This window comes from Pseudomonas sp. EggHat1, assembly GCF_014892995.1.
Classification (GTDB): Bacteria; Pseudomonadota; Gammaproteobacteria; order Pseudomonadales; family Pseudomonadaceae; genus Aquipseudomonas; species Aquipseudomonas chaetocerotis.
This window is the reverse complement of the sequence record NZ_JACKQK010000003.1, coordinates 168,185-224,002: the sequence shown is the minus strand read 5'-3', so window position 1 is coordinate 224,002 and position 55,818 is coordinate 168,185. Positions and strand designations below refer to the sequence as shown.

Genomic DNA, 55,818 nt, shown 5'->3' with positions numbered 1-55,818 from the left:
GGCGCGGTGACAGCTGCGACGTCGGAACTATGTCACAAAACACATTGCGAAAGTCGTATTGCAGGCTGCGTGCCAGTCTGTGTGGAACGAGGAATTCATGTCGCGTTTTCATATCGGTCTGATCATCAATCCACTGGCCGGGCTGGGTGGCCCTGCAGGGTTCAAGGGCAGTGACGGCATGGCCGAGCAGGCGCTGGCTCTGGGTGTCGAGCCAAAGGCGGCGCAACGTACGCGCACCGCGCTTGAACAGTTGTTGACCCTGCGCGAGCGCATCGAGTTCGTCAGCTATCCGGGCGCAATGGGTGGCGATCTTTTGGCGCAGATGGGCTTTGAGCATCGCCTGCTGGGGCAGGTCGGTGCGCAGCCGACCACTGCCGAAGACACCTGTCACGCAGTGCAGCAGTTGCAGGACGCCGGTGTAGCGCTGATTCTCTTCGCTGGCGGTGATGGTACTGCGCGTGATGTCTGTGCCGCCGTCAGGGACGGCCAGCCGGTGCTGGGTATTCCGGCCGGTGTGAAGATCCAGTCCGGCGTCTACGCCATCAGTCCGCGTGCAGCGGGCGAGCTGACTGCGCGCCTGGTGGAGGGCGGCCTGGTACGACTGGCCAGCGGCGAGGTGCGTGACATCGACGAGAGCGCCCTGCGCGAAGGCCGCGTCACCGCGCGCTGGTACGGCGAGCTGTGTGTGCCGCAGGAGGGCGGCTACGTGCAGGCGGTGAAGCAGGGTGGTGTGGAGTCCGAAGAGCTGGTGTTGGCTGATCTGGCCGCCTGGCTCGAGAACGAGTGGGAGCCGGGTGCGCGCTACGTGTTCGGTCCCGGCTCGACCTTGCACGGTCTGGCGCAGAATCTTGCTCTGGAAACCACCTTGCTCGGCGTCGATGTGATCGAGGATGGCCGGGTCATCGCCCGCGACGTCAATGAAACCGAGCTGTTCGCTCTGGTCGAAGGGCACCCGACTTACCTGCTGGTGACCGCGATTGGTGGTCAGGGCCATATCATCGGTCGCGGCAACCAGCAGATCAGCCCGCGCGTGCTGCGCGCCGTGGGGTTGGAGCGTCTGCGCGTGGTGGCGACCAAACGCAAGCTGGCGACGCTGGAAGGTCGGCCGCTGCTGGTCGACAGTGGCGACGTGAATCTGGACGACACCTTCCCTGATGCGGTGCGGGTCTGGGCCGGTTATAAGGAAGAACTGCTGTACCCCCTGAGTCGATAGGAGATCGATATGCGCATGCTGATTGCACTGCTGCTCGGGTTGCTGGCTTTCGCCGTGCAGGCCATCGAGGCGGACAGGCTGGTGCTCGATGCTCGCCAGCAGGTCGGTGTGACCCTGAGCTATGACCCGGCCTATCGCCGCTTAAGCTATCCGGGCGGCGACGTGCCCATGGCCACCGGGGTCTGCACCGACGTGGTAATCCGCGCACTGCGTCAGCAGGGGCTGGATCTGCAGGAAGCGGTGCATCGCGATATGCGCGGCAACTTTGCCAGCTACCCGAAGAATTGGGGGCTGAATCGCCCGGACAGCAATATCGATCACCGCCGCGTGCCCAACCTGATGACCTGGTTCAAGCGTCAGGGCTGGTCGCTGCCCGTCAAGCAGGATGCCGCGGCATACCAGCCTGGCGATATCGTCACCTGGGATCTGGGCCGTGGCCTCACTCATATCGGCATCATCAGTGATCGTCAGGCGCCAACGGCTACGCCGCTGGTGCTGCACAACATCGGTCGCGGCACGCAGGAGGAGGACATCCTGTTCGCCTACCGCATCACCGGCCATTACCGCCCTCTGGCGCAACAGGCGAGCGCTGGCCAATGACGCAGCAGTCGCTGCCGCCCGGACTTGCTGCAGGCGAGCGTGTCGTCCTGTTCGATGGCGTCTGCAAGCTGTGCAATGGCTGGGCGAGATTCCTCATTCGGTATGACCGCCAACGCCAGTTTCGCCTGGCTTCGGTGCAGTCGGTGCAAGGCCAGGCGTTGCTGGCCTGGTATGGGCTGCCGACCGACCGTTTCGACACCATGGCGCTGATCGATGAGGCAGGCTTGCATGTACGCTCCACCGCGTTGTTGCACATTCTCGCCCGCCTGCCCCAGCCCTGGCGTGTTCTTGCCTGGCTGCGCCTGATTCCAAGCCCACTGCGTGACTGGTGTTATGACCGCATTGCGCTGAATCGCTACCGCCTGTTCGGGCGCTATCAGGTCTGTCTGCTGCCCACTGCCGATCACGCTGAGCGCTTTCTGCATGACTGACCGGCGCCTGGCGCAGATCGCCTGGCTCGCTCGATTGGCTCTGGCACTGGTGTTCATCTGGCATGGCCTGGCGCCGAAGATTCTCTGGCTCAGCCCTGACGAGGTGGCGATGATCGCAGTCCATGGTCTGCCAGATCATCCGCTGTTCGCTCCGCAGCTGATCGCGGCTGTCGGCGGTATTGCCGAGATACTTCTGGGCGTCCTGCTGCTGACGGTGCGGCGCCAGCGTTGGCCCTTGCTGGTCGCTGGCGCGGTGTTGTTGGTGTTGCTGCTTGATGTTGTGCTGCTGAGCCCCCATCTGTTGATTCAGGCGTTCAATCCGCTTTCGACCAACCTGGCTGCGCTGGCCTTGTGCGCAGTGGCCTGGCTGGCTGAAGCGCCCTCGGCTGCTGACTCCTGAGACCCGTCATGACATCGATGCTTTCTTCTCGCCAGCGTGGCGCCATACGCCTGGCCTGGCGCTTTATCGCGCCTTATCGCGGCCGAGTGCTGGGTGCGTTGCTAGCACTGATGTTCACGGCGGCGATCACCTTGTCCATGGGCCAGGGCATCAAGCTGCTGGTGGATCAGGGGCTGGCCACGCAGTCGCCGGCCGCGCTGCGGCAGTCCCTGCTGCTGTTTTTCGTGCTGGTATTGGCGCTGGCCTTCGGCACCTACACGCGCTTCTACCTGGTGTCATGGATCGGCGAGCGGGTGGTCGCGGATATCCGTCGGCGTGTGTTCGATCACCTGATCGAGTTGCATCCTGGCTTCTACGAGAGCAATCGCAGCTCGGAAATCCAGTCGCGGCTGACCGCCGATACTACCTTGCTGCAGTCGGTGATCGGCTCGTCACTGTCGATGGCACTGCGCAACCTGATCATGTTGATCGGTGGCAGCGTGCTGCTGGTGGTCACCAATCCCAAGCTCAGCGGTATCGTTCTGTTGGCTCTACCCTTGGTGGTGGCGCCTATCCTGCTGTTCGGCCGCCGTGTGCGCGCACTGTCGCGGCAGAGTCAGGACCGCGTGGCCGATGTCGGCAGCTATGTCGGTGAGGTGCTGGGACAGATCAAGACGGTGCAGGCCTACAACCACCAGGACGAGGACAAGCGCCGTTTTGGCGAGTCTGCCGAAGCGGCTTTCGATGTGGCGCGCAAGCGCATCGCCCAGCGTTCCTGGCTGATCACCGTGGTCATCGTGCTGGTGCTCGGCGCCGTCGGGGTGATGCTCTGGGTCGGCGGCATGGACGTGATCGCCGGGCGCATCTCTGGCGGTGAGTTGGCAGCTTTCGTGTTCTACAGCCTGATCGTTGGCTCGTCCTTCGGCACGCTGAGCGAGGTGATCGGTGAATTGCAGCGCGCTGCAGGCGCCGCCGAGCGTATCGGCGAGCTACTGCGAGCCACTAACGCCATCATGGCGCCGGAGCAGCCGCAGCATCTGCCGCAGCCGGTACAGGGGCGCATCGAGCTGCAGAATGTGCGTTTCGCCTATCCGTCGCGTTCGGACAGCTACGCCATCGATGGCGTTGACCTGCAGGTGGCGGCGGGTGAGACGCTGGCACTGGTGGGGCCATCCGGGGCTGGCAAATCGACACTGTTCGATCTGCTGCTGCGTTTCTTCGATCCGCAGGGCGGGCGCATCCTTATCGACGGTGTGCCGATCAATCAGCTCGACCCACGCGAGCTGCGCGCCAGTTTTGCACTGGTTTCGCAGAATCCGGCGCTGTTCTTCGGTTCGGTCGACGACAACATTCGCTATGGTCGCCTGGATGCCAGCCAGGCCGAGGTGGAGGCGGCCGCGCGGGCGGCGCATGCGCATGAGTTCATTCAGCGCCTGCCACAGGGCTACCGGACTCATCTTGGGGAGGCCGGGCTCGGGCTTTCCGGGGGCCAGCGTCAGCGCCTGGCGATTGCCCGTGCCTTGCTCGCCGATGCGCCTATCCTGCTGCTCGATGAGGCTACCAGCGCGCTGGATGCCGAGAGCGAGCACCTGATCCAGCAGGCGCTGCCGTCACTCATGGCCGGGCGTACCACCTTGGTGATCGCTCATCGCCTGGCCACGGTGAAGCAGGCCGATCGCATCGCGCTGATCGAGCATGGCCGTTTGGCTGCGATCGGCAGCCATGCCGAGCTGATCGAGAGTAGTCCGCTCTATGCGCGTTTGGCCGAGTTGCAGTTCGGCAACTAGCTCTTGGGTTTGATGGTGGCGGCTGCCCCGGCCGATGCGACGATGATCGCACCGACGGCCAGCCACTGGCCCCAGAGCAGTTTCTCACCGAGAAAGGCCAGGCCGCACATGGCGGCGACTGCCGGCTCCAGGCTCATCAGCACGCTGAAGGTGCGCGCTGGCAGGCGCGTCAGGGCGACCATCTCCAGGCTGTAGGGCAGGGCCGAGGACAGTACCGCGACACCGAGGGCGATGGGCAGCAGGTCCACGCTCAGCAGGTCAGTGCCTGCATGCCAGATGCCAATGGGCAAGACCAGCAAAGCGGCTACCCAGGTACCCAGGGCGACGGTATGGCGGCCATGCCGGGCGCCGGCTTTCTGCCCGAAGATGATGTACAGGGACCAGCAAACGCCCGCACCGAGGGCCAGGGCTGCGCCGAGTGGGTCGATGGCGCTTTGCGTGGCGCCGGTGGGCAGCAGCATCCACAGACCAGCGATGGCCAGGATCACCCAGACGAAATCCAGCAGACGGCGTGAAGAGAACAGCGCCAGGGCCAGTGGGCCGGTGAATTCCAGCGCCACGGCGATGCCCAGCGGGATGCTCTGCAGGGACATGTAGAACATCAGATTCATGCCGCCCAGCGCCAGGCCGTAGGCGAGCAGGGCATGGCACTTGCGCAGATCCAGTTTGGCCCGCCAGGGCTGCATCACCAGCGACAGAATGATCGCGCCGAGCACCAGACGCAGTGCTGTGGTGCCTTCGGCGCCTACCAGTGGGAACAGGTTCTTGGCCAGCGACGCGCCGCTCTGGATCGAGACCATGGCCACCACGAGCAGGGCGATGGGGACAAGAAGGGCGGAGCGTGGCATGGACAGAATCCTGATGATGGTCAAAGAAAAAACCGGCCGCTGGGGCCGGTTCTTAAAGCGCTGTGCGGCTTAGCGATATTCGCAGAGGTAGGCGGTGTCTACGGCCACCTTGAGCTGGAACTTGCTGTTGGCCTCGACGGTGAACTTGCTGCCGGCTTCGAAGGTGTTCCAGCTTTCGCTGCCTGGCAGTTTGACGGTCAGTGCGCCGGCAACCACATGCATGACTTCCAGTTGGCTGGTGCCGAATTCGTATTCGCCCGGGGCCATTACACCGATGGTGGCAGGGCCTTCAGCCATGGTGAAACCGATGGATTTGACGGTGCCGTCGAAGTATTCGTTGACCTTGAACATCTGCGATTCCTCGGAAGGGGGTGGAAAAATTGCTGAGAGCCATGTTTTACGTCGTGTGGCGACGGCCCGAAGGGTAGCCGCCATGGATGGCAGGCCATAAAAGGGCCGCCAGTATGCCCAAGCGCCTTTTTTTCGTCATCAGTCTTTGAGAGGCAGTACCAGCGGCAACAGGCGCGCGGTGTTGCGTGCATCTTCGAGGGCGCGGTGCTGTTGTCCCTGAAACTGCATGCCGGCCAATTGCAGCGCGCTGTGCAGGCCTATCGGGCGCTGTAGCTGGCGAGCCTTGGCGAAAGCCTGCTTGAGATTGAGGTGTGGCACATCAGCCAGCAGGCTATGCAAGCGGTGCTGGCGCCACTCCTGTTCCAGTTGACGTCGATCGTAATCGCCCCAGCTGCTCCAGCCGACCAGACGCGATGCATGTTGCATGAGCCAGCGTTCGAATTGAGCCCAGACCTGGGGTAATGGTGCTGCACTGTCGACATCGCTCTGGCTGATGTGGGTGAGTTCGCGGCAGAAGTCGGTCAGGCATGGGCGGCGCTGTGGTTTGATGAAACGCTGAAAGTGATCCCGCTCATGGCCATCCACGCCAACCAGGCTGGCGCCGATCTCGATGATTTCCATTTCTTCCATCGCCCAGCCACCCTCATCGGTGGTGGCCTCCAGGTCGATGACTAGCCAATGCCCCATGGGCGCTCCTTAGAACCTGTCTGCGATCTGTTGCGCTTCGGCCCCGCTGCATGGAAAAGGTTCCTGGCATCAGGGCCGAGGCAAGCTCAGGCCTCCCGTTCTGAACGGAACCGCAGGCAGTATGGAAGGCCTTTTCGAGCAGGGCAAACGACCTGGGTGCGAGAGTCGCACAGCGAACACTCCTGATGTCTTTCCCCGGCGGGAGAAGGTGGCGCGTAGCGTCGGATGAAGGGAAGGTGTGCTGCAAAAGCTTTGATGATTAGCGGCATGCCCGTTAGGCTCTGGCGCCTATATCTGCTGGAGGTTGCTATGGCAAAGGTCGCGTTTCTCGGTTTGGGCGTCATGGGGTATCCGATGGCTGGGCATCTGGCTCGCAACGGTCATCAGGTGACGGTCTATAACCGCTCGCCTGGCAAGGCTGAGCAGTGGATGGGTGAATATGCCGGCAGCAGTGCGCCTAGCCCGCGCGAGGCTGTGGCGGGCGCCGAACTGGTGATGTGCTGCGTCGGTAACGATGACGACTTGCGCAGCGTGATTCTGGGCGAGCAGGGCGCGTTCGCCGGCATGGCGCCGGGCGCTATTCTGGTCGATCACACGACCGCCTCCGCCGATGTGGCGCGTGAGCTGGCGGCTGTCGCCGCCGAGCGTGGCCTTGGCTTTCTCGACGCGCCGGTATCAGGCGGCCAGGCCGGTGCGGTCAATGGCGTGCTGACTGTGATGGTCGGTGGTGAGGCAGAAACCTATGCAGTGGCCGAGCCGGTCATCCAGAGCTATGCGCGGATGATGCGCCTGATGGGCCCGGCCGGCAGCGGTCAACTGAGCAAGATGGTCAACCAGATCTGTATCGCCGGCCTGGTTCAGGGGCTGGCAGAGGCGTTGAACTTCGCTCAGTGCGCGGGGCTCGATGGCCATGCGGTGGTCGATGTGATCAGCAAGGGCGCGGCGCAGTCCTGGCAGATGGAGAATCGCTACAAGACCATGCTGGCTGGCGAGTTCGACTTCGGTTTCGCGGTCGACTGGATGCGCAAGGACCTGTCGATCCTGCTCGAGGAATCGCGTCGCAATGGTGCACAGTTGCCGGTCACGGCGCTGGTCGATCAGTTCTACGCCGACGTCCAGGCCATGGGCGGTGGGCGTTGGGATACCTCCAGCCTGTTGGCTCGCTTGCAGCGTAACCGCTGATCGTGAAAGGCCTCGACGGCAGGCGCGTACGTCATTAGGATCGCCGCGGTTCGCTTCCAGTCGAGGTCGTTTCATGGAGTGTCGTGCCGGTTGCGGTGCTTGCTGCATCGCGCCTTCCATCAGTTCACCGATTCCGGGCATGCCCGATGGCAAGCCCGCTGGTGTGCGCTGTATCCATCTCAGCGCCGAGTTTCTCTGCGCTATCTTCGGTCGCCCCGAGAGGCCCGCAGTATGCAGTGGGTTCAAGGCGGAAGAGCAGCTGTGCGCGGATGATCGTGAAAGCGCCATTCGTATGTTGGGTTGGCTGGAGCAGGCGACTGCCTGACGATGTGAACCGCTCGTGGCCCGTGCGGGTCGAAACGCAAACAGTCCCACCGGGAGTTGCTCGAAGATGATGCGTTATTCCGTTCTGGCCATGATGTTGTGTGCGACCGCTGTCCAGGCTGCCGAGAGGCAGTGGCAACTGGAGCGCGAAGAAGACGGTGTGAGCGTTTACCTGGCCGACGTACCTGGATCCAAGTACAAGGCCTATCGCGGTGTGGTGACGATCAACGCGAACCTGGCTGCGGTGCAGGCGGCGCAGGAGGATGTCGCGGGGGCGTGCTCCTGGATCTTCAGCTGTCAGCAGCAGCGGCTGCTCGAAACCGATGGTGATGTGAGCGAGCTGTACACCCGTTTCGACATGCCCTGGCCGGTGAAGGCGCGTGATTCGGTGATCCAGGTGACCACGCGCACCGATGCCGACGGTGGTGTCACGCGCCTGCTCAAGGCGGTGCCGCAGCGATTGCCGGAGGAGAAGGGTTTCGTGCGGGTGCCGTGCGTCGACGGTGAGTGGCACCTGAAGCCGCTGGATCAGGGCAGGGTGGAGGTGACCTACGAGGTGCATACCGAGCCGGGTGGTAGCGTACCCTCCTGGCTGGCCAACAGCTTCGTCGTCGATGCGCCGCTGCAGACGCTGCGGGGCTTGCGGGCAAAGGTAGAAGGGCGCTGAGCTCGGGATATCGGCAATAAAAAAGGCTGCCAGATTGGCAGCCTTTTTTGTCTCGTGGCGCTATCAGTCGCGGTTGGTCGGCAGATCGCGCTGCTCGTAACCGGTGTACAGCTGGCGCGGACGGCCAATCTTGTACGGACCCGAGAGCATTTCCTTCCAGTGCGAGATCCAGCCCACGGTACGCGCCAGGGCGAAGATAACGGTGAACATCGAGGTCGGAATGCCGATGGCCTTCAGGATGATGCCCGAGTAGAAGTCGACGTTCGGGTACAGGTTGCGTTCTTTGAAGTACGGATCGGTCAGGGCGATCTCTTCCAGGCGCATGGCCAGTTCCAGCTGCGGGTCATTGGTGATGCCCAGCTCGCCGAGGACTTCGTCGCAGGTCTGCTTCATCACGGTGGCGCGCGGGTCGCGGTTCTTGTACACGCGGTGACCGAAGCCCATCAGCTTGAACGGGTCGTTCTTGTCCTTGGCCTTGGCGATGAACTTGTCGATGTTCGAAACGTCACCGATCTCGTCGAGCATGGCCAGTACGGCTTCGTTGGCACCACCGTGTGCCGGGCCCCACAGCGCGGCGATACCGGCTGCGATACAGGCGAATGGGTTGGCACCCGAGGAGCCCGCCAGGCGTACGGTGGAGGTGGAGGCGTTCTGCTCATGGTCGGCATGGAGGATGAAAATCTTGTCCATCGCCTTGGCCAGCACCGGGCTGATCGGTTTGATCTCGCACGGGGTGTTGAACATCATGTGCAGGAAGTTTTCCGCGTAATTCAGGTCATTGCGCGGGTACATCATGGGCTGGCCCATGGAGTACTTGTAGGTCATGGCGGCGATGGTCGGCATCTTGGCCACCAGGCGCATGGCCGACACTTCACGGTGCTGCGGGTTATTGATGTCCAGCGAGTCGTGATAGAAGGCGGACAGGGCGCCAACCACGCCGCACATGATGGCCATCGGGTGGGCGTCGCGGCGGAAACCGTTGAAGAAAGTCTTCAGTTGCTCGTGAACCATGGTGTGGTTCTTGATGGTGCTGACGAACTTGGCCTTCTCTTCCTTGCTCGGCAGTTCGCCATTGAGCAGCAGGTAGCAGGTTTCCAGGTAGTCGGATTGCTCAGCGAGCTGCTCGATGGGGTAGCCGCGGTGCAGCAGGATCCCCTGGTCGCCATCGATATAGGTGATCTTCGACTCGCAAGAGGCGGTCGACATGAAACCAGGATCAAAGGTGAACCGACCCGTGGCGGTCAGGCTCCGCACATCGATTACATCGGGACCAACAGTGCCGGTCAGAACGGGCAGTTCGACGGGGGCATTGCCCTCGATGATCAACTGCGCTTTTTTGTCAGCCATATGTGGCCTCCTAGTTATGCTTGAAATCATCAGACAGCCCCCCACGCAGGGCCCGCACCACTATAGTGGGATAAATCCGAAAGTCAATTTGCGAGAACCCAGGCAGTAGAAGGGTTTGAACGGTATTTTCAACGAAAAAAGGGCGCTATTTACGCCATTTGTTTACAGGCTGCAATGCGCTTTTTGGGGGAGGGCATTGCATTGTCATTAGTCTGCTAACTGTCTATACTCTGCGGCCGACCGCCACAGGCTTTAGGGCCGTGTCATGGCGGTTGTCACTCATTGGGTGATGGGTACCTTGCCAGTGCACTTCCCAACAACTTTGCCCTGATAGTTAGGGGCTCTCAGTGTGATAAAAAAGCCGTGAATAGCCAACGACCTGTAAACCTAGACCTTCGGACTATCAAGCTTCCGATCACCGCTTACACGTCCATTCTTCACCGTATCTCCGGTGTCATCCTCTTTGTCGGTATCGCCATTCTGCTGTTTGGCCTCGACAAGTCGCTGACCTCCGAAGAGGGCTTCGCCCAGGTGAAAGAGTGCCTGACCAGCCCGCTGGCCAAGTTCGTGATCTGGGGTCTGTTGTCCGCTCTGCTGTACCACCTGGTGGCTGGTGTACGCCACTTGATCATGGACATGGGCATCGGTGAGACGCTGGAAGGCGGCAAGCTGGGCTCGAAAATCGTCATCGCCGTTGCGGCGGTCGTGATCGTGCTGCTGGGGGTGTGGATATGGTAACCAATGTCACGAATTTCTCGCGTTCGGGCCTCTACGACTGGATGGCTCAGCGCGTTTCTGCGGTCGTTCTCGCGGCTTACACGCTGTTTCTGCTGGGCTATGTGATCTGTAATCCAGGTATGGGCTACGCCGAATGGCATGGTCTGTTCTCGCATACCGCAATGCGCATCTTCAGCCTGCTGGCCCTTGTAGCACTGAGCGTGCACGCCTGGGTTGGCATGTGGACCATTTCCACCGACTACCTGACGCCGATGGCGCTGGGCAAGTGGGCGACTGGTGTGCGTTTCCTGTTCCAGGCCGTGTGTGGCATCGCGATGTTTGCGATGTTCGTCTGGGGCGTGCAGATTCTGTGGGGTTTCTGATTCATGGCTAGCATCCGTACTCTTTCTTATGACGCCATCATCGTTGGTGGTGGCGGCGCTGGCATGCGTGCCGCGCTGCAACTGGCTCAGGGCGGTCACAAGACTGCCGTGGTCACCAAGGTGTTCCCGACTCGTTCGCACACCGTTTCCGCTCAGGGTGGCATCACCTGCGCCATCGCTTCGGCCGACCCGAACGATGATTGGCGCTGGCACATGTACGATACCGTCAAGGGTTCCGACTACATCGGTGACCAGGACGCTATCGAATACATGTGCTCCGTCGGCCCGGAAGCCGTGTTCGAGCTCGAGCACATGGGGCTGCCGTTCTCCCGTACCGAGCAGGGTCGCATCTACCAGCGTCCGTTCGGTGGTCAGTCCAAGGGCCCGGATAACCCGACTCAGGCTGCTCGTACCTGTGCTGCTGCCGACCGTACCGGTCACGCGCTGCTGCACACTCTGTATCAGGCCAACCTGAAAGCTGGCACCTCGTTCCTCAACGAGTGGTACGCCGTTGACCTGGTGAAGAACCAAGATGGCGCCATCGTCGGCGTCATCGCCATCTGCATCGAGACTGGCGAAACCGTCTATATCCGCTCCAAGGCCGTGGTCCTGGCCACTGGCGGTGCTGGTCGTATCTACGCCTCCACCACCAACGCCCTGATCAACACCGGTGACGGCGTGGGCATGGCCCTGCGTGCCGGTGTGCCGGTGCAGGACATCGAAATGTGGCAGTTCCACCCGACCGGTATCGCCGGCGCTGGTGTACTGGTCACCGAAGGTTGCCGTGGCGAGGGTGGTTACCTGATCAACGCCCATGGCGAGCGTTTCATGGAACGTTATGCGCCGAATGCCAAAGACCTGGCTGGCCGCGACGTGGTTGCGCGTTCCATGGTCAAGGAAGTCATCGCCGGCAACGGCTGTGGCCCGGACAAGGACCATGTACTGCTCAAGCTCGATCACCTCGGCGAAGAAGTGCTGCACAGCCGTCTGCCGGGTATCTGCGAACTGTCCAAGACCTTCGCTCACGTCGACCCGGTCGTCGCTCCGGTCCCGGTGATCCCGACCTGCCACTACATGATGGGCGGCGTGCCGACCAACATTCATGGCCAGGCCATCACTCAGGATGCCAACGGCAACGACAAGATCATCGAAGGTCTGTTCGCTGTAGGTGAAGTAGCGTGCGTATCGGTACACGGTGCCAACCGTCTGGGCGGCAACTCGCTGCTCGACCTGGTGGTATTCGGCCGCGCCGCTGGCCTGCACCTGGAAAAAGCGCTGAAAGAAGGCGTGGAAGTCCGTGGTGCCAGCGAAACCGACATCGAACAGTCGCTGTCGCGTCTGGCTGGTGTCAACGAGCGCAGCACCGGCGAAGACGTCGCCCCGCTGCGTAAAGAGCTGCAACAGTGCATGCAGAACTACTTCGGTGTATTCCGTACTGGCGAATACATGCAGAAGGGCATCCAACAACTGGCCGACCTGCGTGAGCGCATCGCGAAAGTCAAAATCGCGGACAAGAGCCAGGCGTTCAACACTGCGCGTATCGAAGCGCTGGAACTGCAAAACCTGCTCGAAGTGGCTGAAGCGACTGCGGTTGCCGCCGAGGCTCGTAAAGAGTCCCGTGGTGCCCACGCTCGTGAAGACTTCGAGGAGCGCGATGACCAGAATTGGCTGTGCCACTCCCTGTACTTCCCAGGCGAGAAGCGCGTTGCCAAGCGTGATGTCAACTTCGCGCCGAAGACCGTTCCGGCATTTGAACCCAAGGTTCGGACTTATTAAGGGTGACTGATATGTTGCAAGTCAGTGTTTATCGCTACAACCCGGAGAAGGACGCTGCTCCGTTCATGCAGGACTTCCAGGTCGACACCGGCGGCAAGGACATCATGGTCCTCGACGTACTGGCGCTGATCAAGGAACAGGATGAAGGCTTCTCCTACCGTCGTTCCTGCCGTGAAGGCGTATGTGGTTCCGACGGCATGAACATCAACGGCAAGAACGGCCTGGCCTGTATCACGCCGATCTCCGCTGCCGGCCTCAAGGGCGGCAAGCTGGTGATTCGTCCGTTGCCGGGCCTGCCGGTCATTCGTGACCTGGTCGTCGACATGAGCATCTTCTACAAGCAGTACGAGAAGGTGCAGCCGTTCCTGCAGAACGATACGCCGGCTCCGGCCATCGAACGTCTGCAGACTCCGGAAGAGCGCGAGAAGCTCGACGGTCTGTACGAGTGCATCCTGTGCGCATGCTGCTCGACCAGCTGCCCGTCGTTCTGGTGGAACCCTGACAAGTTCCTCGGTCCCGCTGCACTGCTGCAGGCCTATCGCTTCCTGGCCGACAGCCGTGACACCAAGACCGCTGAGCGTCTGGCCTCGCTGGACGATCCGTTCAGTGTGTTCCGTTGCCGCGGCATCATGAACTGCGTGAACGTCTGCCCCAAGGGTCTGAACCCGACCAAGGCAATCGGTCACGTGCGTAACATGCTGCTGCAGAGCGGTACCTGATTCGCAAGTTGCTATACCTGTAACACCTGCGAGTCCGGCTCAGGCCGGCCTCGCAGTAAAGCCAGAGCCGCAGCCCACAAAGCCGCGGCTCATACTCGAAAAACATGACGACCAGCAGGGGCATCCGGGCTGGTACCCGGACTATCTGCGGGAACCCAAGTGGCTTTATCCGAGTCGCAGCATCATGACTTTGATCAGGACCATGCGGTATTCACGCCGGTGGTGTCCCCTTACCGAGGGTGACCAAGCATGCAAGAAAGCGTGATGCAGCGCATGTGGGACAGTGCCCACCTATCCGGTGGCAACGCTGCCTACGTGGAAGAGCTCTACGAGCTCTACCTGCACGATCCCAACGCTGTGCCAGAAGAGTGGCGCACTTACTTCCAGAAGTTGCCGACCGACGGCAGCGCTGCAACGGACGTATCGCATTCGACCATTCGCGATCATTTCGTCCTGCTCGCCAAGAATTCGCGTCGTGCCCAGCCGGTTTCCGCCGGGGCCGTCAGCAGCGAGCACGAAAAGAAGCAGGTGGAAGTGCTGCGCTTGATCCAGGCCTACCGCATGCGTGGCCATCAGGCCGCCCAGCTCGACCCTCTGGGTCTGTGGGTGCGCACTGCGCCGTCTGACCTGTCGATCAATCACTATGGCCTGACCGACGCGGATCTGGACACCACATTCCGCACTGGCGAGTTGTATATCGGCAAGGAAGAGGCAACGCTACGCGAAATCCGCGATGCGCTGCAGCAGACATATTGTCGCACCATCGGTGCCGAATTCACCCACATCGTCGACTCCGGTCAACGCAACTGGTTTGCCCAGCGCCTGGAAAGCGTGCGCGGTCGCCCGCAGTTTTCCGCCGAAGTTCAGGCGCATGTGCTCGAGCGTGTCACTGCTGCCGAAGGCCTGGAAAAATACCTGGGTACCAAATACCCGGGCACCAAGCGTTTCGGCCTGGAAGGTGGCGAAAGCCTGATTCCGTTGCTGGACGAGATCATCCAGCGTTCCGGCTCCTACGGCACCAAGGAAATCGTCATCGGCATGGCCCACCGCGGCCGCCTCAACGTTCTGGTCAACACCTTCGGCAAGAATCCGCGCGACCTGTTCGACGAGTTCGAAGGCAAGAAGACCGAAGGTCTGTCGTCCGGTGACGTGAAGTACCACCAGGGCTTCTCCTCCAACGTCATGACTGCCGGTGGCGAAGTGCACCTGGCGCTGGCGTTCAACCCTTCGCACCTGGAAATCGTTTCCCCGGTGGTCGAGGGTTCGGTGCGTGCTCGTCAGGATCGTCGCAGCGATGCCAGTGGCGAGAAAGTACTGCCGATCTCCATCCACGGTGATGCTGCCTTCGCCGGTCAGGGTGTGGTCATGGAAACCTTCCAGATGTCGCAGACCCGCGGCTACAAGACTGGCGGCACCATCCACATCGTGATCAACAACCAGGTCGGCTTCACCATCAGCAACCCGCTGGATGCGCGCTCCACCGAGTACGCGACCGACGTGGCGAAGATGATCCAGGCGCCAATCTTCCATGTGAATGGTGATGATCCGGAAGCCGTGCTGTTCGTGACTCAACTGGCTGTCGACTACCGCATGCAGTACAAGCGTGACGTGGTCATCGATCTGGTCTGCTACCGCCGTCGTGGTCACAATGAGGCCGACGAGCCGAATGGCACCCAGCCGCTGATGTACCAGCAGATCGCCAAGCAGCGCACCACCCGTGAACTGTACGCCGACGCTCTGATTGCAGCTGGCGCGCAGAGCAGCGACGACGTGCAGGCCAAGATCGACGAGTACCGCACCGCGCTGGACAATGGTCAGCACGTGGTCAAGAGCCTGGTCAAGGAACCGAACAAGGAGCTGTTCGTCGACTGGCGTCCGTACCTGGGCCATGCCTGGACCGCGCGTCATGATACCCGCTTCGATCTGAAGACCCTGCAGGATCTCTCGGCCAAGCTGCTGGAAATCCCTGAAGGCTTCCTGGTTCAGCGCCAGGTGGCGAAGATCCTCGAAGACCGTCAGAAGATGGGTGCAGGCGGCTTGCCGATCAACTGGGGTTTCGCCGAGACCATGGCTTACGCCACGCTGCTGGTCGAAGGTCACCCGATCCGCATGACCGGTCAGGACATCGGCCGTGGCACCTTCTCGCACCGTCACGCGGTGCTGCACAACCAGAAGGACGCCTCGACCTACGTTCCGCTGAAGAACCTGTACGACGGCCAGCCGAAGTTCGAGCTGTACGACTCCTACCTCTCCGAGGAGGCGGTACTGGCCTTCGAATACGGCTATGCCACCACCACGCCGAACGCGCTGGTGATCTGGGAAGCCCAGTTCGGCGACTTCGCCAACGGCGCCCAGGTGGTATTCGACCAGTTCATCTCCAGCGGCGAGACCAAGTGGGGTCGCCTCTGCGGTCTGACCGTTCTGCTGCCGCATGGTTATGAAGGGCAGGGGCCTGAGCACAGCTCGGCGCGTCTGGAGCGTTACCTGCAGCTGTGCGCCGAGCACAACATGCAGGTCTGCGTACCGACCACCCCGGCACAGGTCTATCACATGCTGCGTCGCCAGGTGATCCGTCCGCTGCGCAAGCCGCTGGTGGTGCTGACGCCGAAGTCGCTGCTGCGTCACAAGCTGGCCATCTCGACCCTGGAAGATCTGGCCGAAGGCTCCTTCCAGACGGTGATCGGCGAGATCGATTCGCTGGACCCGAAAAAGGTCGAGCGTATGGTCCTGTGCAGCGGCAAGGTCTACTACGACCTGCTGGAGAAGCGTCGTGCCGAGGGTCGTGAAGACATCGCCATCGTGCGCCTCGAGCAGCTCTATCCGTTCCCGGAAGACGATCTGGCTGAAGTGCTGGCGCCCTACAAGAACCTCAAGCACATCGTCTGGTGTCAGGAAGAGCCGATGAACCAGGGTGCCTGGTATTGCAGCCAGCATCACATGCGTCGCGTCGCTACTGCACACAAGAAGTCGCTGTTCCTGGAGTACGCCGGTCGTGATGCGTCGGCAGCGCCCGCTTGTGGTTATGCGTCGATGCACGCCGAGCAGCAGGAAAAACTGCTGCAGGACGCCTTTACTGTTTAACGCCTTCATCCGGCAGGTGGCGAGTGCCACCTGCCGGTAAACCGAATTTAAGGAAACACATACAATGGCTATCGAGATCAAAGCCCCAACCTTCCCGGAATCGGTTGCCGACGGCACCGTGGCCACCTGGCACAAGAAGCCGGGCGAAGCGGTCAAGCGTGATGAGCTGATCGTCGACATCGAAACCGACAAGGTCGTGATCGAAGTACTGGCCGAGGCCGACGGCGTTCTGGCTGAAATCATCAAGAACGAAGGCGACACCGTTCTTTCCAACGAACTGCTGGGCAAGCTGACCGAAGGCGGCGCTGCCGCCGCTGCTCCGGCTGCCGCACCGGCCGCCGCCGCACCGGCCGCCGCCGCTTCGGCTCCAGCTGCTGCTCCGGCTGCCGCCGCTGGCGACGACGCCATCCTCTCTCCGGCCGCGCGCAAGCTGGCCGAAGAGAACGGCATCGACCCCAACAGCATCGCCGGCACCGGCAAAGGTGGCCGAGTGACCAAGGAAGACGTGGTCGCTGCCGTCGAAGCCAAGAAGAACGCCCCGGCTGCTGCCAAGCCTGCCGCTGCTCCGGCCGCTGCTGCTGTCGTCGCCACTGGCGACCGCACCGAGAAGCGTGTGCCGATGACCCGCCTGCGCGCCAAGATTGCCGAGCGCCTGGTCGAGGCTCAGTCCTCCATGGCCATGCTGACCACCTTCAACGAAGTCGACATGACTGAAGTCATGGCCCTGCGTTCGAAGTACAAGGACCTGTTCGAGAAGTCCCACAATGGCGTGCGCCTGGGCTTCATGTCGTTCTTCGTCAAGGCCGCCACCGAAGCGCTGAAGCGCTTCCCGGCAGTCAATGCCTCGATCGACGGCAACGACATCGTTTACCACGGCTATGCCGACATCGGTGTTGCCGTCTCCAGCGACCGCGGCCTGGTCGTTCCGGTACTGCGCAACGCCGAGCAGATGAGCCTGGCTGAAATCGAGAGCGGCATCGCCACCTTCGGCAAGAAAGCCAAAGACGGCAAGCTGTCGATCGAAGAAATGACCGGCGGCACCTTCACCATCACCAACGGTGGTACCTTCGGTTCGATGATGTCGACGCCGATCGTTAACCCGCCGCAGGCAGCCATCCTGGGTATGCACAACATTATCCAGCGCCCGATGGCGATCAATGGTCAGGTGGTGATCCGCCCGATGATGTATCTGGCGCTGTCTTACGACCACCGCCTGATTGATGGTAAGGAAGCCGTGACCTTCCTGGTGACCATCAAGAACTTGCTTGAAGACCCGGCTCGCCTGCTGCTGGAAATCTAAAAGCCAGTCTCCTCCACGGCGGCCCTGTTCTCAGGGCCGTCCGGTTTATTCGAGAAGGAATACGTTATGACCCAGAAATTCGACGTGGTAGTCATCGGTGCCGGCCCTGGTGGCTATGTAGCCGCCATCAAAGCAGCGCAACTCGGCCTGAAGACTGCCTGCATCGAGAAGTATCAGGGCAGCGACGGCAAGGTCGCGCTCGGCGGCACCTGCCTGAACGTCGGTTGCATTCCTTCCAAGGCGCTGCTGGACAGCTCCTGGAAGTACCACGAAGCGAAAGACGGTTTTGCCGTTCACGGTATCGAAGCCAAGGGCGTGACCATCGACGTCCCGGCCATGGTGGCGCGCAAGAACACCATCATCAAGAACCTCACCGGCGGTGTTGCCGGCCTGTTCAAGGCCAATGGCGTGACCCTGCTCGAAGGCCACGGCAAGCTGCTGGCCGGCAAGCAGGTCGAAGTCACCGGCACCGACGGCAAGACCCAGGTGGTCGAAGCTGCTCACGTGATCATCGCCTCTGGCTCCAAGCCGGTCGAGATCCCGCCGGCCCCGGTTGATCAGGATGTCATCGTCGACTCCACCGGTGCCCTGGAATTCCAGAGCGTACCGAAGAAGCTGGGCGTCATCGGCGCTGGCGTGATCGGTCTGGAGCTGGGCTCGGTATGGGCTCGCCTGGGTGCCGAAGTCACCGTCCTGGAAGCCATGGACAAGTTCCTCGCCGCTGCCGACGAGCAGGTCGCCAAGGAAGCCCAGAAGACCCTGACCAAGCAGGGCCTGGACATCCGCCTGGGCGCTCGCGTAACCGGTTCGGAAGTCAAGAAGAAGCAGGTCGTCGTCAGCTTCACTGACGCCAATGGCGAGCAGAAGATGACCTTCGACAAGCTGATCGTGGCTGTGGGTCGTCGCCCGGTGACCACCGATCTGCTGGCTTCCGACAGCGGTGTGGACCTGGACGAGCGCGGCTTCATCTTCGTCAACGACCAGTGCGAAACCAGCGTTCCGGGCGTATACGCCATCGGTGACGTGGTGCGTGGCGCCATGCTCGCGCACAAGGCTTCGGAAGAGGGCGTGATGGTGGCCGAGCGTATCGCGGGTCACAAGGCGCAGATGAACTATGACCTGATCCCGTCCGTGATCTACACCCATCCGGAAATTGCATGGGTCGGCAAGACCGAGCAGCAGCTGAAGGCCGAAGGTGTGGCCGTCAATGTCGGCACCTTCCCGTTCGCTGCCAGCGGTCGCGCCATGGCGGCCAACGACACCGGCGGCTTCGTCAAGGTCATCGCTGACGCCAACACCGACCGCGTACTGGGCGTTCACGTGATCGGCCCAAGCGCTGCCGAGCTGGTACAGCAAGGCGCGATCGGCATGGAATTCGGCACCAGTGCCGAAGACCTGGGCATGATGGTCTTCTCCCACCCGACCCTGTCCGAGGCGCTCCACGAAGCGGCCCTGGCGGTCAACGGTGGCGCGATTCACATCGCCAACCGCAAGAAGCGTTAAGCGAAGTGGCCGGCAGTGACCGGTCACTGCAGTAGTTGTTGTAAGCCGCCGTGGCAGGCGGGGCGTCGTGTAATCGCCTCATCGCTACGGTGGTGTTTGCAAGCAGAACCACGTCGGGTGGCCCGCGTCGAGTTCGACTCGCAGCGGAAGGCCCGGCGGACTGCTTCGGCAGTCACAGGTGGCGCGGTATCACAAGTACAGCGCCGAATGCGCAATACCTAAACGAAGACGGTAGACAAGCATGAATCTTCACGAGTATCAGGGTAAGCAGCTGTTCGCTGAATACGGCCTGCCCGTATCCAAGGGCTTCGCGGTAGACACCCCGGAAGAAGCCGCAGAAGCCTGCGAAAAAATCGGCGGCAGCGAGTGGGTCGTCAAGGCTCAGGTCCACGCTGGTGGCCGCGGTAAAGCCGGTGGTGTAAAGCTGGTCAAGAGCAAAGAAGACGCCAAGGCCTTCGCCGCCAACTGGCTGGGCAAGCGTCTGGTGACTTACCAGACTGACGCCAATGGTCAGCCGGTCAGCAAAATCCTGGTCGAATCCTGCACCGACATCGCCAAGGAACTGTACCTGGGCGCTGTAGTGGACCGCTCCAGCCGTCGCATCGTGTTCATGGCTTCCACCGAAGGTGGCGTGGACATCGAGAAAGTGGCCCACGATACCCCTGAGAAAATCCTCAAGGCCACCGTTGATCCTCTGGTTGGCGCTCAGCCGTTCCAGGGTCGCGAGCTGGCTTTCCAGCTGGGTCTGGAAGGCAAGCAAGTCGCTCAGTTCGCCAAGATCTTCGTAGGTCTGGCCAAGCTGTTCAAGGATCACGACCTGGCTCTGCTGGAAGTCAACCCGCTGGTCATCAAGGCCGACGGCGACCTGCACTGCCTGGACGCGAAGATCAACATCGACGCTAACGCCATGTACCGTCAGCCGAAGCTGAAGACCTTCCACGACCCGTCGCAGGACGATCCTCGTGAAGCCCACGCTGCCAGCTTCGAGCTGAACTACGTGGCCCTGGAAGGCAACATCGGCTGCATGGTCAACGGTGCCGGCCTGGCCATGGGTACCATGGACATCGTCAACCTGCACGGCGGCAAGCCAGCCAACTTCCTCGACGTAGGTGGCGGCGCGACCAAAGAGCGCGTGACCGAAGCCTTCAAGATCATCCTGTCCGACAGCAACGTCGCTGCCGTTCTGGTGAACATCTTCGGCGGCATCGTTCGTTGCGACATGATTGCCGAAGGCATCATCGGCGCCGTGAAAGAAGTCGGCGTGAAGATCCCGGTGGTCGTCCGCCTGGAAGGCAACAACGCAGAGCTGGGCGCCAAGGTCCTGGCTGAAAGCGGCCTGAACATCATCGCGGCAACCAGCCTGACCGACGCTGCTCAGCAAGTCGTCAAAGCTGCGGAGGGCAAGTAATGAGCGTCCTGATCAATAAAGACACCAAAGTCATCTGCCAGGGCTTCACCGGCTCGCAGGGTACTTTCCACTCCGAACAAGCCATCGCCTACGGCACCAAGATGGTTGGCGGCGTGACTCCGGGCAAAGGTGGCACTACCCACCTGGGCCTGCCAGTGTTCAACACTGTCAAAGAAGCTGTCGAAGCCACCGGCGCTGACGCTTCGGTCATCTACGTTCCGGCTCCGTTCTGCAAGGACTCGATCCTGGAAGCGGCATTCGGCGGCATCAAGCTGATCGTCTGCATCACCGAAGGCATTCCTACCCTGGACATGCTGGATGCCAAGGTCATCTGCGACGAGCTGGGCATTACCCTGATCGGCCCGAACTGCCCGGGCGTGATCACTCCCGGCGAGTGCAAGATCGGCATCATGCCGGGTCACATCCACCTGCCAGGCAAGGTAGGCATCGTGTCGCGTTCCGGCACCCTGACCTATGAAGCCGTCAAGCAGACCACCGACGCCGGTTTCGGCCAGTCGACCTGCGTGGGCATCGGCGGTGACCCCATCCCGGGCTCCAACTTCATCGATATCCTGAAACTGTTCCAGGAAGATCCGAAGACCGAAGCGATCGTCATGATCGGTGAGATCGGCGGTTCGGCTGAAGAAGAAGCAGCTGCCTACATCAAGGCCAACGTCACCAAGCCTGTAGTTTCCTACATCGCTGGTGTGACCGCTCCTCCCGGCAAGCGCATGGGCCATGCTGGCGCCATCATCTCTGGCGGCAAGGGCACTGCAGACGAGAAATTCGCTGCACTGCAAGACGCTGGCGTTAAAACCGTGCGTTCCCTGGCTGACATCGGCAAGGCCCTGGCCGAGCTGACCGGTTGGGAAGTCAAGAAGGCCTAAGCCTTCGCTGACTGCTCAAAAAAAGGCCACCCTCGGGTGGCCTTTTTTGTTATTGAACGCGTGCGTATCTGGCGATACGTATCCTCTGACGCCTTATCCCACAAGCGGGGCAGGGGGCTTCAGGCCGGGCATTGGATGCGCACATGCGCCACCAGCCTCAATCGAACTGATACTGCACACCCGCGCCGACATACCAGGCGCGCTCCGGGCCGGGTTCGTAGTAGCGGCCGTTGCCGTCACCGACAATCACCGACCCGATGTACTCGCGATCCAGCAGGTTGTCGATGCGCAGCACCTGGTTGAAGGTCAGCGCCCCGGCCTTCTGCTCAAAGCGTGCCTGCCAGTTGAACAGTGCGTGGCTGGGCGCCGTCTTGGCGGTATTGCTGTCCTCGACGTAGAGCTTGCTGCGGTACAGGCCTTCGACGGCGGTGCTGAACCATGGCTGCGGCTGCCAGGCCAGCTCGCCATATAGCGTGCGCGCGGGAATGCCGGGCAGCTTGTTGCCCGATTCGATCAGGCGGCCGTTGCTGGTGAAATCCTTGCTGTAAGTGGCGTCGATCTCGGTGTAGGCGAGGTTGGCACGCAAGGTGTCGCTCAAGCGGCTTTCCAGTGCCAACTCGACGCCCCGGCGGCGGGTCCGCGCGGCGTTCTGGAAGCGACTACGGCCACCGCTGGCCGACGCCACCACCAGCTCATCATCCGTGTCGATCTGGAACAACGCCAGTTGCAGGCTGGTCGCTTGTGCGAGACGGGCCTTGAGTCCGATTTCAATTTGCTCGCTGGTGGCTGGTTTCAGCTCGAAGCCGAAGCTGTTATTGGGGCCAGAATAGGACAGCTCGTTCAGCGTCGGCGTTTCAAGCCCCTTGCCCCAACTGGCATAGATATTCAGATCTGGCAGCAGGGCGTAACTGGCGCCAAGAGTGGGCGTGAGCTTACGGTAGGTGACCGAGCCGCTGTCATCGCCATTGCTCAGGAAGCGGTCATCCACGTCGAACTCTACCTGGCTGTGGCGTAGACCAGCCTGTAGGTCAAGTTTGCCCAGTTGCCAGGCTGCCTGGAGGTAGGGCGACAGACTGGTGACTTCGTTGCGCTCGTCGCGGCGCAGATTACCTTTCACCCCCAGGGTGGCACCGACGAAATTCTCGTAGCCCTGGCGGTCATCGCGCGAATAGTCGTAGTCCAGGCCGGTGGTGACGGTCAACAGGCTGCTGCCGAGATTGAACGACTGGATCCAGCGATTGCCGATGCCGTGGAAGCGCCGCTCGAAGTCGATCACGCCGCCTGACTGAGACGCCGGTGCCTGCACAAAGACAGGAATCGACTGGTACTGAATCACCCGGCGTGTGCCGCTGTAGAGCGTGCTCTGCCAGGTTCCAGCGGCGAAGCTGCGCTCGTAGTTGAGGGCGAACTGGCGATGATCGACGGTCTTGCGCGTATCGAACTGCAGTGCGCTGGGTGCGGCGGCGCGGCGGTCGCTCTGTACCTGATCCCAGGTCAGACCCTGCGGGTCTTGCGTGTCGTTCTGATCCAGTTCGCTGAAGCTCAGGCTGAGCTTGCTGAGGTCATCCGGGTACAGGGTCAGCTTGGCAAAGGTCTTGTCGAGGATGGCGCCGCTGTGGTCGCGGTAACCGTCGGTCTCGAAATGCGAGCGGTTGATGATGAAGCCAGCTTTGTCGTTGCCGCCTTCGGCCGAGACGCGGGTACGGCTGGTGCCGTAAGCGGCCTGGGAGGTGTCGAGCGAGACCTTGGGGGCGCCTTCGCCATCGCGCGAGAACAGCTGGATGACTCCACCGGAGTTGCTGCCGTAGACGCTGGCGAATGGCCCGCGCAGGACCTCGATGCGCTCCAGGGTGTCGAGGTCGAAGGTCGCCGCCTGGCCCTGGCCGTCCGGGTTGGACAGCGGCACACCATCGGCCAGCAGCTTGATGCCGCGAATGCCGAAGGCCGAGCGGGCGCCGAAGCCGCGTGAGGATATCTGCAGGTCCTGCGCGTAGTTCTGCCGGTTCTGCACCACCAGCCCCGGCACACTGCCGAGCGCCTCGGAAAGATTGACGCCTGGTTTACCCAGAGTGGCCTGTTCGGCATCAATGCGGTTGACCGAGAAGGGCAGTTGCCAGCCGCTGGCCTGGTAGCGGCTGCCGGTGACTACCAGTGGGTCGGCCTGGTAGGTGGCGTTTTCGGCCTGTGCAGCCAGTGGCAGGAACAATGCGGGCAGCCAGAAGCGGGGGCTCAGCCGGTACATAAGCGAAATGTCTCCCTTGGGGCAGGTAGGCGATATTGAACGTGTCAGTCAGCAGCGGACTAGCGCTGGGTGATAGCCATTAGCGGAAATGCTCTACGAAATGTTGCCGAAAGAGGGTTGTCGAACGATTTGGATAGCGCTAACATCCGGATCAAACAATGAGCGGCGCCACCTCGATGGTGCCCATGGAGTTCCCATGCAACAGCAGTCTTGCGCATTGCCTGCCCGTACCACCCTGGTGGTCATGGGGGTCAGTGGCTCCGGCAAGAGCGAGATCAGCCAGGCGGTCGCCACCGCACTCGGTTGGCGCCATATCGAAGCTGATCATTTCCATCCTCCCGAGAACGTAGAGCGCATGCGCGCGGGCATCCCGCTGAGCGACGAAGACCGTCGCCACTGGCTGGATGCACTGTGCGAGCAGATGCTGGCCGCGCAGGCCGCAGGTGAATGCTTCGTGCTGGCCTGCTCGGCGCTCAAGCGTGCTTACCGCGAGCGCCTGCGTCAGGCGGTTCCGGGGTTGCAGTTCGTGCATCTGGATATCGATCACGCCACTGCGGTGCAACGTGTCGGTGCTCGGCCTGGACATTTCATGCCGACTTCGCTGGTCGACAGCCAGTTCGCCACTCTCGAAAGCCCGGCAGGTGAACCATACGTACGAGTCGTCGATGCGCAACAGTCGCGGCAAGCGTTGGTAACCGACATTCAGGCTTGGGTTCGTCGCGAAGCTACGGAGGCCGTGCCGAGCCAGGCTCAGGATATGCTCGATAGCGAAATTGATAGCGCTAACCAGGCTGCCCAGCTAGGCGCCGAGCCGATCTACGAAGGTCGCATCGCGCGCATGTTCGATCGCCTGACCGATGGCCTGATGGCGGTGCTGATGGCCTTCATGGTGGTGGCGGTGTTTACCAACGTGGTGCTGCGCTACGCCTTCGGCACCGGCTGGCCGGGCGCCGAGGAGCTTTCGCGGTTGGCGTTCGTCTGGCTGGTCTTCGTCGGTGTGGCCTCTGGTATGCGCCGTGGCGAGCTGATGACCTTCCGCATGATTCGCGACCGCTTCCCGCTGCTAGCGCAGCGACTGGTGGATTCGCTGAGCTGGATTCTCGTGGCAGGAGCGAGCCTGCTCTCGGCCTTGGGCGCCTGGAATCAGGTGCAGTTCGGCTGGGGCAACGTCAGTACCGTGGTTGGTTATCCGGTGGTGCTGGCGATGCTGCCGGTGCTGGCGAGCATGCTGGTGCTGGCGATTCTGGCGGTGGTGCAGTTGGTCAACCTCTGGCGGCGTGCGCCGCAGGCGACATTGACCCAGGCGCACGTCGAATGATGCTGGCTCCATTCCAACAAGACGGGCACTGCCCACCGAGGACCTGCCGATGACTGTCGCGGTATTTCTTTCTTCCCTGCTGGGGTTCATGGCATTCGGCATGCCCATCGCCTTCGCCCTGATCCTCACTGCTGCTGTACTGATGTGGTACCTGGATTTCTGGGACGTGCAGTTGCTGGCGCAGAACCTGCTCGCCGGCGCTGACAGCTTCCCGCTGCTGGCGGTGCCGTTCTTCATCCTGGCCGGCGAGCTGATGAACGCCGGCGGCATTTCCCGGCGCATCATTGCCATGGCTCAGGCCTACTTTGGCCATCTGCGTGGCGGCCTCGGCTACGTTGCCATTGCGGCCGCCGTGCTGCTGGCCAGTATGTCCGGCTCGGCATTGGCCGACACCGCTGCACTGGCTACCTTGCTGTTGCCGATGATGCGCCAGCGCGGTTATCCGGTGCATTCCTCGGCGGGCCTGGTAGCCGCTGGCGGCATCATCGCGCCGATCATTCCGCCGTCGATGCCGTTCGTGATCTATGGCGTGGTCACCAACACCTCCATCAGCCAGCTGTTCATGGCGGGGCTGGTGCCGGGATTGATCATGGGCGCCGGCCTGATCGTCGCCTGGACGCTGATCGCTCGCGGCTTCACCGAGCCCACGCCGCCCAAGGCCACTGCTGCAGAGCGCCGGCGGGTGCTGATCGACGGTGCGGCGGCGCTGATGCTGCCGGTGATCATCGTTGGTGGTCTGCGCTTCGGTATCTTCACCCCCACCGAGGCCGCCGTGGTAGCCGCCATGTACGCGCTGGCCGTGTCCACCTTGCTCTACCGCGAGTTGAGCTGGAACGACCTGATGGAGACCCTGACCCGCGCCAGTCGCACCACGGCGTCGGTGATGTTCCTGTGCGCCGCGGCCACAGTCTCGGCCTACATGATTACCCTGGCGCAGTTGCCTGACGAAATCGGCGCCATGCTCGGGCCGCTGGCCGAGCACCCCAAACTGCTGGTACTGGCGATCATGCTGCTGATGATCGCGGTTGGCATGGTGCTCGACCTGACCCCGACCATCCTGATTCTGGCGCCGGTACTGGCGCCCATCGCGATCAAGGCCGGTGTCGATCCGGTGTACTTCGGCGTGATGTTCGTGCTGATCGGCTCCATCGGCCTGATCACGCCGCCTGTGGGCACCGTGCTTAACGTCGTCGGCGGTATCGGCAAGTTGCGCATGGAAGTGCTGGTACGCGGCGTCATGCCGTTCTTTCTGATTTACCTGATCATCGTCGCGATGCTGGTGGCGTTTCCGTCCATCGTCACCGTGCCGCTGGCCTGGCTGCGCTGAGTTGACCTGACGGCGTTGGCGCGCCGATATCATTCACAACAATAAGAGGTAGACCCGATGAAACGTCCACTGCTCGCCATCCTCACCGCTGCCATGCTGTGCAGCCCGCTCGCCAGTTTCACCGCCCATGCCGATGACGTGCGCTCACGCATGATCCGCTTCGGTTACGGCCTCAACGAGAACAGCAATCAGGGCCGCGCGGCCAAGCTGTTCGCCGAGGAGGTCGCCAAGGCCTCCGACGGCAAGCTCAAGGTGCGCACCTTCGGTGCCGCCAGCCTGGGCTCGGACGATCAGATGCAGAGTGCGCTGATTGGCGGCGCGCAGGAAATGATGGTCGGCTCCACCGCAACCCTGGTCGGCATCACCAAGGAAATGGCGGTGTGGGATACGCCTTTCCTGTTCAGCAGTGCCGAGCAGGCCGATGCCGTGCTCGACGGCCCGGTGGGCCGCCAGGTCATGGACAAGCTGGAAGAGAAGGGCCTGGTCGGCTTGGTGTACTGGGAGAACGGCTTCCGCAACCTGACCAACAACACGCGGCCGATCAGCAAATTGGAGGACTTTTCCGGCGTCAAACTGCGGGTCATGCCCAACCCGGTATTCCTCGAGACCTTCAAGCTGATGGGCGCCAATGCCGTGCCGTTGCCATTCTCCGAGCTGTTCACCGCGCTGGAGACCAAGGCCGTCGACGGCCAGGAAAACCCCTTCAACACCATTCTTTCCTCGAAGTTCTACGAGGTGCAGAAGTACCTGACCGTGACTAACCACGTGTACAGCCCGTGGATCGTCACCGTGTCCAAGCGCTGGTGGGATGGTCTGTCGCAGACCGAGCAGAACATCCTGCTGGAGGCGGCCAAGAAGGCGCGTGACTTCGAGCGTAAGGACACCCGCGAGGAAGCAGCCCGTGCCCTGGCCGAGCTGAAAGACAAGGGCATGCAGATCAACGAAGTGGAGCCGACCGAAGTGCAGCGCATGCGTGAGCAGGCCGCGCCGGCGATCCAGAAGGTCGTCGAGACCGTCGGTCAGCAACTGTTCGATCAAGTGCAGACTGAAGCCGAGAAGGCCGCTCTATAAGGGCTTGCCCAGGATCGGCTCGGCCAGTGCGCCGCTGATTCTGAGCAGGTTCGCAGTTTCGCGGGGCACGCAGGTGGTAACGCTCCTTGCATGGTGGCGTTACCCCGGGCGGCGTGTCCCGCGCTTTATTCCCCGGCGGGGCTGGTAGAATCGGCCGCTGAAATCATTGGAGGCGCTATGAGCCAACGCCGTCGCCGGTCCGCAGAACGTGTCACCTTGTCCGACGTGGCCAAGGCCGCAGGCTGTTCGTTGATGTCCGCCTCGCGCGCGCTGTCGCAGCCGGGGCGGGTGTCTGATGCGTTGCGCGAGCAGGTGATGCGCGCCGCTCAGGCGCTGGGTTACGTGCCCAACCCGGCAGCGCGGGCATTGGCCAGTTCACGCTCGAATCTGGTGGCAGTGGTGATCCCGTCACTGTCGAACTCGGTGTTCGTCGATACCGTGGAGGCTATCCAGCGGGTGCTGATGCCGGCCGGCTTCGAAATGATGATCGGTGTCAGTCACTACCGGGTCGAGGAGGATGAGCGTCTGCTGCGGTCCTACCTGGCGCACCAGCCAGCGGGTCTGCTGCTCACGGGCTTCGAGCGCAGCGACGCGGCGCGCGAAATCCTCGGCGCCAGCAGTTGCCCATTGGTGACGTTGATGGAGCTGAGCGAGGAGCCGGAGGATTACTGCGTCGGCTTCTCTCAGGTCGAAGCCGGCGCCGCGATGACCCGTGCCCTGGTGCAGCGTGGTTACCGCCATATCGCCTTTGCCGCCGCGCAGCTTGACCCACGCACCTTGCAGCGTGCAGAAGGCTATCGTCAGGTGATGCGTTACCTCAATCGACATGACCCGGCGCTGGAATTGCTGACGCCGGAGTTGTCCTCCATCGGCTTGGGCGCCGAGTTGCTCGACCGTCTGCTGGCGCAGCAGCCGCAGATCGATGCGGTGTTCTTCAACAACGACGACCTGGCCATGGGGGCACTGTTCCGCGCGCGTCAGCTGGGCCTGGACGTGCCGGGAAGCCTGGCCATCGCCGGTTTCAACGATTTGCCAGCCGCAGCCTGGATGCATCCGGCCTTGAGCACCGTGCGTACCACCCGTGGTCGTGTCGGTGAGCTGGCGGCGAACATGCTGCTGGCGCTGATGCGTGGCGAAACGCCGGAGCAGCACTGCATCGACGTCGGCTTCGAACTGGTGATGCGCGACAGCGCCTGAGGCTATTGTTTCCTGTTGGCCGCCGCCATTTGCTCGGCGGCGTCCAGGCGCAGGCGTTCACGCTCATCGAAACGTTCTGCTGCCAGCGCCTCGATCGCCGCGCGCTTGTCGCTGCTGCTGAGCCCAGCATTGGCCTCAATCTTTGCCTTGGCAGTGATGTAGTCATCCAGACGCTTCTGCCAGTTCTGCCGCTGGTTATCCAGCGTCTCCAGGCGCGTGGTGGCTTCGGCGCCTACCAGTTGCTGACGCATCTGGCGGATCTGCGCAGCGTTGGCGCCTTCGGCCAGCAGGCGGGCGGTGTGCTGCCGTAGTTCCTGCTGCAGTTGCGGCAGTACGGCGTCCTGCAGCTCCTCGGGCAGAGACGCACGCAGGCGGTCGACGGCAGCACCTTTCTCTTCTGCGCTCATTCTGCTGTCGTGCTGGATGGCCAGGCGCTCCAGGGTGAAGCGGCTGTAGCCTTCCTCGCGGGCGAAGAAGGCCTGGTGGGTCTCGCTATCGAACAGACGCGCGCGCAGTGTCTGTACGGCGCTTTCGCGCTGGCGCATGGCATCCAGGCTGGCCATTTGCGGCAGGTCGCGCTCCAGCAGCACCAACTCACGCTTGTAGCTCAGGTATTGGTCCAGCAGCGTCTGCGCGTGGGCTCGTGCAGGTTCCTGCAGGTTGCTGTCGATGTAGTTGCGCAGGCGCGACACGCTGGCATCCAGGCTTTCCTCGCCGATGCTGGCGAGGAAGTAATCGAAGATGCGGCGGATGTCTTCGCTGATGATCAGATTGCCGTCGGCGTCCACGCGAAAGCTGCCGTCGACTTCGGTGCCGACGAAGGAGCTGGGCAGGGCCAGCGTGGTGGTCTTCTTCCGCGTCTCGTTGATAGTCGGCGTTGCGGCCTCGGTAGTCGGCTCCGCTACAGGCTGCGAAGCCGTGGCGGCGGGAGGCGTGAATGGGGTCGGCTGGTGTCCGGGTTGCAGGTAAAGCATCAGCGCCAGGCCGGCGGCGATCAGTAGCGGCAGGACGAACAGGGTTTTCTTCACGGCAGGTTCCAGTAGGGCGTCGGATCGGGATCGCTCCTGATCCGAACCAGGGCTTGGAGCAATACCCGTAGGGTGCGCCGTACGCACCGGATTGTCGGTAACGCTGGCATTTCGGTGCGCACGGCGCACCCTACGAGGCCTGGCAGTCTAGAGCCCGGCGTTCTTCAGGCGGTTGGCATGCTGGCGGTAGACGGTAACCGGATCGGTCTCGAACAGGCTGGTCAGACCAAGTGTCTGGTTGACCTCGTCGAGATGGTTCATCCGGTAGTTGTCACGAATCACCTGGCCCATGTGCGAGCTGCAGCGGCCGACCAGACCGTCGTTGGCTTCGTTGCCGAAGGTCAGCGAGGAGGCGCCCATTAGCAGGTCGCTCGGGTCGAGCAGGTTGGTCAGCGGGCTGGTTCCACTCCAGGAGTAGTAGCGCACGCCGCCTACGCTGTAGGCACCTTCGCCACAGGCGCTGGTGGGAATGCCTTGCGGGAACTTGGTATTGAAGCGTGCAGCGCCCTCGCTGTTGAGCGATTCCAGCGAGCCCAGTGCATTCTGCGGCGTGGTGCTGGAACTGCCGGAGAGGAAGTTGATCAGCGTCCCCAGGCCGTTGACGATGCCAACCAGCAGCGGGGTGGCGACCGGGCCGGCCGGGCCGTCGCTGATGCCTTTGAGGAAGTCGGCGGTGGCCGAACCCTTGTGTGGTGCGCCGACGCTGGTGACCGATGCCACCAGATCCGGGCGTACGGCGGCGACATAGCGGGTGGTCGGGCCGCCATGACTGTGGCCGATCAGGTTGACCTTACCCTTGCCGCTGATGGCGACGATGTCCTCGACCTGCTGCAGCAATTGTTCACCGCGCGCTTCGGAGGTGTCCAGCTGGCTGACTTCGGTGACGTAGACGCTGGCGCCGTCACGGCGCAGTGCCGCCGGGATGCCATACCAGTAGTCGACACCAAGGATACTGTCGAAGCCGAGCATGCCGTGGCCGAGGACGATGGGGTATTTGGTCTGGGTATAGCCGGATGATCCGAACCAGAATGCCTGGGTCTGGCCGCTGGCGAGCAGGCCGGCGCCGAGGCAGAGGGCGAGCAGGGTTTTATTGTTCTTCATGGGTGCTCTCGATGTGTTTGTTGAGGCAGTCGGCTGCTTCCAGCAATACAGATCGCACCCATCCCTTGGCGCGTACGGCGCAAGGACGATGGCAGGAAACATGCCATCGTCCTTGCGTTTCTGGCGAACCCTCTATCCAGGCGCTTTCGAGGATATTCGGGCGACTTGGCGTCGATATCGCCGCGTATTTTTTGTTACGTGCCGAAACGTCGGGTCGCGCCGATGGCCGCAGTTGATCCGGCCAGGCTGGGCGCCCATGGCCAGGAATGGGTCTTTCAAGCGGATGGAAATGCGCGGACCGAGTGTCGCCCAATCGAAGGTTGGGGTTGAAGTTGGGTGCGCCTTGACAGTTTGCCGTGGGCTTCTCTAGGATGCGCCCTGCGCCGATTTAAACAGCTACTTGCGGGGCGCCACAGGGGGTTGTCATCAACGCCTGAAATTCCGCTAAAGCGCTGGTTCGGTGTCGCCTCTCACCGCTGCCCAGCGGGATTCTCGAGGCGGAGACTCGACCATGATCTGTCCCCAACCCCTTATTCGCCTGGCGCCCATCACATCGGGTCTGCTGCTGCGCAATCCGCGCGTACTGCTGGGCGGTAGCCATCAACCCACCTTGTTGCGCTATCTCGAAGGCTGGCCCAAGCGCTGGGCCGGGTCGCGTGCCTTTCGCATCCAGTTCGTGCAGAACGGCGAGTCGCTGAGTCGCTTCGCGCGGGACAGTTTCGACCTGGCGGTGATCCAGGCACCCAGCGCCGAGGACGTGGCACAAACCGTCGGTGAGCTGGTGCGAGTGGCGCGTCAGGGGCTGATCACCCGGCGCTAGGGGGTCGTGGGGCCGTCTAGGCCGAACGCACCAACAACATCCCGTGGTCGCTGGTGTGCAGCGAATGCCCGCTTACCGGCTGTGTGCACGGCGCACCCTACGCGCCAGGTCTCAGGGATACTCGATCTCGACGATATAGCAGGTCTTCTCACCACTGGGGCTGTGTACCCGCACTTCAGCGTCCAGCCCCTTGCCGACCAGGGCGCGGGCCAGTGGCGAGTCGATGCTGATCAGGCCCTGCTTCAGGTCCAGCTCGTCGGGGCCGACGATGCGGTAGCGCGACTGCTCGCCGTCCTCGTCTTCGATGGTGACCCAGGCGCCGAAGTACACCTTGTTCGGATCGGATGGTTTGTCGCTGACGACTTTGAGCTTCTCCAGGCGCTTGGTGAGAAAGCGCACGCGGCTGTCGATCTCACGCAGCATCTTCTTGCCGTAGGTGTATTCGGCATTCTCCGAGCGATCACCCTGGGCCGCTGCTTCGCTGACTGATTGCGTCACCTGTGGCCTGCGCACATGCCACAACTCGTGAAGCTCGGCGCGCAGGCGCGCTTCGCCTTCGGGTGTGATCAGTGGCGTGCCGGCAGGGCGAGGGGGACGATAGCGGCTCATGGTGTCTCTACAAGATGGAAGGGGCGCCAGTCTAGCAAACCCCTCTCTAGCTTCTCAGCCTTCGCGCAATACGCTCAACGGGCTGGCATTCAGCGCGCGGCGAGTGCCGAGCACGCCGGCCAGGCCGATCAGCAGCGCGCCGATCAGCGGCAGCAGGAGCAACCATGGGTGAGGTTGCCAGCTCATGTCGAATGCGTAGCGATAGAGCAGAAAGCTCACCAGCTCGCAGCCCAGCGCGGCCAGCAGGCCAGCGGCAGCGCCGAGCAGGCCGAACTCGGCGCGGCGAGCGCTGATCAGCAGCTTGCGTTCGGCGCCCAATGCCCGCAGCAGCGCACCCTGACGAATGCGCTCGTCCAGTGTCGCCTGCAGTCCTGCCAGCAGCACGATGATGCCGGCGGCGAGCACGAACAGCAACACATACTCGATGGCCAGGGTGACCTGAGCGAGGATGCTACGCAGTTGCGCCAGCAGAGCGTCGACCTGCAGCAGCGTCACGCTGGGGAAGGCGCGGCTGAGGGCTATCAGTTCTGCGTCCTGTCCGGGCGGCAGGTAGAAGCTGGTCAGATAGGTGGCAGGCAGGTCCTGCAGGGTCTGCGGCTCGAAGATCATGTAGAAGTTGGGCTGGAAGCTGTCCCAGTCGACCTGGCGCAGGCTGGTGACCTGCGCTTCGCGTTCGATGCCGCCGACATTGAAGCGCAGCCGGTCGCCGAGCTTCAGTTGCAGGCTTTCAGCCAGTTCGGATTCGACGGAAACGCCAGGCAGTTCGCTGGCGTGCGCAGCGCCCCACCAATTGCCTGCGGTAAGCAGGTTGTCAGATGGCAGAGCCTCGGCCCAGGTCAGGCTCAGGTCGCGCTGGATGGCGCGCTCGCCGCGACTTTCCTTGGTTACCAGTTGGCGCACCGGCTCACCGTTGATCATGATCAGTCGGCCCGGCACCACGGGGTACAGCGGGGCTGGATGCGGCGACAGCTCGGCCAGGCGTGCGGCGAATGCATCGCGTTCGGCAGGCAGCACATTGAGGGCGAAGTGATTGGGCGCGTCCTCCGGCAACTGGTCCTGCCAGGTATCGAGCAATTCGCCACGCAGCAGGGCGATCAGCGCCATGGCCAGCAGGATCAGACCGAACGCCAGCGCTTGCCCGGCTGCAGCCAACGGGTGGCGCAGCAGCTGGCCCAGGCCCAGGCGCCAGGGCAGGGCGGCGCGCTGCAACAGGCGGCGCAGGCTCTGCAAACCGAGCAGCAACAGACCGCCGAGCAGCAATGCGGCGAGTAGTCCGCCACCCAGCAGCGCCAGCGTCAGACGCAGATCCAGGCTCAGGCGCCACATGATCAAACCCAGCGCGATCAGCGCTGCGCCGTAGACCAGCCAAGAGCTGGCCGGCACCGGCAGCATATCGCGGCGTAGCACGCGCAGCGGTGGCACGCGGCCGAGCGCGGCCAGCGGCGGCAGGGCGAAACCGGCCAGCGCCACCAGGCCGGTGGCCATGCCGGCCAATGCGGGCCACAGATCGGCAGGCGGCAGATCATCCGGGATCAGCCCGCGCAGCAAATGGAAGAGCACGTGCTGGCCGGCCCAGCCGAGCAGTGCGCCGATCAGGCAGGCGATCAGCCCCAGCAGTGCCAGCTGCAGGCCGAACAGGGCCAACGCTTCACGCCGTGACAGCCCGAGGCAGCGCAGCAGCGCACTGGCATCGAAGCGCCTTGCCGCGAAGCGAGCCGCCGAGAGTGCTACCGCGACGCCAGCGAGCAACACGGCTGCCAGGCTGGCCAGGTTCAGATAACGTTCGGCACGGCCGAGGGCACCGCCGACCTGGCGATTGCCATCGCGAGCGTCGTCCAGGCGCTGGTTGGGTTCCAGGCCGGCTTCAACTGCCTGACGGTAGGCCGCCAGGGCATTGGCATCGCCGCGCCAGAGTTCCCGAAAGCGCACACGGCTGCCGGGTTGTACCACTTCAGTCGCGGCAAGATCGTCCAGGTGCATCAGCACGCGCGGCGTCAGGCTGTAAAAGTCGCCAGCGGTGTCGGGGTCATAGGTCAGCACACGGCTCAGGCGCAGGGTTTTGGCGCCTATTTCCAGTTCATCGCCAATCTTCAGATTCAGCGCGACCATCAGGCGCGCTTCGGCCCAGACTTCTCCGGGGCGCGGGCCGGAACCCACTTCCTCTGGTGCGTAGGGTTCAGCAGCGCTCCTCAGTTCGCCGCGCAGAGGATAAAGGCTATTGGCTGCCTTGACGCTGGCCAGCTGAATGCCTTCCTGGGCGGCGACCACGCTGGAGAACTCTACCGCTTGTGCGTGATCGAGGCCCAGCTTGAGCCCCGCGTCTATCTGTTGCTGGCTGGCTGGCGAGCTGCCGCTCAGGCGCAGGTCAGCGGCGAGAAACTCGCTGGCACGCAGCAGCATTGCGTCATTCAGACGCGCGCTGAAATAGCCGATGGCGCTGCTGGCGGCCACCGCGACCAGCAAGGCGAAGAACAGCACCCGTAGCTCGCCGGCGCGGGCATCGCGCAGCAGTTGGCGGGCAGCGAGCGAAAACAGACGAGTGAAGGGCACACGTTTCATCAGGGCTCCACGCGGTCGATCAGGTGTCCGGCTTCCAGGCGGATCAGGCGCTGGCAGCGGTGCGCCAGGCGCTCGTCGTGGGTGACCAGCACCAAGGTGGTACCGCGTTCCTGGTTGAGCTGAAAGAGCAGGTCGCTGATGCGCTCTCCGGTGTGGCTGTCGAGGTTGCCGGTAGGCTCATCGGCGAACAGCACGTCCGGTTCTGCAGCGAAGGCGCGGGCAATGGCCACACGCTGTTGCTCACCACCGGAGAGCTGGCGCGGGTAGTGCGTCAGACGTTGACCCAGGCCGACGCGTTCGAGCAGCGTACGAGCACGCTGGCGGGCATCGGCATGACCTTCCAGCTCCAGCGGCAGCATCACGTTCTCCAGCGCGTTGAGGCTGTCGAGCAACTGGAACGACTGGAAGACGAAACCCACATGCTCGGCGCGCAGGCGCGCGCGCTGGTCTTCATCGAGCTCACTGAGGTTCTTGCCGGCCAGCAATACGGCACCGCCACTGGGCAGGTCCAGGCCGGCGAGCAATCCGAGCAGGGTGGATTTGCCAGAACCTGACGCACCGACGATGGCCAGGCTGTCGCCTTTGCTCAGTTCGAGATCGAGATCATGGAGGATGGTCAGCTCGCCTTCCGCGCTGCTGACCACTTTGCTAAGGTTCCGCGCAGCGAGAATGCTCGAAGTCATGGAGATTCCAAATGCGTGCATGGTGGTTGAGTGGTGCCTTGGCCCTGACGCTCTGGGCTCAGGGAGCGGTTGCAGGCACCCTGCTTGTGGTCGGCGATAGTATCAGCGCGGCTTTTGGCCTGGATAGCCGCCAGGGATGGGTCGCTTTGCTGGAAAAACGCCTTGATGAAGAGGGTTTCGAGCACGCGGTGGTCAATGCTTCGATCAGCGGCGATACCAGTGCAGGTGGCGCCGCACGGCTCTCTGCGCTCCTTGCGGAGCACAAGCCGGAGCTGGTCATCATCGAGTTGGGAGGCAACGATGGCCTGCGTGGCCAGCCCCCTGCGCAATTGCAACAGAATCTTGCGTCGATGATCGATAAATCGCAGTCCGCCGGTGCCGATGTGCTGCTTCTTGGTATGCGTTTGCCGCCCAACTATGGCGCGCGTTACACCACGTCTTTCGCCCAGGTTTTCGCCGATTTGGCGGAGCAGAAGAAGGTGCCACTGGTGCCGTTCTTTCTCGAGGGTGTCGGCGGCGTGCCGGGGATGATGCAGGCCGATGGCATTCATCCGACCGAGTCCGCGCAGGCGGTGTTGCTGGACAATGTCTGGCCGACGCTCAAACCTCTGCTGTAAGTGTCTGTTTTCGAGGGGCACAGAGCAGGCACAGGCTTTTCCGCCTCAAGCCTTTCAGCTAATGTGGCCGACCTGTCACGGAGCCCCAGATGCCGCGTCCCGCCTGGTCCCTTTATGCCTACCAACTGATTGAGCCGGATGAGCAGCTGGATCTGTTCGCCTGTCGTGAGGTGCGCGTGCACTTGGTGGCTCGCCAGCTGCGCCTGGGCGGGCATGCTGATCGCACGCTTTGCGATGGCTTGTTGCCGGCACAACCGCGCTGGCGGACGCTGGAAAAGGTCTGGCTGCGTGACCGTCGCCTGTGTCCCGCTTGCCTGGCGGCATTCGAGGCGCAGCGCCAGGGTTTGTGCTCGAATTGGGCGGATGGCTGACGTCTGCCCTGCTTGCGAATGGCGGTGTACAATCGCCGCAATATCACTCAACTCTTCAAGGGACATCCCGGATGTTGTCGCGCTTCTCTGCGGTCAACCGCTGCCTGACTCTGGTCGCACTGTGCTCCAGTACTGCGGTACAGGCACTCGAACTTCCACTGCCGCCGCCAGGCGAGGATGTGGTGGGCCAGGTACAGGTGATCAAGGCCAAGTACGAGGACACCTTCGCCGATCTGGGAACGGCAAATGATCTTGGCTATCTGGAAATGGTTGCCGCCAACCCGGGTGTCGATCCCTGGCTGCCGGGTGAGGGCACCGAGGTCATCCTGCCGACTCGTTACGTGCTGCCGCCTGGGCCGCGTGAGGGTATCGTCATCAACCTGGCCGAATATCGTCTGTATTACTTCCCGAAAGGTCAGAATGTGGTGCACACCTTCCCGCTGGGCATCGGTCGTGAGGGTTGGGGTTCACCGCTAGGCACTGGTCGCGTGACCGTGAAGACGCCGAACCCGGCCTGGTATCCGCCTCAGTCGATTCGTGAGGAGCATGCGGCCGAAGGCGATATCCTGCCCACCGTAGTACCGCCTGGCCCGGATAATCCGTTGGGCCCTTACAAGATGACGCTGTCGTTCCCTGGCTACCTGATCCACGGCTCGAACAAGAAGTTCGGTATCGGCATGCGCGTCAGTCACGGCTGCTTCCGCATGCTCAATCACAACGTGCTGGACTTGGCGGGTATGGTGCCGGTCGGCACGCCGGTACGCATCATCAACGAGCCTTACAAGTTTGGTGTGAGCAGTGGCAAGGTCTACCTGGAAGCGCATGCGCCACTGGATGACGAGGGGGATCCCTCTGTTGTCGACAAGCACACGGCGGTGATCAATGCGTTGCTCAAACGTGACGAACTCAGCGGCCTGCGCCTTGACTGGGAGATGGTCCGTGAGGTGGTTGCTGCCGAGGACGGTATGCCGGTGCCGATCGCTGCGCAGACCGAGCACGTAGTCGCGAGCAGCGATAACCCGTTCTGATCCAGCGACGTTGCAAAAACCCGCCTGCATTCGTGTACGCGGGTTTTTTATTGCCCGGCAATCGAGACGTTCCGAGAGTGCCGGAGCGCGAGCAGGCAATAAAAAAGCCGCACCAGTTGCCTGGGGCGGCTTTCGAAAAAACGAGTCGCAATTACTTGCGGCTGGCTTTTTCCAGCATACGCAGAGCGCGCTCGTTAGCTTCGTCAGCAGTCTGCTGAGCTTTCTGAGCAGCGGCCATAGCTTCATCGGCCTTGCGGTAGGCTTCGTCAGCACGTGCTTGAGCACGAGCAGCTGCGTCTTCGGTAGCAGTCAGACGAGCTTCGGTTTCTTTGGACATGCTGCTGCAACCGGTAGCCAGAACTGCGGCCAGAGCCAGAGCAGAGAATTTCAGAACGTTGTTCATCGTGTTCCCCTTGAGGTGGAGTTTTCCATAAAGAGCAATTCCCCAACTGCGGGAAATTAGCCGGCGTACATACTACCTATTACTTTTAGTAAGTAAACGGAGCCAGGGCAAGAGTTGCAGTTTTTTTTCTTTGGGCAGGGCGCTGAAGGATAGAATTTGCGTGGGCTGGCTAAAAAGTAGTCAGTTACGCATTCGATACAGTGTAGCGGTTGTACGAGCTGTTATAACTATCCCGGCTTTGAAACTAAAACAATAAAAGAGGGGATGCAGATGCTTGGGAATTTGGGGCTTTTGCTGGGCTTGGCGCTACTTATCTTCATGGCGTTGCGCGGGGTGAACATATTCATCGCTGCGTTGCTGTGTTCGATTCTGGTGGCCCTCACCAATGGCGTAGCCGTATCAGGTGCACTGCTCGAGCACTTTCCATTCGGCCCATTGGGTGCATTCACCTTTGCTGGCAAGTTCTTCGTGCTGTTTCTCTGTGGTGCGATCTTCGGCAAGGTCATGGCTGCCAGCCAGGCGGCCAGCAGTATTGCTCAGGCCATTACCCGCGGTCTGGGTACGCAACGAACGCTCTGGGTGGCGATGCTGGTGTGTGCGGTTCTCACCTATGGCGGGGTGGTGGTATTCGTGGTGATCTTCACCATGTATCCGCTGGGCATTACCCTGATGCGCGAGGCCAATCTGCCCAAGCGACTGTTCTGCGCCGCCACTGCACTGGGGGCGGGAACCTTCACCATGACGGCCTTGCCTGGCTCACCTTCGATTCACAACGTGATCGCAGCCAGTGCACTGGGCACCGACCTGTTCGCAGGTGCCTGGATTGGCCTGTTCGCCTCGCTGGTAATGATTGGTCTGGGCATGGCTTATCTGCAGCGCGAATGGCGCCTGGCGCGCGAACGAGGCGAGGGGTTCGAGCCTAACGCGCAGGACGAGCGCATGCAGCAGCTGGCCGGTGCACCCGGAAGCGGGCCACACTGGGGCATCGCGTTGGTACCGATCATCGTGGTGCTGGGGATCATTCTTCTGCCGCGCCTGCTCGCTCTATCTGGAGCAGCTGTGCCGGGCGAGGGGGCGCTGGGTGGGCTGCTGGCTTTCAGTCAGTCGCAGCCGATTCTCTGGCCCAGTCTGGCCTTGGTGATCGCTACCGGGGTGGCTGTGCTGATGTTTTCGGCGTTGCGCCGTAATACCGTCGGCTTACTGGGGCAGGGGGCTGACGATGCGATCATGCCGCTGCTGAACACTGCTGCGGTGATCGGTTTTGGTGGTGTGGTTACTCAGACCGCAGGTTTCGCTCAGTTCGCCCAATGGATACTGGGGGTGGATCTGCCGCCACTGTTGTCGGTGTTCGCCTCGGTTAGCGTGGTCTCGGGCATCGTCGGCTCGTCGTCTGGTGGCCTGCAGATTTTCATGCAGACCCTGGCACCGCGTTATCTGGAGATGGGCGTGGACCCTGAGGTGCTGCACCGTATCGCCAACATCACCGCTGGTGGGCTGGATTCGCTGCCACACTGTGGGGCAGTGATCGCGATGCTGATGATCATGGGGCTGACTCACAAGCAGGCGTACAAGGACATCTTCGTCATCACGGTACTGGTCCCCGTGATTGCGGCTTTGCTCTGCATCGCAGTCTTGAGCTTCTGATTGCTCGTGGCTGGGCAGCCCGGCGGCTGATAAGCTTGGCTAATTGCGTGGTCGGAAGTGGCACCGGAATTTGCGCTTTTGCCAAAGCACCGGTATGAAGTAAAAATTGACGCGCCGCTAACGGTTTGCGGCTAGAGGAGTGAAGATGAGCGAGGGGTTGTCCATTCACCATGACCAGGCGAGTCACCAGTTCGTGACGACCGTCGATGGTGATCGTGCCTATCTGGCCTATATGGATCTGGGCAAGCAGACGCTGGACATCTATCGCACCTTTGTACCCAACGGCCTGCGTGGTCGTGGCATCGCCGCAGCGTTGACCGAGCATGCCCTGCAGTATGCCGAAGGCAAGGGCTACACGGTGATTCCGTCCTGCTCGTATGTCGAGCGCTACATGGAGCGACGTTCGCGTCACCAGTAGGAGTCGGTTTGGCGTGGTGGGCTGAAGCCCTCCCTACGTGTGAATGCGGATACAAAAACGCCGGGCAATGCCCGGCGTTTTCATTGCTGTTGCGTCCTCAGCCGCGAGGGCGCTTAGGCAGTACGTCCTTGAGCTTTGCGTGCATGCTGCGCAGGCTCTTCTCGGTGGTATCCCAGTCGATGCAGGCATCGGTGATGGATACACCGTATTTGAGGTCGCACAGATTCTTCGGAATCGACTGGCTGCCCCAGCCCAGGTGGCTCTCGACCATCAGGCCAACGATGGAGTTGTTGCCTTCGAGAATCTGGTTGGCCACGTTCTCCAGAACCAGTGGCTGCAGTGCCGGGTCCTTGTTGGAGTTGGCGTGGCTGCAGTCGACCATGATGTTCGGGCGAATGCCGGCTTTCGTCAGTTCCTGCTCACAAATGGCAACGCTGACCGAATCGTAGTTGGGTTTGCCATTGCCGCCGCGCAGTACCACGTGGCCGTAGGCGTTGCCCTTGGTGGTGACGATGGACACGCCGCCTTCCTGGTTGATGCCGAGGAAACGGTGCGGGCTGGAAACCGATTGCAGGGCGTTGATGGCCACGGTCAGACCGCCATCGGTACCGTTCTTGAAGCCAACTGCCGAGGACAAGCCCGAGGCCATTTCCCGGTGGGTCTGGGATTCGGTGGTACGTGCGCCGATGGCCGACCAGCTGATCAGGTCCTGCAGGTACTGCGGGGAGATCGGGTCGAGCGCCTCGGTAGCGGTGGGCAGGCCCATTTCCGCGAGGTCGCGCAGCAGCTTTCGGCCGATGTGCAGACCGTCCTGGATCTTGAACGAATCGTCCAGATACGGGTCGTTGATCAGACCTTTCCAGCCGACCGTGGTACGCGGCTTCTCGAAGTACACGCGCATGACCAGGAACAGGCTGTCGGACAGCTCGGCAGCCAGCACCTTGAGGCGCTCGGCATACTCGTGAGCGGCCTTGATATCGTGGATGGAGCAGGGGCCGACGACCACGAACAGGCGATGATCCTTGCCGTCGAGAATGTCGCGTACCACCTGACGGCCATGAGCCACGGTCTTCAGTGCTGCATCTGTCAGGGGGATTTCGCGTTTGAGCTGATCGGGGGTGATCAGGGTTTCATTGGAGGCGACGTTGAGGTCGTCGATCGGTAAATCAGCCATCGTGCTATTCATCGGGTCAGGTCGTCAGGTCACGGGTGCCGGCCGCCAGCGATCCCCTATGGCGGTGCACAGCTAGTTGGTGCAGGGGGAGCCGAACCTTAGCGCGTACGGGGCGGCGCGACAATGGGCGTTAAGTTCAATAAGCCTCATAGAGTTGCAGTATGAGGTGGGTTATTGCTCTCGTTGCCGGGGGCTGCGCCGTATTCAGGCGAGATAGGGAAACTCGGCGGCATGCTTGGCGATCCAGTCCTGAGCGCATTGTTCGATGGCCATGGGGTGGCCCGACGCCTGTTCCAGCTGTTGTCGGTAATGCTGGATCTGGCAGACCTGCTCGACCATGCGCGCGCGGAACAGGGTGTCTTCATCGAGAAAGGCGATGCCTACCAGGTAATCGGTATCCTGGCGCCGGCACCAGGCCACTACGCCGGGGTAGCGCGCCTGTTCGCCCAGTAGCGGGATGCGCAGTTCAACCGAGGTGCCACGGCGAAAGCCGCGTGACGAGTTGCATGCGACCCCACCCAGGCTGATATTGTTCAGCCGCTGCCGGGGAATGCAGGCCTGTTTTCGCAGTACCAGTTCCACCGGCATATCGCTTGGATGACGCAGAAACTTACGCATGAACACCGACCTTGAATGCAGGCAAACTGATATCAGTAAATTCAGTATAGCGACGCAATTGGAATTGACCGATCTGGATGCCGACCGCCGCCTGCTCGATCTTCCCGGTGCCTCACTGCTGGTGTTCACAAGCACGGGCTGTGCCAGCTGCCGTTGGGCACGTCAGGCCTTGCCGGGGATGCCGCTACCCATCGAGCGCCTGTGCTGGGTCGATGCCGGGCATAACGCGGGGTTGGTGGCGCGCTACGAGGTATTCCACTTGCCCGCGCTGTTTCTGGTCAAGGACGGTCATTTCTTTGGCGCATTGCACGCACCTATTACCCATTCCGATCTGGTTACCGCCATGGGCGAGGCCCTGCTTCGCCCGGCTGAGGAGCTTCCCTGATGTCTCAATACCCTGCGCCGCGTATCGGCATCATCGGCACCGGTGCCATTGGCGGTTTCTACGGAATGCTGCTGGCTCGCGCTGGTCATGACGTGCACTTTTTGCTGCGCAGCGAGTACAGCGCGGTGGTTGAACGAGGTCTGCAGTTGAACAGCGCGGAACATGGTGCACTGAGCCTGGCGCCGGTACAGGCCTACCAGCATGTCGACGAGATGCCGCCGTGCGACTGGCTGCTGGTCGGTGCCAAGACCACGGCCAATGCCGAGCTGGCGCCGCTGATTGCCAAGGTAGCAGCGCCAGGCACCAAGGTGGTGCTGTTGCAGAATGGCCTGGCGGTGGAGGACGAATTGCGTCCGCTGTTGAGCGCCGATCTGCATCTGTTGGGCGGGCTCTGCTACATCTGCGTTCACCGCAGTGCGCCGGGCGTGATCGAGCATCAGGCACTGGGGGCGATCAACCTGGCCTATCACTCCGGGCCTTTGGCCGACGATGAGGCACGGCTGGCGCTGGTCGAGGAGGGCGCGAGCCTGCTGCGCAGCACCGGCCTGGATTCGGCGGCAATGCGCGATCTGGCACAGACGCGCTGGCAGAAGCTGGTGTGGAACATTCCTTATAACGGCCTGTCGGTGCTGCTCGATGCCGATACGCGGCGCCTGATGGGTAATCCCGACAGCCGCGCGCTGATCGCTGACATGATGCAGGAGGTGGTGCAGGCCGCTCAGGCGCTGGGTTACGCCATGCCGGACAGCTATGCGGACAAATTGCTGGCCGCCACGCAGCGCATGCCGGATTACTTGCCGAGCATGTACCACGACTTTGCCCAAGGGCGACCGGCCGAACTACATGCCATTTACGAGGCTCCGCTGGCGGCTGCGGACGCAGTGGGTTTCGCAATGCCCAAGGTGCGCGCCCTGTATCAGGCGCTTCGTTTCATTCAGGCTCGCCAGGAGGCTTAAGCATGGGTAAGGGGCTAGGTGACAAACTTGTGCTGGCGATCTCTTCGCGAGCGCTGTTCGATCTGAGCGAAAGCCACCAGATCTATGAAAGCGAAGGGGTGGAAGCCTATCGCCGCTATCAGATCGAGCATGAAGATGAAGTGCTGATGCCGGGCGATGCCTTTCCGCTGGTAGAGAAGTTGCTTGGACTGAACACGCGGCTCAGCGAGCAACGCGTGGAAGTCATCCTGGTGTCGCGCAACAGCGCCGATACCGGGCTGCGCGCGTTCAACTCGATCCAGCACTACGGGCTCGGCATATCCCGCGCTGCCTTCGTCGGCGGTCGTAGTCCCGACCCTTATCTGGCGGCCTTTGGCTGTCATCTGTTTCTGTCTACTCACGCCGACGATGTGCGCAACGCACTGAAGGCCGGTTTTGGTGCGGCCACGCTGCTTTCCGGTGGCGCGCGGCGAGCGAACAGCAACGAACTACGTATCGCCTTCGATGGTGATGCCGTACTGTTCTCCGACGATTCCGAGCGCGTCTACCAAAGTGGCGGCCTCAATGCTTTCCAGGATCATGAGCGCGAAGCTGCTCGGCAAGCCTTGCCTGGCGGGCCTTTCAAGCCTTTTCTGGCCGCATTGCATAGCCTGCAGCAGGAGTTCCCCGAAGCAGACTGCCCGATCCGTACTGCGTTGGTCACTGCACGTTCGGCGCCAGCGCATGAGCGTGTGATTCGTACCCTGCGCGAATGGAATATCCGCCTGGATGAATCCTTCTTCCTCGGCGGGCTGGACAAGTCGGCGGTGCTCGAAGCCTTCGCTGCCGATGTGTTCTTCGATGACCAGACCGGGCACTGCGAAAAAGCCCGTCAGGTGGTGGCGACCGGTCATGTGCCCCATGGCGTCAGCAACGAGTTGCTGCCCTGAGCCTGGGCCTGTGCAGGCGTCCAAGCGTCTGCATATAGCCATTCGTCCTAAATAACGCTTCCGATCTTGCTTTGTCTGATGCGCTGCTAAGCTCAATCAAGGGCCTGCGCCAGCAGTCGAGGAGGCCGCGTGATCCGCTCGATACTCTATGCCACCGATCTGGGGCTTTATGCTTCCTACGTGCTGCAGCACGCTCTCGCTATGAGTCGCAGTTTTAAGGCCGATTTGTATGTGGTGCACGCGGTTGAGCCCATGGGGCTATTCGCTGAATCCGTTCTGCAGACCTACCTGGACGAGGACACCCTTGGGGAGCTGCGTCGTAATGGACTCAATACCGTCATGGCCAGTATCGAGCAGCGCGTGCTGGAAGGGTTTCGCGACGAGCTGGGTGATGGTCAGCAGGATCTCCAGTTGATTCGTGCGGTGCGTGTGCTTCAGGGGGATCCGCCTGCGGTGATTCTTGAGGAAGCGCAGAAACTTGGGGTGGATCTGTTGGTCGTAGGCAGTCATAGCCACGGCGCGGAATTGGCCGTGCCGCTTGGACGCACTGCAGCACGCATCGTGCAGTTGTCGGAGGTGCCGGTGTATCTGGTGCCCATGCTGCAACACCGTGGACACGGGGATCTGTAAAGAGGGCTAATAAAACGTTCTAGGATGTTCGATTAAACCAATAATATGGTTATATACGGCATTGGCAGTTGTTGGCCTGCCTTACTGCTCTGAGGGAAATTTATGAAGCTTCAGCAATTGCGCTACATCTGGGAAGTTGCGCACCACGACCTCAACGTATCGGCTACCGCTCAGAGCCTGTATACCTCGCAGCCAGGGATCAGCAAGCAGATTCGCTTGCTCGAGGATGAGCTGGGCGTGGAAGTCTTCGCCCGCAGCGGCAAGCACCTGACCCGCGTGACCCCAGCGGGGGAGCGCATCATCACCACGGCCGGCGAAATTCTGCGCAAGGTCGAAAGCATCAAGCAGATTGCCCAGGAGTTCTCCAACGAGAAAAAGGGCACGCTGTCCATCGCCACCACCCACACTCAGGCTCGCTACGCTCTGCCGCCGGTGATCAGCGCCTTCATCAAGCAGTACCCGGATGTCGCCTTGCACATGCACCAGGGCACGCCGACGCAGATCGCCGAGATGGCTGCCGATGGCAGTGTCGACTTCGCCATCGCCACCGAAGGTCTTGAGCTGTTCAACGACCTGATCATGATGCCCTGCTACCGCTGGAATCGCTGCGTGGTGGTGCCGCAAGGGCATCCCTTGACCAAGCTGCCGAAGCTGACCCTCGAAGCCCTGGCCGAGCATCCCATCGTTACTTACGTATTCGGTTTCACCGGGCGTTCGAAACTGGACGAAGCCTTCAGTCATCGTGGTCTGACGCCCAAGGTGGTGTTCACCGCAGCCGACGCCGACGTGATCAAGACCTACGTGCGCCTGAACCTGGGTGTCGGCATCGTGGCCAAGATGGCGGTCGACGCCAAGCTCGATCCGGATCTGGTGGTGCTCGACGCCGATGACCTGTTCGAGCCCAGCGTGACCAAGATCGGTTTTCGTCGTGGCACCTTCCTGCGTGGCTTCATGTGCGACTTCATCGAGCGTTTCGCCCCTCACCTGACCCGCGAGATGCTCGCCAAGGCGGTGCAGTGCCACAACAAATCCGAACTCGAAGAGCTGTTCGCGGGCGTCGAGTTACCGATGCACTGAAGCAAAACTGGAACGAAAAATGGCGCCCAAGGGGCGCCATTTTCGTTTCTGCACGGGAGCGATCAGTGGCTCAGGTGCAGGCCGCACTCGCGATTGTCTTCACCCTTGGTCGGGTCGAAGTAATCGAACTCGTTCGGCAGGTCGTGGGCGACCAGGTACTGATACAGGTCCTTCGAGGACCAGTGCAGCAGCGGGGCGACCTTGATCAGGCCGTCCGGGTTGATGCTGATCGGGTCCATTTGCGCGCGCACGGCGGTGTCGGTGGCACGCAGGGCGGTGAACCAGACGCTCGGAGCGGTCTCGCGCAGGGCACGGGCGAAGGGCTCGAGCTTCACTTCCTCGGTGAACGCGGCGTGGCGCGGATCATCCAGGCCTGGAACCGGGCCGTCGATGGCCTCGCGGTGCGCGCGCGAGCGCTTGGGCAGGTAGGTGATCAGGTTGAGATTGAGCTTGCGCGCCACTTCATCGGCGAAGCGATAGGTGGCTTCGGTGTTGTAGCCGCTGTCCATCCAGACCACCGGGATATCCGGTTTGACCTGGCTGACCATGTGCAGGATCACCGCTTCGAACGGGCGGAAGTTGGTGGTGCAGATGGCGGGTTTGCCCAGTCCGATGGCCCACTGCACCAGTTTTTCAGGCTGGTTGCCAAATTCGGCGTTGAGCGCGTCCAGGTCGAGTTCCATGCTGAGGACTCCAGGTCATGTGCGTGAAGGCGCGATGGTAGCAAAGGCTGGTTATGCGGCTAAATAACTAAGACTGTTATTACCCTTTCTTATGGTTATAAGAAGGGCGCATTGCGCAGCTCAGGCCCAGCGGCTAGAGTGCCGGCTCCTTTTTGGCTCAACCGAGGAGTGGCCTGTGGAAATCGCGTGTCTCGACCTGGAAGGCGTACTGGTCCCGGAAATCTGGATCGCCTTTGCGGAAAAAACCGGCATCGAGTCGCTCAAGGCGACCACCCGCGACATCCCTGATTACGATGTGCTGATGCAGCAACGCCTGCGCATTCTCGATGAGCACGGCCTCAAGCTGAAGGACATCCAGGACGTGATCGCTACCCTGAAGCCGCTCGATGGCGCCGTGGAGTTCGTTGACTGGCTGCGTGAACGTTTCCAGGTGGTGATTCTCTCCGACACCTTCTACGAGTTCTCCCAGCCGCTGATGCGTCAGCTCGGTTTCCCGACTTTGCTATGCCACCGCCTGATCACTGACGAGAACGATCGCGTGGTCAGCTACCAACTGCGCCAGAAGGATCCCAAGCGTCAGTCGGTCATCGCCTTCAAAAGCCTGTACTACCGCATTATCGCCGCTGGCGACTCGTACAACGACACCACCATGCTCAGCGAGGCCCATGCCGGCATCCTGTTCCATGCGCCGGAAAACGTGATTCGCGAGTTTCCGCAATTCCCGGCCGTGCACACCTTCGAAGCCCTCAAGCAAGAGTTCCTCAAGGCCTCGAACCGCAAGCTGAGTCTGTAACACCGATGCATGAAAAACGCCGCGATTTCGCGGCGTTTTTCGTTTGCGGTGCTTATTCTGCCCTGGCTGGCAGGCGCTCCAGCGTTTCCAGCAGCACCTTCACCTTGGTGATGGACTCCTGATACTCGGCTTGCCAGTTGGAGTCGGCGACTATACCGCCGCCACCCCAGCAACTGACCTTGCCGTCCTTGACCAGCAGGCTGCGAATGGCGATGGAACTGTCCATCTCGCCGCGCACGTCGAGATACAGCAGGGAGCCGCAATAGAGTCCGCGCCGTGTCGGCTCAAGCTCATCGATGATCTGCATGGCGCGGATCTTCGGTGCGCCGGTGATGGAGCCACCAGGGAAACTGCAGGCGATCAGGTCCAGTGCATCCTTGCCGGGCGCCAGCTCGGCGGTGACGCAACTGACCAGATGATGCACGTTGGGATAGCTCTCCAGGGCGAACAACTCCGGTACTTTCACCGAACCGATGCGGCAGCTGCGGCCAAGATCGTTGCGCAGCAGGTCGACGATCATCAGGTTCTCGGCGCGATCCTTGCGGCTCGCCAACAGCTCCCGCGCCTGTAGCTGGTCGTCATCGGCGTCATGGCCGCGGCGCCGAGTGCCCTTGATCGGACGGGTTTCCACCTGACCGTTGCTGACCTTGAGAAAGCGTTCGGGCGACAGGCTGAGAATGGCGTCGCCATTGCCCAGGCTCCGAAAACCCGAGAAAGGCGTGGGGCAGGCCTGGCGCAGTGCCAGGTAAGCGGCCCAGGGATCGCCCGCGCAGGGCGCCTGAAAGCGCTGGGCGAAATTCACCTGATAGCAATCGCCAGCGAGGATGTAGCCCTGGATGCGCTCGATCGCCTGGCGATAGCGGTGCTGATCGATAGCGGCCTGGAACGGCTGGGTCAGTCGGAAGGGCGCGAGTTCCTCGTTATGCGGTGCTTCGAACAGCGTCTGCAGGCGCTGGCGTTCTGCCTCCGGCAGCGCCGGGTGAAACAGCAGGCCGCTGGTACCGAGCTGGTGATCGCTGATCAGCGCCCAGGCGTAGAGACCGAAACGGGCATCCTCGAGATCAAGATCATCGACGCTCTGCTCGGGCAGCACTTCCAGGCGGCGGCCGAAGTCATAAGACAGGTAGCCGATCAAACCACCGACGAATGGCAGCTCCTGCTGCGCTGGTGCCTCGGCGGGCCCAAGGCTCTGTAATGCACCTCGCAGGCGTTGCAGAAAGTCGTTGGCCGATTCGTCGGGCATTGGCGCCAGTTCTGCCAATGGCCAGGCGCTCATAAGGTCATAGCGTCCACGCTTGGCACTCGGTCGTCCGGCATCCAGCAGTACGGCACCGGGGGCCTGGCGAATGCGCTGGAAGTAGTCGCTGGGGTCGGTGCGGTAGGGAAGAGGGTGCAGAGAGCAGCTGGGCATGCGTGGCAGTCGAATGGGGTGAAGGAGCGATTGTAGTCCGCCGCTGATATTCATCCTAGAGCTTCGGCCAGGTTTGCTCCGGTACGCTCGGCTGATTAGTATGGAGTCGTGCCAGGATGTTGAACTGCCGTACCAAAACAATAATGAATGAAGGAATCCAGGCCATGGATGTAGTGATCGGCCCTGCCGCTGGAAGCCTATTGCGTTCAAAGCTGTCGCCGCCCCAGGCATCTGCGGACTATTTGGCAAGACCCCAGGTGGAAGCCGCGCTTTCGGCCCACCCACATGCCCGCCTCGTGCTGTTTTGTGCTCCTGCTGGCTTTGGCAAGACCACCGCGTTGGCGAGGCTGGTCGAACAGCGTCGTCAGGCCGGCAGCGCTGTTGCCTGGCTATCGTTGGGCTCTGCTGATGATGAGCCGGTCCGTTTCTTCCAGCAACTGATCGAAGCATTGGGTCGCGCACTGCCCGGCCTGGGTGATTACGCCCTGGGCTACCTGCGCAATACCATGCGCGTGCCAGTGGAGGCCGTGATGGAAAGCCTGCTGGTGGATCTGTCGCAGCGCTCTGAACCGCTGCTGCTGGTGCTCGACGACCTGCATCTGATTCAGGATGGCGAATTGCTCGCCGCACTCAATCGCCTGGTCAAGATGGCGCCGCCGAGTTTCACCCTGGCCATCGGCAGCCGTTCGCAGCCCGCCCTGAGTCTTGCCACGTTACGGGCCAAGGGATTGTTGCTGGAACTGGGCAGTGATGAGCTCAGACTCAATCCTGAAGAGACGCGCGGTTATCTGGAGCGCAGCGGCCTGCGGCTCGATCCAGAGACGTTCGGCGCGCTTTACCGTCATACCGAGGGCTGGGTGGTTGGGGTGCATTTGGCCAGCCTGTGGCTGCGCAACCACCCGCAACCGGCTGAGCACCTGGCCGAGTTGGGCGCAGACAAGAATGTGGTAGGCGACTACTTGCTGCGCTCGGTGTTCGAGCAGTTGCCTGGCGAGCGCCAGGAACAGCTGTTGGCGCTGGGGGTGGCGCAGCAGCTCAGTGGCGAGCTGGTCAATGCTTTGACCGCGCGCCAGGATGGCCAGCAATTGTTGGAAGAGCTGGAGGCCATGCAACTGTTTCTCCTGCCCATGGATCGCGAGCGCCAGTGGTATCGCTTCCATAATCTGTTCGCCGAGTTTCTCCGTAGCCGTCTCAAGGACCGCGACCCGGAGCGTTTCAAGCAGCTGCATTTCAATGCCAGCCTGTGGTTCACCACCCACCACATGCAGAACCTGGCCATCGAGCACGCCTGCCTTGCCGAGGACGCCGAGATGCTGGCCGCGCTGCTCGACGGCTGCGGTCTGGAGCTGATCAATCGCGGACAGCTCAACCTCATCTACAAATGGCGACAGCATGTGCCGGACGAAATTGCTGCGCGCTTTCCGGTGTTAGTGCTTGCCGATGTCTGGACCCGCGCGGCCGAGCTGGGCCTGAACGAGGCCAATGGCATGCTCGATGAGCTACTGGAGCGCTGGTCCGAGTCGCGCACGAGCGGGCCGTTGAGTGACAAGGTGCTGGCAACTCTGGCGATCAAGGCGGTGATCGCCTTGCAGAAGGATGACCTGGATACCTGCGTCGATCTGGCGCAACGCATCGAGGCGCAGCTGGGACAGCACACCGCGTTTCTCGAAGTGGCGATCCTCACCGTTGGCGCCTTGGCCAGCGTCATGCTTGGCAAAGCCGAGCATGCGCGCAAGTTGCTGGCGCTGGCGCAGCAGCGCAACCATTTCCTCGAAGGCCGTTATCTGGATATGCAGTTGGCCAATGTGGACGTTCTCCTGTGTCTGGAGCAGGGGCGGGTAAAGCAGGCGCAGTTGCTGTTTGAGCAGTTGCGTGCGCGAATGATGCCCTGGTTCGGTGAGAAGTCCCGGGCCCTGGTTCTACCAACCATCAGTGAGTCACTGATCGCCTATCACCAGGGCCGTCTGGACGGTCTGCAGGATCGACTGCGCTGGGCCTTGGCCACGGTCGATGTGATCAACCCGATCGACCTGTATGCCCAGGCCATGCTTTGCCTGGCGCGGGTTCAGCGTCAGCAGGACGCGCCTAAAGAAGCGATCGCGACCCTGGTGCTGATGCAGAACCTGGCGGCGCGCAACCATTCCTGGCGCTTCTATGTGCAGGCCGTGGGCGAGGAGATTGCGCTGATTCTGCAGGAGCCTGTGGCCGACCGTAGCAAGCGCGCAGAACAGCGTCTTAAATCGGTGGATTGGAGCAAGCTGGCGGGGTATTACACGCAGTGCAGTTTCAACCCGGTGCCGTGGGTGCTCGGCCTGACCCGTGTTCGTCTGCAGCAGGCGCGTGGCTATTTCAGCGAAGCGCTGCATGAGATCACCCAGTTGCGCGGCCAGTTGCAGGATGGCCGGCATGGGCTGCATCAGCTGCGTCTGGATCTGCTCGCTGCGCTGAGCTACCAGCGCCTGGGCTATCGGGAGCGCGCGCAGAGTCTGCTGGTGCAGTGCCTGATCAGCGCCGAGCGAGAAGAGGCGCGCAGCCTGTTCATCGAGGAAGGTGAGGCCATACGCCAGTTGCTGCAGCAGTTGGAGTCCGTCGAACGCCAGCCGGCGCTGCAGGCTTTCATCCGTAGTCTGTTGAGCGCCTGGCCCGGTCAGGAGTCGCCTCACACCATGGTTGTTCTGGAGGAGGGGCTGACCGAGCGCGAGCGCGAGGTGGTCTGTCTGGCCGCCAAGGGCATGTCCAATGATGAAATCGGCCAGCAGTTGGCGCTGGCCCTGGGTACCGTCAAATGGCACCTGCACAACATCTACGAAAAGCTCAAGGTGCGTAATCGTACTCAAGCCATCCGCCGTGCCCGCGAACTGAGCCTGCTCGAATCATGAACAGCCCGAACTTGTCCTGCCAAGCCGCTGCGCCGCTGCTGCTTACCAAGTTGTATCCCGCTCATGCCGAGGGCGCGCCGCAGCTGGAGCGGGTGGCCTTGCTCGAGCGTTTGCTGGACGCCAGCGAGCAGCGCCTGATCGTCCTCAGCGCACCCGCCGGCTTCGGCAAGAGCACCGTCCTCAGCCAGCTGCGCAGTCGTTTGCAGGGGCAGGGGACGCGGGTCGCCTGGCTGTCGTGCGATGAAAGCGACAGTGAACCGGCGAGGTTTCTGCAGTACCTGATTGCGGCGGTTGCCGCAGTCTGTCCCGGTTTCGGCGGTAACGCTGCGGCGCTGCTGCAGGGCGAGATCAGTTGGCCGCTGGAGGCGGTGATAGATGCGCTGCTCGATGATCTGAAAGGCCTGTCGGAAACGCTCTATCTGATGCTCGACGACTTTCACCGTATCCGCCATCCATCCCTTGGTCAGGGCGCGCGCTATCTGATCGAACGCCTGCCCAAGCAAGTGCGCCTGGTGGTCAGCACGCGTTATCAACCGCGTTTTCTCGAAGAGCCGCCATTGCTCGGCGCCTGGGCGTTCTGGCTCAAGGCCGAGGATCTGCGTCTGACGCGCGCGGAAACGGCTGCGTATCTGCGCACCATCAAAGGTCTTGCGCTTGAGGAAAGCGAACTCAACCAGCTGTATACGCGCACGGAAGGCTGGATCACCGCGTTGCACCTGGCGGCGCTGGCCTTGCCGCGCCAGCATAATCGCGCGGCCTTTCTCGCTGGCCTGTCAGGGACCGAACGCAACATCGCCGATTATCTGGCCGAGGATGTGGTGGCTAGCCTGCCGGAAACCGTGCAGCTGTTTCTCGACCAGACCTCGGTCCTCGACGAATTCAACGTCGAGTTGTGCAACGCGCTGACTGGGCGCCAGGACGGTCGCGACATGCTACGCAGGCTGCAGGCCGAGCAACTGTTCGTGATCGCGCTGGACGAGCAGGGCGAATGGTTCCGTTATCACCACCTGTTTGCCGACTTCCTTCAGGGACGCTTGGCCAGGCGCGGCGACCCGGTTCATCTGTTGCACGCCGCTGCGCGCTGGTGCGAGAACCATGATCTGGCCGACAAGTCGATCAAATACGCCCTGCGCGCTCGCGATTACGCTTTCGCCGCCGAGCTGTTGGAGCGCCAGGGCGCGCGTCTGATCGCCGGTAACCGGGTCTACGGCATCCTCGCCATTCTCAAGGACATTCCACCGCTGGTGATCAATGAGCAGCCGGTGTTCCAGATTTTCTATGCCTGGCAGCTGGCCTTCGAACAGAAATTTGCCGAGTCCGAGGCGTTGATCGAGGAGGTCAGCGCACGCTTGACGCAAGGGCGCGGCAAGGGCATCCACTTTGGCCTGATCGAACTGCTGGCTGCCGCTCAGGTGCTCAAGGCGCTGGTGTTGCTATATCAGGACAAACTCGACGCCTGCCTCAAGGTCGCCAGTCATTGGCTGGCGCTGGTGCCCAAGAATCAGCCGGTATTTCGCGCCAGCCTGGCTTGTGTGCAGGCAGCGGCGTTCGCCTTGCTCGGTGAGTTCGGTGACGCGGCCAAGGCGATTGCCGTGGCGCGGGAGAACCTGCGTCAGTGCGAAAGTGAGTACTTGCACGTGATGGCCAGCCTGATCGAAGCGCTGATCTGCAAGGAGTACGGCGAACTGGAGCGTGGTCGCGCCCTGGCCGAGGCCGCACGGGCAAGGGTCGAGCATGTGTTTGGGCGGCGCAGCCGGGTTGGCGGTCCGCTCGGACTGGCCTATGCCGATCTGCTTTACGAACAGGATCGGCACGCTGCGATTCTCGCCGAGCTGCCGCTGGCCACCACCTGGCGTGATGTTGCCACGCCGGTGGAGTTGATCAGTCGCGGCAAGCTGGTCATGGCGCGTGCGCGCTTCTTTGCCGGTGCCGGTGAGCAGGGGCTGGAAGAGCTCGACGAGTGGTTGAGTGGTTTGCAGGGCCCGGGCTACGAGCGGGTATTTGCCATCGCCATGGGTTGCAAGGTGCAGTTCCTGCTGTGGCTGCGCAGGCCGAACGAGGCGCAGCGTATCTATCTGCAGTTGGAACGCCATCTCGCTGTACTGCCCATCGAACGCTATGGCGATGCACATACGGCGCTAGCGCTGAGCCAGGCCCGCCTGGCGCTGAGCGAGCAATGGGTGGAAAGAGCCCAGGCCAGCCTGGAGGCGTGCCTGACCAAGCAGGGGGCGGACCACCAGCGTGATCGGCGCCTGCACCTGAGCTTGCTACTGTCGGTGGCTTACTGGAGCAAAGGTAACAGCGAGAAAGCCTTCGCGCTTTTGCAGGCGACACTCGAAGAGGCCTGGCAATGCGGCTATCGCCGCTTGTTTCAGGATGACGCACTGTGGCTGCTGCCGCTCTGGAATGCCTGGAGCCGCGCGGAGCCCAAGCGCGCGTCTGTCTGGCAGGGCGTTGCCGAAATGCTTCGCGAGCAGTGCCGCAGGTTGGCTATCGATCCTGAAAGCCTCGAGGAAAATCAGGGAGTCAGCCATCGCGAGCGGGAGATATTACGGCTCGTGGCAGCGGGTCTGTCGAATCGCGATATCGCCGAGGCGGTGCACTTGTCCGAGGCCACTATCAAATGGCATCTGCATAACCTTTTTTCCAGGTTGGGTGTACGCAGCCGTACGCAAGCAGTGCTCAAAGGCAAGAGCCTGGGACTGCTGAGCGAGGCATGAGAAGACGTGCAGGTGAGGGAGGGAAGGCGAACTTGCGACGCTGCATTGAGCGAGTCGTAAGGTGCCGCGGCACCTTACGACGTTCGCGGGTCAGACTTCCTTGCTGACGATGTGACCAAACAACTCCTGGGAGAAGCGCACACGCTCTTCGGCGCTTTCCTGAATGCCCTTGGCTTTCAGTTCTTCCAGGCGGGCTTCCACGGCATGGGCGCGGTGTGTCAGGCCACAGTCGTTGGCGATCTGGATGTTCAGGCCGGGGCGGGCATTGAGCTCGAGAATCAGCGGACCCTTGTCCTGGTCCAGCACCATGTCCACGCCGATGTAACCCAGGCCACACAACTCGTAGCAACCGGCAGCGAGCTTCATGAAGCCGTCCCAGTTCGGCAGTTGCACGCCGTCCACCGCGTTGGTGGTGTCCGGGTGCTTGCTGATCTTGTTGTTCAGCCAGGTGCCGCGCAGGGTAACGCCGGTGGCCAGGTCTACACCCACGCCGATGGCGCCCTGGTGCAAGTTGGCCTTGCCGTTGGACTGACGCGTCGGCAGGCGCAGCATGGCCATCACCGGGTAGCCCATCAGCACGATGATGCGGATGTCCGGCACGCCTTCGTAACTGATGCTCTTGAAGATGGTGTCCGGGGTGACGCGGTACTCGATCAGCGCGCGGTCACGGTGACCGCCGAGCGAGTACAGGCCGGAGAGGATGCTGGAAATCTGCTGCTCCAGCTCCTCGTGGCTGACGATCTTGCCGGATACCGTCTTGAAGCGATCCTCGAAGCGGTCGGCGATCACCAGGATGCCGTCGCCACCGGCGCCCTGCGCCGGCTTGATGACGAAATCGGTGCGCCCGGCGATGATCTCGTCGAGCTTGTCGATTCCCTTCTCGGTTTCGATGATGCCGTACATCTCGGGCACATCGATGCCGGCCTCGATGGCCCGCTCCTTGGTGATGATCTTGTCGTCGACGATGGGGTACAGGTGCCGTTTGTTGTACTTCAGCACGTAGTCCGCATTGCGTCGGTTGATGCCCATGATGCCTTTGGCTTCAAGGGCCTTCCACGTCTTGATCAGGCCGAACATGGTCTTAGTCCTTGAGGAAGGCTTTGAAACGGAACAGTTCGGTCAGGCGGTAGCCGCGGTAACGACCCATCGCCAGCATGAAACCCACCAGGATCAGCAGGATCGCCGGGAAGGTGAACACGAAGTACACCAGCTCCGGCACACTCATCAGCAGGTGCGCGATGGTGGCGGCGAACAGGGTGCCGATGGCGACCTTGAACGCATGACTGCCGCCACGCTCTTCCCAGGTGATCGACAGACGCTCGATGGTCATGGTCAGAATCACCATCGGGAACAGTGCTACCGACAGGCCGCGCTCCAGGCCCAACTTGTGGCTGAACAGGCTGATGGTGGCGATCAGTACCACGACGAAGGTCAGCACGACCGACAGGCGCGGCAGCATCTGCAGCTTCAGATGTTCCAGATAGGAGCGTAGCGACAGCCCGAGCGCGGTGATCACGGTGAACAGGAAGATACCGAAGCCCAGTTGGGTTTCGCGGAA

General features: G+C 62.0%; 52 protein-coding genes (1 of these 52 running past the window's edge). 35 read left to right on the top strand and 17 right to left on the bottom strand.

Translation table 11 applies throughout. The features are described 5' to 3' along the window. Positions 1-97: 97 nt before the first annotated feature. Genes INS93_RS07440 through INS93_RS07420 form a run of 5 tightly spaced genes read left to right on the top strand, consistent with a single transcriptional unit; the run spans position 98 to position 4,410 of the window. On the top strand, positions 98-1,213 hold the full coding sequence (locus tag INS93_RS07440; protein ID WP_192980870.1) for an ATP-NAD kinase family protein: 1,116 nt from the start codon (positions 98-100) through the stop codon (positions 1,211-1,213). A gap of 9 nt (positions 1,214-1,222) precedes the next feature. Then, positions 1,223-1,813 carry a DUF1287 domain-containing protein gene (locus INS93_RS07435; protein WP_192980869.1) on the top strand — a complete coding sequence of 197 codons (591 nt, stop codon included), beginning with the start codon at positions 1,223-1,225 and terminating at the stop codon, positions 1,811-1,813. Beyond that, a complete protein-coding gene (locus tag INS93_RS07430; protein ID WP_192980868.1) occupies positions 1,810-2,244 on the top strand; it encodes a thiol-disulfide oxidoreductase DCC family protein in 435 nt (144 codons plus the stop codon). Before INS93_RS07435 ends, INS93_RS07430 begins: the two co-directional genes overlap by 4 nt. Continuing rightward, the gene (locus INS93_RS07425) at positions 2,237-2,644 is read left to right on the top strand and encodes a DoxX-like family protein (RefSeq protein WP_192980867.1); all 408 of its coding nucleotides are present in this window, start codon (positions 2,237-2,239) and stop codon (positions 2,642-2,644) included. The genes INS93_RS07430 and INS93_RS07425 overlap by 8 nt, the downstream gene beginning before the upstream one ends. A gap of 8 nt (positions 2,645-2,652) precedes the next feature. Beyond that, positions 2,653-4,410, top strand: a complete 1,758-nt coding sequence (locus tag INS93_RS07420) for an ABC transporter transmembrane domain-containing protein (RefSeq protein ID WP_192980866.1) — start codon at positions 2,653-2,655, stop codon at positions 4,408-4,410. On the opposite strand, the gene rhtA is transcribed toward INS93_RS07420, so the two are convergent. The 3 genes from rhtA to INS93_RS07405 all read right to left on the bottom strand — a co-directional run bounded on the left by rhtA (position 4,407) and on the right by INS93_RS07405 (position 6,296). Next, positions 4,407-5,258, bottom strand: a complete 852-nt coding sequence (gene rhtA / locus INS93_RS07415; RefSeq protein WP_192980865.1) for a threonine/homoserine exporter RhtA — start codon at positions 5,256-5,258, stop codon at positions 4,407-4,409. The genes INS93_RS07420 and rhtA overlap by 4 nt on opposite strands. Before the next feature lie 69 nt (positions 5,259-5,327). Continuing rightward, the gene (locus INS93_RS07410) at positions 5,328-5,609 is read right to left on the bottom strand and encodes a pyrimidine/purine nucleoside phosphorylase (RefSeq protein WP_160017947.1); all 282 of its coding nucleotides are present in this window, start codon (positions 5,607-5,609) and stop codon (positions 5,328-5,330) included. Positions 5,610-5,747: 138 nt separating this feature from the next. Then, entirely contained in the window at positions 5,748-6,296 is a 549-nt protein-coding gene (locus INS93_RS07405; protein ID WP_160017948.1) for an exonuclease domain-containing protein, read from the bottom strand. A gap of 309 nt (positions 6,297-6,605) precedes the next feature. Here INS93_RS07405 and INS93_RS07400 point away from each other — a divergent pair, with 309 nt between their 5' ends. The 3 genes from INS93_RS07400 (at position 6,606) to INS93_RS07390 (ending at position 8,469) form a co-directional block, all read left to right on the top strand. Continuing rightward, positions 6,606-7,478 carry an NAD(P)-dependent oxidoreductase gene (locus INS93_RS07400; protein WP_160017949.1) on the top strand — a complete coding sequence of 291 codons (873 nt, stop codon included), beginning with the start codon at positions 6,606-6,608 and terminating at the stop codon, positions 7,476-7,478. A gap of 73 nt (positions 7,479-7,551) precedes the next feature. After that, positions 7,552-7,803: a YkgJ family cysteine cluster protein gene (locus INS93_RS07395; RefSeq protein ID WP_160017950.1), complete on the top strand. Its 252-nt coding sequence runs from the start codon at positions 7,552-7,554 to the stop codon at positions 7,801-7,803. Between the two features lie 66 nt (positions 7,804-7,869). Then, positions 7,870-8,469: an START domain-containing protein gene (locus INS93_RS07390; protein ID WP_192980864.1), complete on the top strand. Its 600-nt coding sequence runs from the start codon at positions 7,870-7,872 to the stop codon at positions 8,467-8,469. Between the two features lie 63 nt (positions 8,470-8,532). Here INS93_RS07390 and gltA read toward each other — a convergent pair whose 3' ends face one another. Further along, positions 8,533-9,816, bottom strand: coding sequence for a citrate synthase (gltA, locus tag INS93_RS07385; protein ID WP_059392428.1), 1,284 nt, complete (start codon positions 9,814-9,816; stop codon positions 8,533-8,535). A gap of 363 nt (positions 9,817-10,179) precedes the next feature. Between gltA and sdhC the strand changes: the two genes are divergently transcribed. From sdhC to sucD, 9 genes are all read left to right on the top strand, one after another. Then, a complete protein-coding gene (sdhC, locus tag INS93_RS07380) occupies positions 10,180-10,554 on the top strand; it encodes a succinate dehydrogenase, cytochrome b556 subunit (protein WP_037000859.1) in 375 nt (124 codons plus the stop codon). Next, positions 10,548-10,916 carry a succinate dehydrogenase, hydrophobic membrane anchor protein gene (gene sdhD, locus INS93_RS07375; protein ID WP_024308045.1) on the top strand — a complete coding sequence of 123 codons (369 nt, stop codon included), beginning with the start codon at positions 10,548-10,550 and terminating at the stop codon, positions 10,914-10,916. Before sdhC ends, sdhD begins: the two co-directional genes overlap by 7 nt. Before the next feature lie 3 nt (positions 10,917-10,919). Next, complete coding sequence (gene sdhA, locus INS93_RS07370) at positions 10,920-12,692, top strand: succinate dehydrogenase flavoprotein subunit (RefSeq protein ID WP_003459985.1); 1,773 nt, start codon at positions 10,920-10,922, stop codon at positions 12,690-12,692. Between the two features lie 11 nt (positions 12,693-12,703). Then, the gene (locus INS93_RS07365; RefSeq protein ID WP_003459986.1) at positions 12,704-13,411 is read left to right on the top strand and encodes a succinate dehydrogenase iron-sulfur subunit; all 708 of its coding nucleotides are present in this window, start codon (positions 12,704-12,706) and stop codon (positions 13,409-13,411) included. Between the two features lie 249 nt (positions 13,412-13,660). Then, the gene (locus tag INS93_RS07360) at positions 13,661-16,492 is read left to right on the top strand and encodes a 2-oxoglutarate dehydrogenase E1 component (protein WP_192980863.1); all 2,832 of its coding nucleotides are present in this window, start codon (positions 13,661-13,663) and stop codon (positions 16,490-16,492) included. A gap of 64 nt (positions 16,493-16,556) precedes the next feature. Then, positions 16,557-17,792, top strand: coding sequence for a 2-oxoglutarate dehydrogenase complex dihydrolipoyllysine-residue succinyltransferase (gene odhB, locus INS93_RS07355; RefSeq protein ID WP_192980862.1), 1,236 nt, complete (start codon positions 16,557-16,559; stop codon positions 17,790-17,792). A gap of 66 nt (positions 17,793-17,858) precedes the next feature. Further along, positions 17,859-19,295 carry a dihydrolipoyl dehydrogenase gene (gene lpdA / locus INS93_RS07350; RefSeq protein ID WP_192980861.1) on the top strand — a complete coding sequence of 479 codons (1,437 nt, stop codon included), beginning with the start codon at positions 17,859-17,861 and terminating at the stop codon, positions 19,293-19,295. A 241-nt stretch (positions 19,296-19,536) separates the two neighbouring features. Beyond that, a complete protein-coding gene (sucC, locus tag INS93_RS07345; RefSeq protein WP_074678179.1) occupies positions 19,537-20,703 on the top strand; it encodes an ADP-forming succinate--CoA ligase subunit beta in 1,167 nt (388 codons plus the stop codon). Next, entirely contained in the window at positions 20,703-21,590 is an 888-nt protein-coding gene (gene sucD / locus INS93_RS07340; protein WP_059392427.1) for a succinate--CoA ligase subunit alpha, read from the top strand. The genes sucC and sucD overlap by 1 nt, the downstream gene beginning before the upstream one ends. Positions 21,591-21,747: 157 nt before the next feature. On the opposite strand, the gene INS93_RS07335 is transcribed toward sucD, so the two are convergent. After that, positions 21,748-23,832, bottom strand: coding sequence for a TonB-dependent receptor (locus tag INS93_RS07335; protein WP_192980860.1), 2,085 nt, complete (start codon positions 23,830-23,832; stop codon positions 21,748-21,750). Between the two features lie 196 nt (positions 23,833-24,028). Between INS93_RS07335 and INS93_RS07330 the strand changes: the two genes are divergently transcribed. From INS93_RS07330 to INS93_RS07315, 4 genes are all read left to right on the top strand, one after another. Beyond that, complete coding sequence (locus tag INS93_RS07330) at positions 24,029-25,150, top strand: gluconokinase, GntK/IdnK-type (RefSeq protein WP_192980859.1); 1,122 nt, start codon at positions 24,029-24,031, stop codon at positions 25,148-25,150. Positions 25,151-25,199: 49 nt separating this feature from the next. After that, positions 25,200-26,477, top strand: a complete 1,278-nt coding sequence (locus tag INS93_RS07325) for a TRAP transporter large permease (RefSeq protein WP_192980858.1) — start codon at positions 25,200-25,202, stop codon at positions 26,475-26,477. Positions 26,478-26,534: 57 nt separating this feature from the next. Then, entirely contained in the window at positions 26,535-27,548 is a 1,014-nt protein-coding gene (locus INS93_RS07320) for a TRAP transporter substrate-binding protein (protein ID WP_192980857.1), read from the top strand. A 177-nt stretch (positions 27,549-27,725) separates the two neighbouring features. After that, entirely contained in the window at positions 27,726-28,745 is a 1,020-nt protein-coding gene (locus INS93_RS07315) for a LacI family DNA-binding transcriptional regulator (RefSeq protein WP_160017963.1), read from the top strand. A 2-nt stretch (positions 28,746-28,747) separates the two neighbouring features. Here INS93_RS07315 and INS93_RS07310 read toward each other — a convergent pair whose 3' ends face one another. After that, on the bottom strand, positions 28,748-29,773 hold the full coding sequence (locus tag INS93_RS07310) for a lipase secretion chaperone (protein ID WP_192980856.1): 1,026 nt from the start codon (positions 29,771-29,773) through the stop codon (positions 28,748-28,750). Positions 29,774-29,920: 147 nt separating this feature from the next. Then, on the bottom strand, positions 29,921-30,874 hold the full coding sequence (locus INS93_RS07305; RefSeq protein WP_192980855.1) for a triacylglycerol lipase: 954 nt from the start codon (positions 30,872-30,874) through the stop codon (positions 29,921-29,923). Positions 30,875-31,385: 511 nt separating this feature from the next. Here INS93_RS07305 and INS93_RS07300 point away from each other — a divergent pair. Then, on the top strand, positions 31,386-31,694 hold the full coding sequence (locus tag INS93_RS07300) for a hypothetical protein (RefSeq protein WP_021488972.1): 309 nt from the start codon (positions 31,386-31,388) through the stop codon (positions 31,692-31,694). Positions 31,695-31,805: 111 nt separating this feature from the next. On the opposite strand, the gene greB is transcribed toward INS93_RS07300, so the two are convergent. From greB to INS93_RS07285, 3 genes are read right to left on the bottom strand one after another with little or no spacing between them, the layout of a single operon-like run. Beyond that, positions 31,806-32,303: a transcription elongation factor GreB gene (gene greB / locus INS93_RS07295; RefSeq protein ID WP_192980854.1), complete on the bottom strand. Its 498-nt coding sequence runs from the start codon at positions 32,301-32,303 to the stop codon at positions 31,806-31,808. 54 nt (positions 32,304-32,357) lie between these two features. Beyond that, positions 32,358-34,862, bottom strand: coding sequence for an ABC transporter permease (locus INS93_RS07290; RefSeq protein WP_192980853.1), 2,505 nt, complete (start codon positions 34,860-34,862; stop codon positions 32,358-32,360). Then, a complete protein-coding gene (locus INS93_RS07285) occupies positions 34,862-35,545 on the bottom strand; it encodes an ABC transporter ATP-binding protein (RefSeq protein WP_017676786.1) in 684 nt (227 codons plus the stop codon). Before INS93_RS07285 ends, INS93_RS07290 begins: the two co-directional genes overlap by 1 nt. Positions 35,546-35,556: 11 nt before the next feature. Here INS93_RS07285 and INS93_RS07280 point away from each other — a divergent pair, with 11 nt between their 5' ends. The 3 genes from INS93_RS07280 to INS93_RS07270 all read left to right on the top strand — a co-directional run bounded on the left by INS93_RS07280 (position 35,557) and on the right by INS93_RS07270 (position 37,561). Then, positions 35,557-36,162, top strand: coding sequence for an arylesterase (locus tag INS93_RS07280; RefSeq protein WP_192980852.1), 606 nt, complete (start codon positions 35,557-35,559; stop codon positions 36,160-36,162). 89 nt (positions 36,163-36,251) lie between these two features. Then, positions 36,252-36,533 (top strand): hypothetical protein, encoded by a 282-nt coding sequence (locus tag INS93_RS07275; RefSeq protein WP_192980851.1) that lies wholly within the window; start codon positions 36,252-36,254, stop codon positions 36,531-36,533. Between the two features lie 71 nt (positions 36,534-36,604). Next, the gene (locus INS93_RS07270) at positions 36,605-37,561 is read left to right on the top strand and encodes a L,D-transpeptidase family protein (protein ID WP_192980850.1); all 957 of its coding nucleotides are present in this window, start codon (positions 36,605-36,607) and stop codon (positions 37,559-37,561) included. Positions 37,562-37,712: 151 nt separating this feature from the next. On the opposite strand, the gene oprI is transcribed toward INS93_RS07270, so the two are convergent. Further along, a complete protein-coding gene (gene oprI, locus INS93_RS07265) occupies positions 37,713-37,964 on the bottom strand; it encodes an outer membrane lipoprotei OprI (protein ID WP_037003984.1) in 252 nt (83 codons plus the stop codon). A gap of 270 nt (positions 37,965-38,234) precedes the next feature. On the opposite strand from oprI, the gene INS93_RS07260 reads away from it, so the two are divergent. Both INS93_RS07260 and INS93_RS07255 read left to right on the top strand, forming a co-directional pair. Then, positions 38,235-39,608, top strand: a complete 1,374-nt coding sequence (locus INS93_RS07260; RefSeq protein WP_160017971.1) for a GntP family permease — start codon at positions 38,235-38,237, stop codon at positions 39,606-39,608. Positions 39,609-39,753: 145 nt separating this feature from the next. Continuing rightward, on the top strand, positions 39,754-40,026 hold the full coding sequence (locus INS93_RS07255; protein WP_100547829.1) for a GNAT family N-acetyltransferase: 273 nt from the start codon (positions 39,754-39,756) through the stop codon (positions 40,024-40,026). A 97-nt stretch (positions 40,027-40,123) separates the two neighbouring features. Here the strand turns inward: INS93_RS07255 and INS93_RS07250 are convergent, their stop codons facing one another. Together INS93_RS07250 and INS93_RS07245 are read right to left on the bottom strand one after the other, a co-directional pair. Then, positions 40,124-41,200, bottom strand: coding sequence for a 3-deoxy-7-phosphoheptulonate synthase (locus INS93_RS07250; protein WP_072423888.1), 1,077 nt, complete (start codon positions 41,198-41,200; stop codon positions 40,124-40,126). 204 nt (positions 41,201-41,404) lie between these two features. After that, a complete protein-coding gene (locus INS93_RS07245) occupies positions 41,405-41,818 on the bottom strand; it encodes a PilZ domain-containing protein (protein WP_160017972.1) in 414 nt (137 codons plus the stop codon). Here INS93_RS07245 and INS93_RS07240 point away from each other — a divergent pair. The 5 genes from INS93_RS07240 to cysB all read left to right on the top strand — a co-directional run bounded on the left by INS93_RS07240 (position 41,817) and on the right by cysB (position 45,774). After that, positions 41,817-42,203 (top strand): thioredoxin family protein, encoded by a 387-nt coding sequence (locus tag INS93_RS07240; protein WP_192980849.1) that lies wholly within the window; start codon positions 41,817-41,819, stop codon positions 42,201-42,203. The two genes, INS93_RS07245 and INS93_RS07240, sit on opposite strands and share 2 nt — an antisense overlap. After that, positions 42,203-43,159, top strand: a complete 957-nt coding sequence (locus tag INS93_RS07235) for a putative 2-dehydropantoate 2-reductase (protein ID WP_192980848.1) — start codon at positions 42,203-42,205, stop codon at positions 43,157-43,159. Before INS93_RS07240 ends, INS93_RS07235 begins: the two co-directional genes overlap by 1 nt. Positions 43,160-43,161: 2 nt before the next feature. Beyond that, positions 43,162-44,067, top strand: a complete 906-nt coding sequence (locus tag INS93_RS07230; RefSeq protein WP_099524315.1) for a 5'-nucleotidase — start codon at positions 43,162-43,164, stop codon at positions 44,065-44,067. Positions 44,068-44,196: 129 nt separating this feature from the next. Further along, positions 44,197-44,697: a universal stress protein gene (locus INS93_RS07225; RefSeq protein WP_160017975.1), complete on the top strand. Its 501-nt coding sequence runs from the start codon at positions 44,197-44,199 to the stop codon at positions 44,695-44,697. A gap of 102 nt (positions 44,698-44,799) precedes the next feature. Further along, positions 44,800-45,774 (top strand): HTH-type transcriptional regulator CysB, encoded by a 975-nt coding sequence (gene cysB, locus INS93_RS07220; protein WP_017676798.1) that lies wholly within the window; start codon positions 44,800-44,802, stop codon positions 45,772-45,774. Between the two features lie 62 nt (positions 45,775-45,836). Here cysB and INS93_RS07215 read toward each other — a convergent pair whose 3' ends face one another. Further along, positions 45,837-46,457, bottom strand: a complete 621-nt coding sequence (locus INS93_RS07215) for a phosphoadenosine phosphosulfate reductase family protein (RefSeq protein ID WP_160017976.1) — start codon at positions 46,455-46,457, stop codon at positions 45,837-45,839. A gap of 175 nt (positions 46,458-46,632) precedes the next feature. Here INS93_RS07215 and thrH point away from each other — a divergent pair, with 175 nt between their 5' ends. Beyond that, a complete protein-coding gene (gene thrH / locus INS93_RS07210; protein ID WP_192980847.1) occupies positions 46,633-47,250 on the top strand; it encodes a bifunctional phosphoserine phosphatase/homoserine phosphotransferase ThrH in 618 nt (205 codons plus the stop codon). 52 nt (positions 47,251-47,302) lie between these two features. Here the strand turns inward: thrH and pabB are convergent, their stop codons facing one another. Then, on the bottom strand, positions 47,303-48,661 hold the full coding sequence (pabB, locus tag INS93_RS07205; RefSeq protein ID WP_192980846.1) for an aminodeoxychorismate synthase component I: 1,359 nt from the start codon (positions 48,659-48,661) through the stop codon (positions 47,303-47,305). A 164-nt stretch (positions 48,662-48,825) separates the two neighbouring features. Here pabB and INS93_RS07200 point away from each other — a divergent pair, with 164 nt between their 5' ends. Both INS93_RS07200 and INS93_RS07195 read left to right on the top strand, forming a co-directional pair. Further along, positions 48,826-51,540 carry a LuxR C-terminal-related transcriptional regulator gene (locus INS93_RS07200; RefSeq protein ID WP_226945372.1) on the top strand — a complete coding sequence of 905 codons (2,715 nt, stop codon included), beginning with the start codon at positions 48,826-48,828 and terminating at the stop codon, positions 51,538-51,540. Continuing rightward, on the top strand, positions 51,537-54,260 hold the full coding sequence (locus INS93_RS07195) for a LuxR C-terminal-related transcriptional regulator (protein ID WP_192980845.1): 2,724 nt from the start codon (positions 51,537-51,539) through the stop codon (positions 54,258-54,260). Before INS93_RS07200 ends, INS93_RS07195 begins: the two co-directional genes overlap by 4 nt. A gap of 90 nt (positions 54,261-54,350) precedes the next feature. Here INS93_RS07195 and INS93_RS07190 read toward each other — a convergent pair whose 3' ends face one another. Continuing rightward, positions 54,351-55,337, bottom strand: a complete 987-nt coding sequence (locus INS93_RS07190) for an alpha-L-glutamate ligase-like protein (RefSeq protein ID WP_160017980.1) — start codon at positions 55,335-55,337, stop codon at positions 54,351-54,353. Between the two features lie 4 nt (positions 55,338-55,341). Beyond that, positions 55,342-55,818, bottom strand: partial view of an inactive transglutaminase family protein gene (locus tag INS93_RS07185; protein WP_160017981.1) — the 3' end only. Its footprint extends 1,050 nt past the window's final position; 477 of the gene's 1,527 nt are visible here — the last part of the coding sequence; its start codon lies beyond the right edge, outside the window — the gene reads right to left on this strand; the stop codon is at positions 55,342-55,344.

Bases quoted from the DNA above. Each gene is read 5' to 3' on its own strand.
- INS93_RS07235 (WP_192980848.1), top strand. From the start codon at position 42,203: ATGTCTCAATACCCTGCGCCGCGTATCGGCATCATCGGCACCGGTGCC.
- INS93_RS07365 (WP_003459986.1), top strand. From the start codon at position 12,704: ATGTTGCAAGTCAGTGTTTATCGCTACAACCCGGAGAAGGACGCTGCT.
- INS93_RS07250 (WP_072423888.1), bottom strand. From the start codon at position 41,200: ATGGCTGATTTACCGATCGACGACCTCAACGTCGCCTCCAATGAAACC.
- INS93_RS07245 (WP_160017972.1), bottom strand. From the start codon at position 41,818: ATGCGTAAGTTTCTGCGTCATCCAAGCGATATGCCGGTGGAACTGGTA.
- INS93_RS07325 (WP_192980858.1), top strand. From the start codon at position 25,200: ATGACTGTCGCGGTATTTCTTTCTTCCCTGCTGGGGTTCATGGCATTC.
- oprI (WP_037003984.1), bottom strand. From the start codon at position 37,964: ATGAACAACGTTCTGAAATTCTCTGCTCTGGCTCTGGCCGCAGTTCTG.
- INS93_RS07275 (WP_192980851.1), top strand. From the start codon at position 36,252: ATGCCGCGTCCCGCCTGGTCCCTTTATGCCTACCAACTGATTGAGCCG.
- INS93_RS07320 (WP_192980857.1), top strand. From the start codon at position 26,535: ATGAAACGTCCACTGCTCGCCATCCTCACCGCTGCCATGCTGTGCAGC.
- INS93_RS07430 (WP_192980868.1), top strand. From the start codon at position 1,810: ATGACGCAGCAGTCGCTGCCGCCCGGACTTGCTGCAGGCGAGCGTGTC.
- rhtA (WP_192980865.1), bottom strand. From the start codon at position 5,258: ATGCCACGCTCCGCCCTTCTTGTCCCCATCGCCCTGCTCGTGGTGGCC.
- sucC (WP_074678179.1), top strand. From the start codon at position 19,537: ATGAATCTTCACGAGTATCAGGGTAAGCAGCTGTTCGCTGAATACGGC.
- INS93_RS07305 (WP_192980855.1), bottom strand. From the start codon at position 30,874: ATGAAGAACAATAAAACCCTGCTCGCCCTCTGCCTCGGCGCCGGCCTG.
- lpdA (WP_192980861.1), top strand. From the start codon at position 17,859: ATGACCCAGAAATTCGACGTGGTAGTCATCGGTGCCGGCCCTGGTGGC.
- INS93_RS07285 (WP_017676786.1), bottom strand. From the start codon at position 35,545: ATGACTTCGAGCATTCTCGCTGCGCGGAACCTTAGCAAAGTGGTCAGC.
- INS93_RS07395 (WP_160017950.1), top strand. From the start codon at position 7,552: ATGGAGTGTCGTGCCGGTTGCGGTGCTTGCTGCATCGCGCCTTCCATC.
- INS93_RS07300 (WP_021488972.1), top strand. From the start codon at position 31,386: ATGATCTGTCCCCAACCCCTTATTCGCCTGGCGCCCATCACATCGGGT.
- INS93_RS07280 (WP_192980852.1), top strand. From the start codon at position 35,557: ATGCGTGCATGGTGGTTGAGTGGTGCCTTGGCCCTGACGCTCTGGGCT.
- INS93_RS07230 (WP_099524315.1), top strand. From the start codon at position 43,162: ATGGGTAAGGGGCTAGGTGACAAACTTGTGCTGGCGATCTCTTCGCGA.
- greB (WP_192980854.1), bottom strand. From the start codon at position 32,303: ATGAGCCGCTATCGTCCCCCTCGCCCTGCCGGCACGCCACTGATCACA.
- INS93_RS07190 (WP_160017980.1), bottom strand. From the start codon at position 55,337: ATGTTCGGCCTGATCAAGACGTGGAAGGCCCTTGAAGCCAAAGGCATC.
- INS93_RS07360 (WP_192980863.1), top strand. From the start codon at position 13,661: ATGCAAGAAAGCGTGATGCAGCGCATGTGGGACAGTGCCCACCTATCC.
- INS93_RS07335 (WP_192980860.1), bottom strand. From the start codon at position 23,832: ATGTACCGGCTGAGCCCCCGCTTCTGGCTGCCCGCATTGTTCCTGCCA.
- INS93_RS07400 (WP_160017949.1), top strand. From the start codon at position 6,606: ATGGCAAAGGTCGCGTTTCTCGGTTTGGGCGTCATGGGGTATCCGATG.
- INS93_RS07405 (WP_160017948.1), bottom strand. From the start codon at position 6,296: ATGGGGCATTGGCTAGTCATCGACCTGGAGGCCACCACCGATGAGGGT.
- odhB (WP_192980862.1), top strand. From the start codon at position 16,557: ATGGCTATCGAGATCAAAGCCCCAACCTTCCCGGAATCGGTTGCCGAC.
- pabB (WP_192980846.1), bottom strand. From the start codon at position 48,661: ATGCCCAGCTGCTCTCTGCACCCTCTTCCCTACCGCACCGACCCCAGC.
- INS93_RS07435 (WP_192980869.1), top strand. From the start codon at position 1,223: ATGCGCATGCTGATTGCACTGCTGCTCGGGTTGCTGGCTTTCGCCGTG.
- sucD (WP_059392427.1), top strand. From the start codon at position 20,703: ATGAGCGTCCTGATCAATAAAGACACCAAAGTCATCTGCCAGGGCTTC.
- INS93_RS07440 (WP_192980870.1), top strand. From the start codon at position 98: ATGTCGCGTTTTCATATCGGTCTGATCATCAATCCACTGGCCGGGCTG.
- INS93_RS07200 (WP_226945372.1), top strand. From the start codon at position 48,826: ATGGATGTAGTGATCGGCCCTGCCGCTGGAAGCCTATTGCGTTCAAAG.
- sdhD (WP_024308045.1), top strand. From the start codon at position 10,548: ATGGTAACCAATGTCACGAATTTCTCGCGTTCGGGCCTCTACGACTGG.
- INS93_RS07260 (WP_160017971.1), top strand. From the start codon at position 38,235: ATGCTTGGGAATTTGGGGCTTTTGCTGGGCTTGGCGCTACTTATCTTC.
- INS93_RS07330 (WP_192980859.1), top strand. From the start codon at position 24,029: ATGCAACAGCAGTCTTGCGCATTGCCTGCCCGTACCACCCTGGTGGTC.
- INS93_RS07425 (WP_192980867.1), top strand. From the start codon at position 2,237: ATGACTGACCGGCGCCTGGCGCAGATCGCCTGGCTCGCTCGATTGGCT.
- gltA (WP_059392428.1), bottom strand. From the start codon at position 9,816: ATGGCTGACAAAAAAGCGCAGTTGATCATCGAGGGCAATGCCCCCGTC.
- sdhA (WP_003459985.1), top strand. From the start codon at position 10,920: ATGGCTAGCATCCGTACTCTTTCTTATGACGCCATCATCGTTGGTGGT.
- INS93_RS07390 (WP_192980864.1), top strand. From the start codon at position 7,870: ATGATGCGTTATTCCGTTCTGGCCATGATGTTGTGTGCGACCGCTGTC.
- INS93_RS07290 (WP_192980853.1), bottom strand. From the start codon at position 34,862: ATGAAACGTGTGCCCTTCACTCGTCTGTTTTCGCTCGCTGCCCGCCAA.
- INS93_RS07195 (WP_192980845.1), top strand. From the start codon at position 51,537: ATGAACAGCCCGAACTTGTCCTGCCAAGCCGCTGCGCCGCTGCTGCTT.
- cysB (WP_017676798.1), top strand. From the start codon at position 44,800: ATGAAGCTTCAGCAATTGCGCTACATCTGGGAAGTTGCGCACCACGAC.
- INS93_RS07215 (WP_160017976.1), bottom strand. From the start codon at position 46,457: ATGGAACTCGACCTGGACGCGCTCAACGCCGAATTTGGCAACCAGCCT.
- INS93_RS07410 (WP_160017947.1), bottom strand. From the start codon at position 5,609: ATGTTCAAGGTCAACGAATACTTCGACGGCACCGTCAAATCCATCGGT.
- INS93_RS07420 (WP_192980866.1), top strand. From the start codon at position 2,653: ATGACATCGATGCTTTCTTCTCGCCAGCGTGGCGCCATACGCCTGGCC.
- INS93_RS07240 (WP_192980849.1), top strand. From the start codon at position 41,817: ATGAACACCGACCTTGAATGCAGGCAAACTGATATCAGTAAATTCAGT.
- INS93_RS07315 (WP_160017963.1), top strand. From the start codon at position 27,726: ATGAGCCAACGCCGTCGCCGGTCCGCAGAACGTGTCACCTTGTCCGAC.
- INS93_RS07270 (WP_192980850.1), top strand. From the start codon at position 36,605: ATGTTGTCGCGCTTCTCTGCGGTCAACCGCTGCCTGACTCTGGTCGCA.
- INS93_RS07255 (WP_100547829.1), top strand. From the start codon at position 39,754: ATGAGCGAGGGGTTGTCCATTCACCATGACCAGGCGAGTCACCAGTTC.